The following is a 57,671-nucleotide window of genomic DNA, read 5'->3' as shown; positions in this document are numbered from 1 at the left end:
GAGTTTTAACCGTACGCTCGCCAATGACCAAATGATCGGCAATTTCAGCATTGCTCATGCCACGAGCAATACAGGTCAACACTTCGCGTTCGCGTTCGGTTAGCGTATCCAACGGCGAGCGCCGCGAGCTGGTAAGTTCGGTCATCAAGCGCGAGGCAACCATGGGGTGCAAGGTCGCTTCACCACGCCGCGCCGCGCGAATGGCCGCCACCAAGGCATCAGGCCCAACATCTTTGAGCAAATATGAGAGCGCTCCCGCCTTGATTGCCGGAAAAATCCGCTCATCTTCGCTATACGATGTGAGCACAATTACTTGGGTCGATGGTGAGGCTCCGCGCACTTGGCGGGTTGCTTCCACGCCGTCGATGCCAGGCATCAGCAAATCCATCAACACCACGTCGGGCAACACTTGGCTAACAACCTGAACGCCTTCTTCGCCAGAAGCAGCCTCGCCTACAATCTCAATATCTGGTTGCGTATCCAAGAAGGCCCGCAATCCGACCCGTACTACAACATGATCATCAACTAAAACAACTCGAATTTGCTCGTGCATGCTCCGTCCCTTCGTGCTATTAACGCGGCTCTACCAGAAGCCCGGTTTGGCTGCGTGGTACAACGATGCGCAGGCTTGTACCTTGGCCCGGAGCGGCGGTTACTTCGACTGTGCCGCCAACTGCATTGGCACGCTCCTGAATGCTAATTAAGCCAAGCGAGTGCGAGTTGCGTGGCTGTTGGAGATCAAAGCCACGGCCACGGTCGCTGACTTCTAAAATGGTGCGCTGGGCCTCGTATTCGAGGTTAACACTGGCACTATTAACCCCGCTATGCTTGGTAATGTTGGCCAATGCTTCTTGACAGATGCGATAGAACGCTTGCTCGTGATCTAAGGGAATACGTCGTTCGCCGTTGATGTTTAGCTGAATTTGCAAGCCTTGACGACGAGCAGCCTCTTCGACCAGTTGACGTAACGCTGGAACCAAGCCTTGATCGCCAAGCGCTGCTGGCCGCAAAGCGAAGATCAAGCCTCTGGTTTCGTGCAAGGCCCGTTGGGCCATTTGGCTGAGTTGTTCAACTTGGCTACGGGCTTTATCTGGTTGGGCTGGCAACAAATTGCGGGCCGCTGCTGCCAACATCGTTACGCTAAATAGCTCTTGGCTGACGCTATCGTGTAAATCGCGGGCAAGCCGATTGCGCTCCTCGACAATTGCTAATTGGCCTGCTTGCTCCACCAACGCCGCATTACGATCAGCAAGTTGACGTAACATTTTGACATTCGATTCAAGCTCTTGGGCCATGCTATCAAAGCGGCGGGCTAATTGGCCAATTTCATCGCTGGCCGTATCGTTGACCCGCACGCTCAAGTTGCCAGCAGCCAAACTATCGGTGGCTTTGGTCAGCTGAACCAAGCGGCGTACAAAATTACGCGCCACAAACCAGCCATACACCATGCCAATAATCGCATTAGCAATCAGCGAAACAACCGAACTAACCATAAAAATAATCACCATCAGCAGCGCAACAATCACTTGATTTTGGCTCAGTGGCCGCGAACGAACATACAATGCGCCAATAACTTGGTTGGCTTGGTCAAGAATCGGCGTTGCAATCACTAAATAATTGTCATAAGTCCACGTCAGCTGATCAATATCGTTGCTGCCTGCCAGTGCTGCCTGCACAACCCGCCGATCATTGCCAATCACCGAATCATTCCATGGTTGGCCAGCAGGGGTATAGCGGGGAAACGTGCCACCGAGCACCGTTCCCTTGGCATCGAGCAGCAGCAAATGATAACTTTGGCTGAAATCATTGGTTGCCTCTGGGGTAAAGGCCTCGGCAGGCATCAAAATAATCTCTTGCGAAAGATCGCTGGGCGTATTATTAACCGTATTGCTGATTGCCAATTCGAGATTATTTTGCAAAAACTGGCCGCGCAACGAGCCAAAACGATAGCGCAAAACTTGCTGGATTGTGCGCGAATCGGTTGGCTCTTGCAGCACTGCACTAAATTCGGCTGCATGATTTTGCGCGGCGCTGAGGAGAGTGGGCGCATTAAGCGGTGGCGCAGCACCCATAACCACGATAAAGGCTAAGGTATTGATCAACAAGGTCAGCGCTACGCTGATCCACACATATGACCATGTGAGTTTCCAGCGTAGCGTGCCAAAGCGTTGGCGCAAGCGATGGCGCAAGCTTAATTTACGATGCTGCTGCTGCACTCGCCGCCTCTCGTCGCCACGTTGTTATTGCAAATAATAAACAGCCAAGCTGCAAATCAAAGGGCTGTGAATCATGAAAATTGGCAATCATCGTCCGATTCCAAAAACCTTCGGTTTTAATTTCACCAACGATCTGCTGATTCAGATACACCTGATAGGTACTTTTCCAGGCCGATGGCCGCTCAAAGCGTAACGGTTGGTTGGCATAATGGCCTTCGAGAATTGGTTTCCAAAAACCAAAGCGCTGAATCCGCATTAATTCTTGTCCATTGACTGTGATCAGAATGGGGTAGCCCTTGGCTTTTGGATTGTCAAGGCTATAGAAATTAGCTCCAATTTGCCATTGGACCGTGCCACGCCAACCCTTAAATTCCACTTCGAATGGGGCATGATAAGGGCTGCTAATTTCAAGTTTTCTGGCAGTCCAACTACTATATCGAGCTTGCAGCATTGTATTCTCCAATCAGCACAGTGCTTAATCATTACTATAAATCAGTGATTTGGATTGTACATCCGAATCAGGGGCCAACTGAAACTGTAAAATTTGCAACTCGCCCTCGTCCTTTAGTACGAGCCTCGCCATGAGCAGGTTGCGCTCCACGAGTTTCGCGCTTAAGCAAGCGCAATTCACATGGCCAAAGTTTGGGTATAATGCGCAAGAATAACTACACCATGGAGTCGTCTAATGGCCTATTATGTTGAAGAGCGCCCTGGTGGGCCAGCGCTTGCACCTCGTCGCCCTACAATTAATGAATTTTTTCTCTCGACCTATCAAGTTGGTCCATATGTGGGCTGCGAATTTGGGTGCGCCTATTGCGATGGCTGGTCGTTCAGTCAGCGGCCATTCAACGAGGTTATCCGCGCTAATGTTGATTTGCCCGATCGCTTTGCCGAGCAATTAAGCTCAATTTCGCGCGGCGATTTGGTGGCATTTAGCCTTGGTGATGCCTATCAACCTGCCGAAAAAACCTATCGTCTGACCCGCCAGATGTTGCAGGCTTGCCAAGTTGCCAAACAACCAGTGCTGATTTTGACCAAAAGTTTGGCTGTGATGGATGATTTGACCCTCTTGCAACGCATGAATGAGCAGGGCTTGGCGATTGTGGTGATGAGCATTCCCACCATCGATCCCTTGCTTTCTGAAAAATTAGAGGGCAAAGTGGCCCCGCCCTCTGCACGCTTGGAAGCCTTGAATACGCTCAAACGCGCAGGAATTCCCACCGGCGTGGCGATGCTGCCAGTCATTCCCTACCTGACTGATACTGATCGCCAATTGCCGATGACCTTGAATGCAATTGCCAATGTGCAGCCAGATTTTGTGCTTTGGGAATTTTTGTGGCAGCCAAACGAACGCCATCGCCAACGCATGGCCGACCTCCTTTCGCGCTTGGGCAATTATCCCGCTTCCTATTATCGCGAATTGTATGGCAAGGAGATGCAGCCTAGCCTTGAGTATCGCCGCGAGATGCACCGCGATATTTTGGGCCGTTTTGAAGAATTGAATCTGAACCCACGCGCACCCTTAGCGCTCTATCGCGACCATTTATCACCGAATAACGTTGCATCCTTGATGCTCAAACACCAAGCCTTTATCGATCAAATCAAAGGCCGTGAATTGTTGGCCAGCCGCCATTCCAATTTGGCCGAAGCGGTGTTTAATGGCAAAGCCGATGAACCTGCGCTCGCGGTTAGCCCGTTGTGGCCAATGCTGCGCGAAGTGTTGAAAATTAGCGACAGCCGCGAGCGGCTCGACCAAATTCTCGACAAAGTGCGTAGTCCCGATTCCCCTGTTCCTCCCAGTAACGAGTGAACCATGAAGGGGCAATTGGAGTACATAAGGTGAGCAAAAAAACCGCCTGTAGAAGTTGTAAAACTCCTACTCGACAAAGCTACGAACTCAGGTAGGATGTAATTCTCTGAGTTCCCAATGTCTAAATTTGCCCTGACCGCAGGTTTAGGCTGATTCACGCAGGTGTCATGAGTGTTCAAACACCCACCATCCGATTGCCCGATTCGACTGTCCAAGCGGCCTTCTTGCCAACCGAATTGATCTTAATCGGCCTCGTATGCTGGTTGGGGGTTTGGGTTTGCTGGCGTTGGCTGCGTCGGCGCACTGCGCTGCAAATTAGCACCCAATTGAGCTTATGGCACTGGCCGCAAAGTCAACAAACCTTAATCATCGATCAGCATTCCACGATTATTTCAATTAGCCCAACGCTGAACCAACAGCTTGGTTACAGCGATTTATCACTCAATGGCACAGCATTCGCCCAACTTTTGCACCCCGATTCGTACTACCAGTTGCGGCAAGCCCTGAATCAGCCAACCAGCCAAACTCAATGGCAACCCTTGCGCTATCGCCATGCAGATGGCTCGTGGCACACTTTAGAATCGTGTTGGCATCAAGTTGGTCGCTATTGGATTATCAGTTGCCGTGAGCGTGAAGCTGTTGCGTTTGATCGAACGCCACCAACAATCGATTGGTTAACGGGCTTGCCCAATCGCCACAGCTTGGTCGTTCAACTACAACGCCTGATTGCGCAGCGCCAGCTTGATCAACACCAGTTTGCGGTGTTGTTTGTCGAGGTTGATCGATTTAGCGCGGTCAATGATGCCTTGGGCTACGATGTGGGCGATCAGGCGCTGCAAACGATTGCCCAACGCCTGCAAGCGACGCTTGGCCCAGCCGATTTGGCGGCTCGTTTGGGCGGCGATGAATTTGTGGTGGTGCTGGCTCAGGTGCAGCATGCCCAGCAAGCGCTGGAGCATGCCCAACGCATTCAAGAGCAATTTAGCCAACCCATGCTTTTGGCCGATAAACCAATTTATACCTCGCTGGGCATTGGCGTAACCCTTGGTGATGGTCAATCGCAGGCCGAAACGCTCTTGCGCGAAGCAGATACGGCAATGTATCAGGCCAAAACCGCTGGCATTGGCCAAATCTTTTTGTTTGATCGGGCTTTGCATGCGGCACTGACTGAGCGTTGGCAATTGGAAATTGATTTGCGTGGAGCCTTGGAGCGCCACGAATTGATTTTGCATTATCAGCCAATTACGGCCTTGCCAACTGGCCAGATGGTTGGCGTTGAGGCTTTGTTGCGTTGGCATCATCCGCAGCGTGGCATGATTTTGCCCAACGAGTTTATTCCTTTGGCCGAAGAAAGTGGCTTAATTGTGCCGATTGGTTTTTGGGCGCTCGAAACTGCGTGTCAGCAATTTTTGGCGTGGCAAGCTGATCATTCACGCTCTGGCTTGCAGGTGCTTTCGGTCAATCTTTCGGCGCGCCAATTGGCTAGCCCAGCGCTCATTCAAACCCTTGGCGAGATTATTCAACGCACGGGCATTGCCCCAGCTCAATTGGAACTAGAAATCACCGAAAGCATGGTGATTCATGGCTTGGAATCGGCGCGGGCGCAATTGGACGCAATCAAAGATTTGGGCGTAAAGTTGGCAATTGATGATTTTGGCACTGGCTATTCATCATTGAGCTATTTACATCACTTCCCATTAGATACGCTCAAAGTTGACCGTTCATTTGTTAATGCCATGAGTGGTGGCAGCCGCAACGTCGAAATTGTGCGCGCAATTATCATGCTTTCGCAGCAATTGGCTATGAATGTGATTGCCGAAGGCATTGAAACTATCGAAGAAGCGGCAACCTTGCGCGATTTGGGCTGCGATTATGGCCAAGGCTATCATTTTAGCCGCCCGCTGACCGCACCCGATATTAGCTCGTGGCTGCATAGCCAACCCTTGAGTCTCTGAAACATGGGGCAATCTAGCTCGTAACATAACCTGAATTGAATTTCCTTGAGTGAGAGATACTTTATGCAAACCAAAGAAACGCGGATACTCGCAGTCGTTGCTGGTGGGATTAACTGGATTATTAGTTTGATGGCAGCTTTTGGTGCTGAAGATGGTTGGTTTCAAGCAGGCCAATTTTTCTTTTTGGGCGGCTTTTTTGTTCTATCAGGCTTGCAAGCTAGCTATGAAGGTTCTGCGCTGTATAAAAAATTAGCGTGGGCTTCGCTTGGTATAAGTATGATTTTTGCCGTATTGCATTTGATGAATTAAATAAAAGCCCTGCTGCGTTGGCACACACAGCAGGGCATTGGTTTTAATGGTTCTTTGTGGATTACTACATGCCGAACAAACGATTGCCTGGCAAGCGCAGAATTCCAACCACAATTAACACCAAAACGGCAATTGTGCCGAGCGCCATCAAGCGATAGCGGGCGGCTGGAATTTCACCGCGTTTGACTTTGGTATTGACGACATGCGCCAATCCCAAGGCCAGTACCATCACTGTTGGGTGTTCAAAGCGCACCGTCGCAGGATTGAGTTGGCTCCACGATTTGTTGACAACATACAAGGCTAAGCCAAGCAGCAACTGAATATCAATTGCAATTGTGGTGAACAACATAATTTTGCGTGCAGTGTCGCTCCATGGTTGTTTGGTCAGCCAACCCCACAAACCATAGCCAACCGCAACCAAAATCGCCAACATAACAATCCAACGCCAACCAGAGTGAGCGTTTAGCAGAAAACTGGACATGAGTCGGTGATCCTCCAAAACACAAGAAATCGAAAGCACTGTGCTGAATGCTATCATAGCATAGCCTAGCTGCGTCAAGCATTCAATCGTTGCCATGTATGAACAACAAAAAACCGCCCTCAGTGCTCAGCACCAAGGGCGGTTGGGGTGTTTGAATTAGATTTTGTTGTTGCGAATCAACCACACGCCGGCAACGACCAAGCCAACTGGAATCAGCACTGGAGCGATGTCGACCAAGATGCTGCTCAGGAACAAGGCACCACCGATGACCAAGGCGCTCTTGAGCCACAAGTTGCGGCGAGCTTTGATTACATCTGGGCTAACCGAAGCAACTGGGGTTGAAAGGTTGCTAACTGGAATGCTTTGGCCAACTGGTTGACCGGTCACTGGGTCGAAGCGATATGGTTCAGCTTTGATTGCTTGGCCAGTCATTGGGTCGAACCGAGCATTGACGCTTGGTTGAACCCCGACGCTTTGGGCAACTTGATAGTTGACTGGTTGTTGGACAACTTGGCCTGGTTGAGCCAAGTAGCTCACTGCGCCGCGAGGCATAATGAACCACAACAATGGGTAGAGCAAAATGCTAATCCCAGTCCAAACCAACAAGACAAAGCTCAGGCGAACCCAGATTGAATCGACGGCTAAGTATTCGGCAATCCCACCACAAACGCCAGCAAAACGGCGGTCGGTAGCGCTGCGGGTCAAACGGTTCGAAACTTGCGTAGTCATTGGTGTAGCTCCTTCAAAAGCAATTGTTTGATTATCTGGTAGCTAGGACGCTGGGCTATTTTGAATTGTTGCAGTGAGATTCCAACGAGTTTCATCATTCTTGCAGTGAAGTTGATGCTGTGGTATAATCCCGCCTGTTGGCGACATAGCCAAGTGGTAAGGCAGTGGTCTGCAAAACCGCGATCCATGGGTTCGAATCCCATTGTCGCCTCCAAACGATCAAACGCTGGTTGATATATTCAGCCAGCGTTTGGTGTTTTAGCTGCTTTAAATAGTTCGGTTTGCGGGCGAAGCGCCGCTATAATACAAGCAATCAAATAGCCTTGTAGGATAGGAGCCTCGCTATGCTACCAACCACAATTCGCACAATCAGTGCTGAAGCGATCAATTTGCCCTTGACCGAGCCTTTTGCCATTGCCAGCGGCAGCCAAGCGGTTGCGGCCAATGTGTTAATCAAAATCGAATTAGCCGATGGTACGCTTGGCTTAGGCGAGGCGGCTCCTTTTCCGGCGGTCAGCGGCGAAACCCAAGCGAGCACCCTTATTGCCGTCCAAGCCTTACAACCAAGCCTGCTTGGCGCAGATGTGCGGGCATGGCGAAAGTTAGCCTTGCTGCTCAATCAGCTCGATCACGAGGCGGCGGCTGCTCGTTGTGGCCTCGAAATGGCCATGCTTGATGCCTTAACCCGCCACTACAAGGTTCCATTGCACATCTTTTTTGGTGGTATGAGCCAGCAGCTCGAAACTGATATGACAATTACCGCTGGTGATGAGGCCCATGCCGCAGCTTCGGCCAAAGCAATTGTTGCCCGTGGAATTAACGTGATTAAGGTTAAAACAGCTGGCGAGAATGTTGACTACGATCTGGCACGAGTGCGAGCAATTCATCACGCTGCGCCCGATTCACCATTAATTGTTGATGGCAATTGTGGCTATGATGTTGAGCGCGCATTAGCTTTTTGCGCTGCTTGCAAGGCAGAAGCGATTCCGCTGACGCTTTTTGAGCAACCATTGCCACGTGAAGATTGGGCTGGCATGGCCAAGCTTAGCGCTCAAGCGGGCGTTGCAATTGCCGCCGACGAATCGGCGCGCTCGGCCAGCGATGTGTTGCGCATTGCTCACGAAGGCACTGCCACGGTGATTAATATTAAATTGATGAAGGCTGGTGTGGCCGAAGCCTTGAACATGATTGCGATTGCCGAGGCGGCAGGTTTAGGCTTGATGATTGGCGGCATGGTCGAAAGCATTTTGGCCATGAGCTTCTCGGCCAATCTGGCAGCTGGCAATGGCAATTTCCAGTTTGTTGATTTGGATACCCCGCTGTTTATTGCTGAACACCCGTTTGTTGGTGGCTTTGAACAGGCTGGCGGACGTTTAACCTTACCCAATGTTGCTGGTCATGGCGTGAATTTGGCCTAAATCAAACCCCCGCAGCCACCCAATGCTCAGCATTTGCCCATTTTTGGGCTAGCTTTTTAAGCTTCGTTGCACTAGACTTGCTGTAACAAAACCAAGTGAATGGCGTAGATAAATTGCTCATTCTAATGGGCTGAAATGCTATTTTTGCTTAACAAAACCATAACATTGGAGCATTCTTGATCTTTGGATAGAACGGAGTTGTTATGCGTAAGGCATGGGTGGTTGCAATAGGCTTTTTTCTGATTTGTGCATTCGTCGTTGGAGCCGTCAGCAACGGCTGGCTGGATTCTTCAGCTCCGTTGGCAATTTTACCAACGAGAATGCCGAGCACGCCCGACCCAAGTCAGGCAATTAAGCTCCAAATAGTCTATAGCAGTGAAAAAGATATTTGGCTCAAGCAAACAGTTAATACATGGCTCGCGACCAAGCCCACGGTCGATGGCAAGCCAATTCAGGTCGAATTGATTTCACGCGGCTCGCAGGAGATTGTGAGCCAACTGGAGGCTGGCAGTTTGCGCCCAACCGCGATCAGCCCAGCAAGTAGCTTGCAAATTACTCAAATTAATGCGGCCCAAATTGATGGCAAAACCAATTTGGCTGCCGATACTCAGCCGTTGCTGATTTCGCCGCTAGTGCTGGTGGCCTACGAAGGCTCGCCCGCATCGAAGCTGGTCAAATCGCAGGATGCGCAGTTTTGGCAAGCGCTGCACGATGGCGTATTGCTGCCGACGCGTAGCCAGAAAATTCTCATGAGCCAAACCAGCCCAACCACCTCGAATAGCGGGTTTCAAGCCTGGGTTTTGATGGCCTATGCCTACCATAATAAAGCTAACGGCTTAACCGCTGCTGATATTAGCGATCCCAAGTTTGTCGAATGGCTGCAAGGCTATGCCAAAAATGTCGAACAATTTGCTGAAAGCACTGGCTCGCTCATGCAAAAAATGGTGCAGGTTGGTCCAGCTAATTATGGGGCTGCTATCGTTTATGAAAGCACAGCCTTAGAATATTTGCCTAAATCGCAGGGCCGCTTTGGCAAATTGCTGTTGCTGTATCCACCGCAAAATTTATACAGCGACCATCCCTTGGCCATTTTGGATGCCTCGTGGAGTAGCGCTGATCAACGCGAAGCTGCTGGTTTGCTCCGTGAATTTCTCTTGGAAAAAGACCAACAAACGACTGCTGTGCAGCAAGGCTTTCGCCCAGTCGACCCTGATGTCGCAATTGATGCAGCCGATTCGCCATTTGTAAAATACCAAAGCGCTGGCGTGCAAATGAGCATCGCCAACTTGGCAGCCGAGCCAGATGCAGCCACCATTAAAGCGGTGCTCGATTTGTGGAATTCGATTGAACCAAGTGTTAAACGTTAACCAGCGGAGCAATTTTTCTAGAGATTGGACGTAGCTTTATGAACTCACGCCACCCGTTACGTGTTGCGGCCACCAAGCCCCTGCCCTTAGTTGTCTTGGCGGTTGGGATTGCCATGTCGCTGACGATTTATCCTTGGTTGATTGTGGTTGCAATTATTGCCTATGGTTTGATGCTGTGGGCGTTGGCCAGCGACCCCAATATTTTGGCCCAAAAGCCCGAAGCACCAAAATTGGCCAAAATTACCAGCCGCACCTTTCAATCGCATTTGGATACGATTGATCATACTCGCCGCGAGATTACGCGCTCGACCAATGTAACTGCTGGGCCGTTGCAACGTCTGTTGCAGCCAATTGCCGAGCAGGCTAATGAATTGTATCAACAGGCCCATGGCTTAGCTGATAAAGGCCAATTGATCGAGCAATATTTGTATACCTCGCCACCACATGGCTTGCAACCGCAAATCGATAATCTTGATCAGCGGATTGCCATGACCAAAGACAGTTATACCGTTGATCAATTGAAAGAAACTCGCGCCGCCTTGATTGATCGCCAGCAAAATGCCCAAGCCTTGGCAACCTACTATGATCGGATTACGGCGCAATTGCAAAATATTGCTGCCAACCTTGATAATGTGTTGGCTGAAACCGTGCGTTTGCGGGCATCCGAGGCTTCGAGCGCGACCCAAACCTCGCAAGAAGTTGCCGAGCGGCTGAGCAATTTGAACGCCGATATGGATGCGTTTCAGCATGTTTTGGAAGGTGCAATGTCGCAAAGTGGCGTTGCCTAAACAGCTACTTGGGAGAATTGTATGGTTATAGGCATTTATCTTGTGCTTTGGCTGGCGATTGCGCTTGGCATTTGGTTGGCGAAACGCAAAAAAAGCTCAATCGAACGCATGCGCCATTTGTTGGGCATTGTTGTGATTGAGCCAGTTGTAACGATCATCATGCTGCTGGTGGTTTATCCAGTGCTCCTACGATGGGTCTGGCAAAATAACCTCATCAGTGTTGAGCAGTATCAGTTGGTAAACACCAATGCTCCATTGCAAACCCTGCTGCCAATTGTATCAGTCGTGATTGGCTTGCTACCTTTATTATTGCTCTTCGATGAGCAAGCAGTGGTGCGCAAGGTTGCTTGGCAAGCAGGATTAATGGTGCTTGGCCGTTGGCTCTACCTGATTATGGTGCGGATTCTGCTGGCGAAAGATTTTAATCCATGGCTCGATATGCTGTTAATTGTCAGCTATTTGGTGTTGCTCGCAATAACAATTTACATTGGCAATGCGTTATTAATTGGGCGTTTAGACCGCTTAATCAAGCCCGTGCCGGTTGAAAACGAGCCATTGTTTCAAGGGCAACCGATTGTCTATGCCGATCCAAGTCAGCAGCCAATGATCTATCTTGATCCGCCCAAGGATCAGGAGCGCTGATGGTGTTATACTAGCAATCAATTCGAGAATATCGACTCAACGACGCTGCGGTATACTAGCTGCACGTCGTTGTTGCGTTTTAGAGGATACTTCATGTCGCCCAACTATCGTTTATTAGCGCTTGATCTTGATGGAACCTTGCTTGATGCAAGCTTAGAGCCAAGCGCCGCCACTAAAGCAGCGATTGCCGATGCCCAGGCTGCTGGCGTGCATGTCACTATTGCAACTGGCCGGATGATTCGTACTGCTCAGCCATTTGCTGATATGCTCAACATCACCACGCCATTAATTACCTACCAAGGTGCGCACGTGCAAACCGCCGATGGTACGGTGCTTTACGATAACCCTTTGCCCTCCGATTTGGCCGCCGAAGTGGTTGAATTGGCCTTAGCAGAGGGCTTGTATATTCAGGCCTATATTGACGATCAATTGTGGATTGTCGAGCGCAGCCCAGAGGTTGAAGAATATTTAGGCTTTTCGCTGGTTGATATTCCGGTGAATGTGGTGCCAAATTTGGTGGAAATTGTGCGTCAAAAGCCTGTTACCAAGCTGGTTTGGATTACTAATCCAACAGAGTTAGAGCGCACGATGCAAGAATGGGGTGCACGCTGGAAAGGCCGCTTGGAAATTTTTCGCTCGCACGACCATTTTGGCGAGGCTTCGGCGATTGGTAGCTCCAAAGGGGTTGGCTTAGCAGTTTTGGCTGAACATCTTGGCATTGCGCAAGCAGAAGTTGCCGCAATTGGCGACCGCGAGAACGACGCTTCGATGTTGGCTTGGGCGGGCTTTGGCATGGCGATGGGCAATGCTGATCGTTTTGCTTTAGCGGCAGCAAATCATACGCTGCCAACGCTCGCCGAAGATGGCGCTGCCTATGGCATTCGGCGCTTTGTGTTGGGCGAGGAATAAGCGAGGGGTCAGCAGTCAGAGATTAGGGGCTAGGATTGAGATAGAAGTGTCGAAAATAACCGTGTCTAAGAGATGTGGCTATAGGCTATAGGCTATGGGTTAAATGCTGATCCACGAAGAGCATGAAGAGCACGAAGGCTCTAGGCTTGTGGCGCTAGGTTAGCGGAACAATTGTTGGTAACTCCACGCAATCTCCGCTAGCCAATAGCCTTCAGCCAACAACCATACTTCTCTGCGCCTCTGCGGTAAATGCTAATCCACGAAGTTTTTTTAGCCACGAATTGCACGAATGACACGAATGATTTACTTTCATTCCTCATCCTTGCCCTGAACCCGTTTCGCCTTTTGACCTTTGACTTTTGACTTCTGACTTTTCATCCCTCATCCTTCATCCTTCATCCTTGTTATCAGCCTAATTGCCTAGGAATTTCCGCCTGATGGCTGATGACGGGCTGATTAATTGCGTTTATAGTGAGCCTATCACCGAAATTCGTAGATCGAATAGGAAAGGAACGAGCACCATGCGACGGCTACTCACCAATCCACAACCAAAACGCCAGCCTATCACCCATTACTCACCGATAGCCCACAATTGTGGCTCATTGCGTAATGTAGATTTAGGCTACCGTTTTGCAGGCGAGATGAGTTGGACGAAGGATGGATGGCGACCGCTAGTGTGACGCGTACTGACACACGCTAATGCTAAGGTCGTCACAGCAGTGGCGACTATTTTGTTTTAGCGAGAGGTTTGCTCATGACGCTCGAAGATCCCACCCGCATTGATATTGTTGCGGGTTCGCTCGACCCCGCCCGCCCTGGGTTGGATTTATGGGTCGTAGACACTGGTTCAATCAGTGATGACAGCCTTCGCTATCGCTTGCTGATTGCCAAAGTGTTGATCTACGCAAATTATATTGCCAGCCCCATGTTTACGGTGCAGCATCCCAAAATTAAACGTGCTGATGTGTTGGTTCGGGTGGTGTGCTTAACTCCGCCAACCAAAATAATGCGCGACGTAACCGGCATTGTTTCGTGGTTTGACCAAAGTTTGCGCGTGCCTGTGGTGGTCGAAGATGCCGCCAAAGTGGCCAAGCACTTGGATACCTGCCACGGCGAAGTGCGCAACTATGTGCGTAAAGTGTTGGAATTGGCGCAAATTGAGACAGCGCCCGAACCAACAACCTCGTGGCGCTTGCCATGGCGCGGCAAAGCCAAAAAAACCGCTTGAGGGAGAGAACGAGCGGAGCAGGAATCGACTTTAGTCCAAGGAATCGCTAGCCAATGCTTGATTACAACATCAATGGCGTAGCGCTTGTGGGAGAGAACAAACGAGCTGGCGAGGTGTGGTATTTTCAATCTCGTTTACTTCCTCGCCTGCTTGTGGGAGACAAGTGAGAGTTTGCTGAGGTGCTTGTGGGACATACTTCGCTCATTCCGAAGTTCCACGCCTCTTCCTCAGCAGCCTTGCGTTCAGCATACCGTTTGAAGGAGTCGTATGCAGCTACCTGAGGAACCGTGCAATGTTAACGTGGCGAATGCGAGCTTTAATCAGCCGCTTCTTAGAACCATTGTAACCATGAGTTAGTCTCGATTGAGATGATCCACGAAGCTGGAACCGCGAAGGGTGCGAAGATCGCGAAGCAGGTTTTTAACGCAGAGGCGCAGAGCAGATTTGGCTATTGGCTCTAGGCTATGGGCTATCGGAACAATTTGCGGGTTGGAGCATGGGTAGTGGGTTTGCACAAATAACCGATTCCCAGCCCCTGAACCCTGAACCCTCGGCTCTTGGCTGATGGCTACTGGAACAATTTGTGGGTTTGATTTCATCCTTCATCCCTCATCCTTCATCCTTAATATGGAGCCTATAGCTCAGTTGGTAGAGCAAAGACTTCTACGTCTACTTCCTCGTTCGCGAGGTGATAGTAGGAATTGCTTCGGTCGCAGGTTCGAGTCCTGCTAGGCTCCCCTATTGTGGCCCCATGGCCGAGTCGAATCGATGTGATGTAGTTGCCCAAACCAATTCACAGCGTTTGATTCGCAAGCGTGATTCGACTTCGGCCATGGTTTTTTCCGAGAGAAGTGTTATTTTCCCTACCTTATAACCTGGAGGTGGCCATGAACATTGTTCGCCGCCTGTTTGCGCGCACGCCTGATGCGGCTAATGGGCTGAATCACGAGGGCTTTCCGACCTATCAACGCAGTTTGGCTGAACGCTATGTGCAAATGTTGTTGACCAATACACTTGGCTCGACGTTTTATGCCTCGCAAGGTACAAATTATGCCTTGGCCTTGGAGTTGCACCAAGCAATGTTAGCCGCTAACCCACTTTTTGCTGCGAAAGCCTTGGTCTATGCCCGCGAACAAGGAAGCATGCGCCTTCAGCCAATTATTGGGTTGGTCGCTTTATCAACTGTCGATTTGGCTTTGTTTCGCCAAATTTTCAAGCGCATTATTCTTACGCCTGGCGATTTGCAAGATTTTGTGCAAATTGTGCGTTCACGCCAGATTCGGCCTGGCATGGGTCGGGCGATTAAGCAAACAATCAATGCTTGGTTGCTGAACTTGAGCGAATATCACGCGATTAAATATGGTGGCACGAACGCTGGCAGCATGACCTTGCGCGATGTGCTGCGGCTCACGCGCCCGCAACCAGTCGATGATCGCACCAATGCCTTGTTTAGCTATCTGATTGATCGCGAACGCTGGCGCGAAACCTGGGCCGAGCAAGCGCCTACGCTCTTGCCACAAATCGCTGCGCTGGAGCAATTGAAGCGCACGACTGACCCGAACGAACAGCGAGCCTTGGTTGCGGCTGGGCGCTTGCCCTACGAAATTGTGACTGGTGCGATTAAGCCAGATCGCGAGTTGTGGCGGGTGTTGATGGAGCAAATGCCCTACTTTGCCTTGCTGCGCCATTTGGCAACTTTGCAACGGGCGGGTGTGTTTCACGATCAGGCAATGATTGAATATGTGGTTGGCCGTTTGAGCGATCTTGAAGCGCTGCGGCGGGCCAAAATTTTGCCCTTTCGCTTGCATGCTGCTTGGATGGCCTTCCTGCCAATGAACGAGCACGAAGGGCTGATTCGCCAAACCCTTGTGGAAATGCTCGAAATGGCCTTTGTGAATATGCCAGAAATTCCTGGCCGCGTGGTGATTGCACCAGATATTTCTGGCTCGATGCGCGGCACGCTCAACCCCAAATCACGAGTACGCTACGTTGATATTGCTGGTATTTTCGCCGGCTCGCTCTATCACAGCAACCCTACGGCGCAGCTGTTGCCGTTTGATACGACTATTCGACAGATGGATTTTTCGCGTCAGGCCAAACTGATGCAGATTATCCAGCAAATTAGCACGAAATTTGGCGGTGGTACGGCAGTTTCGGCTCCAATCTCCTATTTGTATGCCCGCCGCGAGGTTGTCGATCTGGTAATTGCGGTTACTGATAACGAGGAATGGGCAAGTGATAGCTGGGGGGGCACAAGTTTTATAAGTGTTTGGCGTAAATATTTGGCCGAGATCAACCCCAACGCCCAAGCATTTTTGATTACGCTTGCGCCGTATCCGCACGCGGTTGCTCCGCCCGATGAGCCAAATGTGAGCTTTATTTTTGGTTGGGCCGAGCATGTGCCAGCCTATATTGCCCAATCGTTGCTTGGCTATGCCGACCAGCTGAGCGCAATCGAGCAAATTACCATTTGAGTTGATATAGGTACTATTGAAAGATAGTACCTATGTTGTTGTAACCTAGGACTCTTGCTGGCGTACCATAGTACGAGCACAACGCCCTGTTGTGTTGAGTGAAAGGGACTAATCGGCTATGTTGAAACGTATGCGTGTTGCTCTCGTGGCATTATTGGTGATGGTAACGAGTTTATCAGCTGCCGCTGCTGAACGAGTTGATAGCTTGCCAGCGGTTAAAGCCCAATCAAGTGGTCGCAGCGAATTATTGATGCAAATCAATAGCGAGCCATTGATGGTAGCCAAGGTCGAACAAGAAAACCCCAATCGAGCCTATATGGTCATTCGCCCAGTTGGTTTCTTATCGGATATCGACTTGGTTGAAATGGTGCTCTACGATGGCACGCTCTATAGCCGCACCGGAATTGAAACCCAATGGTATATTGAAGCAACTGGTTTGCCCGAAGCCGCGCCAATTGAAGATTTGCCCGAAACGCCAACTGGCGATGTGCCAGTAACCCACATGGGGGCAATGCCAATTGCTGGTGCGCCAACCGAGCAATATCAAATTTGGCTCAATAGCGATGCTGCTGGCACAAGCTACCTCAAATTTGATTTGTGGGTTGGGGTTGAAGCCAACTATCTGCATCAAATGCAATTAGGCATGTATAGCAACGACCCTGATTTTGGGGCTTTATCGCTCGAAGTCGTCCAACGTTCATACGATTTCGATAGCAGCATCAAGGTCTATGCACCAGCCAACGCGATTGAGCGCCAAGTCGATTATGGCTTGGTTGGCGTGTCGTATGCAACGCCAGAAGCGAATGTGTTGCTTGCACCATTTACTACCAACGCCGCCCGCACATGGCTTGCCGACAAGCGCTAAACTGATTAATCAGCTGCAATCCCCGTGGAGTATTTCTACGGGGATTGCTGTGTAATGCGCGTAGCAAACCACGAAGGACTGAAACCACGAAGAACGCGAAGAGCACGAAGAACGATTTTTGCCACAGATTCCCACAGATTGATTTGATTATCTTCCGCTAGCCCAAAGCCCATAGCCTGGCCCCTGACCCCTAGCCCCCAACAACCGCTCCCCAATCCCCAACATTAACAATCCTAGCCATCCTAGTGCATTTAAGCCAGATTTTCGTGTATGATTAACCAATGCAACGGCTCAGCAATCGGGCTATGCACGACAACTCACCATGCAATGCCGCATGGCTGCTATCAATGTTGATGGCTTTAGCAGAAACCAATTGGTGTGTAGATGCAGACAGAACATTCCGATCTCCTTCCACGATATACCACTGCGCTCATTGGGCGTGATGCTGAAACTGCTGAAATTGGAGCCTTGCTGACCCAAGGCCAGCGCTTAATTAATTTGGTTGGCGCAAGTGGCGCAGGCAAAACGCGCTTGGCCGTCGATTGTGCCCGATTCTATGCAGACCACTTTGCTGGCGGCAGTTTTTTTGTCTCATTGGTGCCGATTCGGGCGGCGGGCTTGGTATTGGCCACAATTGCCGAAAGCCTTGGCATTGCTCCGTCCAGCGATCAACCATTAATAGCGACGATTGCTCATTATTTTGCCCCCCAACCAAGCCTCTTAATTCTCGATAATATCGATCATGTGATTGAAGCTGCTTCTGATGTGCAAGCCTTGGTGGCAGCAGTGCCTCAATTAACGGTCTTGGTAACCAGCCAAGTAGCTTTGAATGTGGCTGCTGAAACGATCTATCGCGTGCCATTATTGAGTGTTCCGGCGGCAGATGCCCATTTGAGTGCTGACGAAATTATGCAATATGGCGCGGTGCAGTTGTTTAGCGAACGCTTGCGCCGTTTGCAGCCGATGCTCAAATTCGACCAAACCCAAGCCCTAGCAATTGCCGAAATGTGTCGTTTGGTGCAAGGCTTGCCCTTGGCGGTGGAATTGGTTGCGAGCCATAGTCGCAGCTTGCCGCCGTCGGATTTAGTGCGCATGGTGCGTCATCATTTGCGCTTAGGCGCTGCCATGATTGATAAAAATAGCACCATGCAACGTAAAGAAATTTTGTGGCCGGTGCTCGATTGGTGCTATCGGTTGCTTTCGCCGACGCTGCAAGTTTTGTTTATTCGCTTGGGGATTTTTCGCGGCAGCTGGACGCTGGAATCAGCTGAGGCGATTTGTGCTGGGATTCCCGATGTACCAATTAATGTGGTTGAAGGCTTGCAAACCTTGGTCGATAAATCGTTGGTTCAACTCGAAACCTTGCCCAATGGCGAGCAGCGCTATTTGATGCTCGATGCTGTGCATTCGTATGCTGAAGGGCGTTTGCAACGACGGCGTGAAGCCAATCATCTGCAACGCTTGTATAGTGCCTATTTTACCCACTTGGCCGAAAGCGCCGAAAAACCATTGCTTGGAGCTGAACAACCGCTGTGGATGGCGCGCTTGCAAAGCGATATTTACAACTTGCGTTCGGTGCTCGATTGGGCTGTCGAGCAACATCCTGCCACAGCCTTGCGAATTGCTGGCTCGCTGTGGTTGTTTTGGTTTACCAAAGGCTATGCCCAAGAAGCCCGCACGTGGATTGGCCAAGCATGGTTGCGCGAGCACGAAGTTGATCCAGCAGTGCGCGCCAAAGCCGCAATTGCCGCAGGTATTTGCGCCCAATATTTTGCTGATCACGCTGATGCTAGACTGTGGTATGAGCGTGGTCAAGCCTTGTTTAAACAAGTTGGCGATAGCTTTGGCGAAATCCGCGCCTTGCACAATCTCGCATCATTGGCCTATCAACAACGCCATTATCAACAAGCAGTTGAACTTGGCGAGGATGTTGTGGCGCGTTGGCGAGCAATTAATGATCATTCTGGCGAGGCAGCAGCGCTCGGCAATTTGGCCAGTGCCTACATTGGTTTGGGCCGTTTTGATGATGCTGAACGTTGCTATCAGCAAAGCTTGCACATTAACCGCACGATTGGTCATCAAGTTGGGATTATCCTCTGTCAGAGTTCGCGTGGCATTTTGGCCTGTGCAATTGATAATTTGGCATTGGCCGAACAAGTGCTTGATGAAGCCCTGAATCTGGCCTTGCAAAACGATGCTCGCAATCTCATTCCTGGGGTGCAAGGCTCGTTGGCACGGGTTTGGTATAAGTATGGTCAACTGCAGCGTGCTTTTCAGCTGTTGCGACCTGTCTTCGATCTTCAGGCTCAAATCCAAAACTTGGAGCAATCGGGCGATGAAATGTTGACGCTGGCAGCGATTCTGGCGGAGCTGTATCCCAATTTGGCCAGCCAAGCCCTGGCGTTTGCTGAACGCATGCAAGACCCTTACAATCAGGAGCATCAACCTGATCCTGCTTCGTTGCGCGAGTTTGAACAAATTGCTGAGCGTGTTGGCAGGTTTGCTGATGAACCGATCGCGTCGATAACCTTGCCAACAATCAGTGAATTTCTCGATTTAGTCGATCAAACGGTTGATCCAAGGGTGTTGGGCTAGAACCTACTGTTGATCTAAACAAGTCTTGTTTCCCCCTCAAACCCGTTTCCATCCGATGGAAGCGGGTTTTTTACCTAACTAACATTAGCATCAATTATCGAAGTTTATCTTGAATTATAGTGCTATGTTATTGACAATTGTTTGAAGCTTTTGGTATGATGCTATGTAATTGATTGAACAGCTTGTTGCCCCTTTTCTGCATACAATCTTGATTGTTTCTCAATCCTCAGCAAGGAGTCCATCTATGCCAGCTCCGATTGTCTTGATTGAGTATGAACGCATGCGCGAACTGAGCCACCGTTTCCAACGCCAAGCCGAGGTAGTGCTTCAATTGGATCAACAATTAAATCAGTTGTATCAGCAATTGCTGTGTGATTGGCAAGGTGACTCTGCCAACCATTTTTTCAATGAAATGCAAACGAATGTTTTTCCAGCCTTGGGCCGACTCAAAGCCGTCTTAATCACCGCGCAACAAGTTACATTAAATGTTAATGGTCTGCTCCGTGAGGCTGAAATTGAGGCTGCAAGCCTCTTTAACCAAACCTTTGACGAGATTAATCTGCCAACCATTGGTATGTATGGCAATCCAGCAGCAAAAAGTACAGAAGTGCGTAACCCTGAATATAGAAAAGTAGATAAACCAGCCTTTGCCAAAGGTTCTGGTGATAGTGATGCTATTGCGTTCGATGATGTTAATCAGGGATTGATTGCTGATTGTTATTTAATGGCTGGATTAGCAGCGATTGCCAAAACAAATCCTGATGTCATTCGGAATGCTATTCGGGACAATGGCGATGGGACATATACTGTAACTTTTTATCCTGAGCAAGGGTTTTTGGGCTTTTTTGGTAAACGCTCAAAAGTTGAAGTACGAGTTACAAATGATTTTGTTTATGCAAAAGATGGTAAGACCCCAGCCTATGCGCAACTTAGTAATGATTCAGAAATTTGGCCTATGTTAATTGAAAAGGCGTATGCTCAACATAAAGGGAGTTTTGCGGCGATTGCCTATGGAGATCCTGGTGAATTTATGGCGCTCTTGACTGGAAAGGATTCCTCACAAATCAATGGGTCAAAAGTTGATTTTACCCAACTTAAGCAGCGCTTAGATAGTGGTGATGCCATTACTGCTGGTACATACAAGTCGCTTTCAAACCCTCCAAGTGATGTTGATGCTCGGCATGCCTATGTTATTCAAAGCATTGATCTGAATAAGCAAACTGTGACCATGTATAATCCTTGGGGCTATGAGCATCCAACAATTAGTTTCGATGAATTTAAAAAGCATTATCAGCAGGTTTCGATTAACGAAAAGGACTGATTTTTATGCGTATTGTTTCTTCAATTGTTGTGCTTACAAGCATATTAATTTTAGTAGGAGCATGTGGAATGTCCAATCCAGCAATTCCTGATACTAACCCTGAACCAATTGTTTATCCCCAAACCAAGCCCGATAGTGTTATTTTGCCCTATGGTGTTCCTCATTTAGAGTTTGCGCAGCATTGGGTGCGAATTAAAAGTTATGATGAAGCGACTGATCTGATGACTGTTGAAATTCGCACTGAGCGCACGCAGGCCGGGGTTCAACAGCAGGTTAAAGTTGGTGATGCGGTGACAATTAATCAACAGCAATATACCGTTTTGGCGCTTCAGGCTCCACAAAATGGGCTTGGCTGGCTTGAAATCGATTCGCATCCCCAACCATAAGCTGATGCTTTGAATTAATGCTGTTTGCCCATGATGTGCTGTGGAGCTTTATCGATGGTGCTCGTTTAAAGAACTTCGATTAGTTGTTGCTCAATAATCTCGCCAATGGGCCAAAGTTGGTCGCTTGCTTGGGCAAATTGCTGTTCGAGCGCAGCCGCATGCTCAGCAGCCACCGCAATCAATAATCCCCCAGAGGTTTGTGGATCGTATAACAAGGCTTGATGCGCCGGATCAACTGTTTCAGCATAGTTGACCTGAATTTGTTGCTCGACATAAGCACGATTGGTATGCAAGCCACCAGGCATGATGCTTGCTTGGGCATAGCGATAGGCTCCTTGGAGCAGCGGCAATGCTTGGCTATTAATCCGCAGCCCCACCTTGCTATTGCGCGCCAACTCCAAGCCATGGCCGAGCAAACCAAAGCCGGTAATATCGGTGGCGCTGCGAATGCTGCCAACTGCTGCGATATGCTCCGCAGCCCGTCGATTGAGTTTGAGCATGCTTTCGATTGCCAAGTCGAGATCGGCTGGATCGCCAACTTGGCGCTTGCTGGCGGTGCTGATCACACCTGTGCCAAGTGCTTTGGTCAAATAGAGTTGGTCGCCTGCTTGAGCTTGAGCTTTGCGGGTGATGAGTGCTGGATCGATTAAGCCAGTCACGCAGAGGCCATATTTTGGCTCATTATCAATAATCGTATGGCCGCCAGCCAGCACTGCGCCTGCTTCGGCAACTTTATCTGCGCCGCCTTGCATAATTGCTTGAATAATGGTTGGCGGCAGATCGCGTGGAAAGCCTGCAATTGCCAAGGCCAAAATTGGCTTGCCGCCCATTGCATAGACATCGCTCAATGCGTTCGCAGCAGCAATCGCCCCAAAACTATAGGGATCGTCAACAATCGGTGGAAAGAAATCCACCGTTTGGACTAACGCTTGCTGCTGATTGATTTGATAAACCGCCGCATCATCGCTGACATCGAGGCCAACTAACAGCTGCGGACTGGTTGGTAAGCGCAAGCTACTAATTAAATTGCTGAGAGCCCCTGCCCCCATTTTGGCCGCTCAGCCAGCGCAAGAAGCTAGCTCGGTCAGCCGAATCTGTTCGCGATCTGCCATAGAAATTTCCGCCAAACCTATAGAGTAACGAGTGGCGCATGCCAAACCATTAATATTATACACATATTAAGAATCGCGTATAATAGGGCATCTCCAAAGGCGGCCCCTATTTTCTCCGATGGTCCTACAGTGAGGTTCTGGCATGCACACACACAATGGACGTTGGTCGCGTTCGTTAGCGGTTGGTTTTGCAGTGGTGGCAGCGTTTGTGTTAGCGCCAATTGCTTCGATTTCGGCGCATAGCAATCATGATCATAAGATCTATGTTGCGCCGTTCGGCAGAGATGAAGGTGATTGTTCGAAGATTTGGCAGCCCTGTTTAACCATCGAATATGCAATTAATCGTGGCACTGGCAAGGGCGATGAAATTCGGGTTGCTGCTGGTGATTATCAATTTGATGCTCGTTCGGTTGGTTTATTGCTGAGCCGCCAAATTCCAGTGCGCGGTGGCTATAGCGCTCGCGATAATTTTACCGAGCAAGATCCTAGTGCCAATCCAACCTATGTGGCGGGGATTCCGACGCGCTACCGGGAAAAGTTGGCAGCGATTGGGTTTGCGCGGGTTGAAGATCGCGATGGTAGCGATACACCTGAACTTAATCGAATTCAAATTCCAACCGAGTTGGAAACCCCAAGTGCCGCCCAACCATGTGTCAATGGCATGGCTGGCAATTTCGAATGCCGTGGCATCGACTTCTTGGGCAGTGTTCCACTCTCAAGTTTTAAGGTTAATACTGTTGGCGCAACCGATGGCAGCAACTTGTGGGGCCACGTCGATCTCAACACCAATCGCGAATATGCGGTTATTGGGGTCAACAATGGCACAGGTGTGGTTGATGTAACTGATCCGACCAATCCAGTTGTGATTGGCACCGTGCCAGGCAATAACTCACAATGGCGCGAAGTGAAGGTATATCAATATTTCAACACAACCCAAAATCGCTGGAATGCCTATGCCTACCTTTCGACCGAAAATCGCAGCCAAGGCTTGCAGATCGTTGATCTCAACCACTTGAGCGATCCCAATCCTTCGGTGAGTTTGGCAGCAACCTACACCGCTGATTTTGGCTCATCGCATACCGTTTACATCAAAAACGTTGATTACAGCACCAATGTGGCTTTGCCCGGCAAAACTGCTACCCTCTACATGAACGGCGTGGGCAAAAACGGCAGCCGCTTGAGCTCAGGCGTATTCCGTGCGTTTGATATTAGCAATCCACTTACGCCGCAAATTATTGATAGTGGCGTGCCAGATACGAATGTCAGCTACACCCACGACGATACCAGTATGATTATTACCGATTCGCGAACCTCAGCATGTGCGCCTGGTCACCAAGCCTCGTGCGAAATCATGTTCGATTTCAGCGAATCGTCGGTCGAAATTTGGGATATTACCGATTCGGCCAATCCATTTCACATTAGCTCACGGCCTTATACGGGCAGCGGCTACACGCACTCTGGCTGGTATAGCGACGATAAAATGTACGTTTTCATCCAAGATGAATTGGATGAATCAAATCAAGGCCATAACACCCGCGTGCGCACGATGGATATTCACGATTTGGATAACCCAACCATTAGCGCAGTTTGGGATGGCCCAACCAAAGCAATCGACCACAACGGCTATACAATCGATAACGACTACTACATGTCGAATTACTTGCGTGGTTTGACGATTTTGGATGTAACCAACCCCAATAGCATCCAAGAATCAGCCTTCATCGATACCTATCCGGGGAGCAATGCTGCCAACTTTGATGGTGCTTGGGGCGTTTATCCCTACTTGCCAAGCGGCACGTTGCTGATTAGCGATATTTCGCGCGGCTTGATTATGGTGCGTAAATCGGCACCACCAGCCCAAGCAGTTGCTGGCTTGGCAGTGAGCAACGATGGCCCAACGGTTGTTGGCCAAGCTACCAATTTCGAGGCCACGATTACGGCTGGCACGAATGTAAGTTATGTTTGGAATTTTGGTGATGGTTCAACGGATGTGACAACCACAACCACCAACTTGAGCCATCGCTATGCTAATGTTGGCAATTACACGGTTACGGTGCGCGCAAGCAACACCACCAACTCGCTTTCTGCAAGCACAAGCGTTGTGGTTGAAGCGCCAGCCCAAGTGCAGTGGTCGGTTTGGCTGCCTTACGCAATTCGCGCTGAATAACTTTATTCCTTTGGAGATCACAAAAGCGGGGCATGCACCCCGCTTTTGTTGTTTAAGATTTAGAGTGCTGTGCGTGGTTGCTGTTTGTGCCAAACCCGCTTGCCAAGTGCTGAAAGCGCAATTTCAACCGCAACCGTTGCCGTACGATTGCGATCGTCAAGGATCGGATTGACCTCAACAATATCCAGCCCAATCATGCGTCCTGATTCGGCGATTAGCTCGGCTGCCAAGTGGGCTTCGCGGTAAGTTATGCCCCCAGGGACTGGTGTGCCAACCCCGGGCGCAACCGCTGGATCAAGCACATCAAGGTCGAAGCTCACGTAAAAGCCATCACGGCCTTGATTGGCAACGCTGATTGCCCGCACCATGGTTTCATACATCCCATAGCGATCGATATATTCGGTAGCAAACACCTGCACCCCAGCCTCAGTTAAGAGTTGGCGTTCCTCAGGGTCGAGATCGCGCACCGCGACCAAGGCCACATGATGCGGATTGATCATTGAATTTGCGAGACGCTGGCCGCTCAAGTGGATCAAGCGTTCGTCGCCATAGCCACACAGCGCCGCCAAGGGCATGCCATGAATATTGCCCGATGGCGAGGTGCTGGGAATATTAAAATCGCCGTGGGCATCGATCCAGAGCACCCCAATATCGCGATTGTGAGCAGCACCGCTGACTGAGCCTAAGCCAATGCTATGGTCGCCGCCGAGCACAACCGGCACATGGCCTTGGCTACACGATTGGTCAACTTCGCTCGCTAATTGGACTAATGTATCGCGGATTGGCTCGAAATAGCGCAAGGTGAGGTCGCCCACGGGTAGGGTTTCGGCAATACTGGCCGTCAGGTTGCCTCGATCAATGACGGTATGACCAAGCTCCTCTAATTGTGGACGTAAGCCTGCATAACGAATTGCGCTTGGTCCCATGTCCACGCCACGCCGCCCTTGACCCAAATCGAGCGGGACACCGATAAGATCGATTAGCACAAGAACCTCCTAGTAATGTCACTTTCATGCAGCATCGAATGAAAGTCTGTTGCTATTCTAGCGCATGGCGTGGGTTTTCGGCTAAATTGCTCGAAATATTGGGTCGGCACAGGCTTAATTCTTAAAAAACCGTGCGCACAAAAAACCAACCATATGCTGTAATAGAGTTACTTGATAGGCAGATGCGGTGATCATAAGCGGCTTGAACAGTGCTTGAGTGTGTGGATGTGCTGTAATGGGCCGAAAAGGTTAAATAGATTTAACTTTTATCACCCATGCTTCACCCATAAGGTGGAGTGTGGCTCCTCACAGAAATAGCGCCTGAGTATAGGCCATAATTCCCACGACAAGCATGCTGCTATGCGCTATAGTTCACAATCAGAGGACGAGTTATGAGCGTTATGCCATCTGGTGTATGGCTTCAATTGTTAAGATGTCACCACATTCCCGCCCAACGTGACCTGTCGCTTGACATGCCTCGCTGATCTCGGCACGATCATAGGCGTAGCACCAGCAAGAATTTGGCATAGCAGGTTGATCTGCGCTCGCTCATGTTCTCGAAAGGATTTGTGATGATCAAACGACAGTTTCATGCCCGTGTGGTTGTGATGATAGTGCTCTTCAGTCTATTGACTGGGGGGTGGTTGCTGCAACCAGCGACTCATGATGCCGCCGCTCAAACGCGCTCGACGATTCAATATAGCTATAATCCTGAGCGCCAACATGTACATTCTGGCAGCATTAGTTTTTTTCGCCAAACAATTTTCAATTCCAGCTCTGCATTAACTGGTGCTTCGCTCTTCGATAGCCCAACCGGCATGGTGTTTGGCCCCGACGGGCGCTTGTATGTCAGCCAATTCAATGGGCGGATTTTTGCAATTACGCTCAATCCAACCACCCATCAAGCCACCGCCGTCCAAGTGATCGAAACTATCTACAATTATCCCAATACCAATGAAGATGGCTCGCCAGCAACTGGGGTTAATGGCCGCCAACTAATTGGGGTTTTGTTTGATCCAGCCTCAACGCCAGCGAACATGATTTTGTATGTTTCGCATAGCGACCCACGCTATGGCTACAACAGCGATACAACCTCGCAGAAAATCAACACCCGCTCGGGCACGATTAGCAAATTGGTCAGCACCAATAATTTTGCTACTTCAACCGACATCATCAAAGGCTTGCCCCGCTCACGCGAAAACCACAGCACCAACAGCATCGTCTGGGGGCCAGATGGCTGGATGTATATTTCGTCGTCGAGCAACACCAATAATGGTGCGCCAAGCGCTCACTTCAGCAATTTGGCCGAATATTATCTTTCGGCGGCAATTTTGCGCGCCAATGTGCGCAGCGCAGGCTTTCCAAGCGCCGGGATTGATGTTAAAAACGTCAATAGCGCTTCGGCCATGACTCCCTTTGCTGGTCAGTTTGAAATTTATGCAACTGGCTATCGCAATGTTTATGATTTTATTTGGCTGAACAATAAGTTTTATGCCAATGTCAACGGCGGTAACGATGGCTATGGCGATACGCCAAGCGCAGCTCAATGCCCTGGTGGCGTTGAAATCAACCCCCGTTATTTGCCCGATACGCTCAAAATTGTGACCCAAGGCTCGTATGGTGGGCATCCCAACCCAGCCCGTGGCGAATGTGTGCTCAATAATGGCAATGCTCAAGGCTTGCCAACGCCGCCAAACTACAATCCGCCAGCCTTGACCTACGATTTCCGGCCATCAACCAACGGCATCACGGCCTACATTAGCAATGCCTTTGGTGGCGCGTTGCAAGGCAATTTGATTGTGGCAACCTATGGCCAAAATCAAGATGTGAGCCGCGTGCAACTCGATGCTAATGGTAGTCCCACCAGCATCCAAACCTTGGCCAAGTTCAATCAACCGCTTGATGTGGTAACTGATGCCAAGGGCGTGATTTACGTGGCCGAATTTGGCAGCGATGCAATTACTATCCTTGAGCCAGAAGATTTGCCCAATTGTCCGCCGCCGCCGCCATACTCCAGTGCGGTCGATAGCGATAACGATGGCTACTCCGATTTTGATGAAGATCAAAATGGCACCAACCTGTGTAGCCGCGCCAGCGTTCCCAACGATTTTGATGGCGATATGCTCTCCGATTTGATTGATCCCGACGATGATAACGACGGAATTCTTGATGTCAACGATCAGTTGTATTTCGATGCGGCCAACGGCACGAATACCAAATTGCCAATCGAGTTCAATTGGAATCCTGGCGATGCACCATTGGGCAAAGTTGCCAACACTGGCTTTACCGGGGTGCAAATTACCAACGGCGTAACCCGTACTGCCGAAGCCAAGATTGCGGTTGGTGCTGCTGGTGGCTTTACCAACATCATCACTACCGAAGGCACCAATGCTGGTTCGATCAATACCCAAGCCAATGCTTTGCAACTTGGCTTTGATCCCCATCGCAATTTCCGCGTCGAAACCCGAATTACTGAAATGTTCCTTGGGCGCACGCCTGAGGGCAATCAAGCGGCGGGCCTGTTCTTTGGTCCCAACCAAGATAACTACGTGAAGTTGGTAGCAACCGCGAATCTCAATGGCGATGGCACCAGTGGCGACACTGGGTTGCAATTTGCCATGGAAGTTGCAGGCAATCTGCAAATCAATCCAACAAATAATAATCCAAGCATCGTTTTGCCTGGTGTGAGCAATATCGACCTGCGTTTAGACGGTAATCCTGCTGCGCAGACCATAACTGCCTACTATAAAACGACAGGCAACACATGGATTGCAATTGGCACAATCAATGTTCCATTGTGGTTCTTCAATACAGGAACCCCAACTGGGATTTTGGCAACCAACCATGGCACGCCAAACACGATCTCATTTATTTTCGATTTCTTCCGTTTGAGCTATCGCGATATTGTGGCGCGCATCAACAGTGGCGATCGTGATTGGACGACCAACGACGGCGCTGTTTGGAGTCCTGATACCAACGCCAGCCGCCCATATTCAACTGGTGGCGGCACGTATGTCTTGATTCCAGGGGTTTCGTGCCCGCAAATTTACAATGTGACCCGCGACTTTGATCGTTTGTACTGTTCCGAGCGCAATACAGGCGGCTCGCCGGTGCAATACACAATTCCAGTGAGCAGCACTGGAACGTATGCGGTGCGCTTGCACTTTGCCGAACTGTATTGGGGAACCAATGGGCGGCCAGGGCCGAACCAGCGTAAATTCAATGTTCAAATTGAAGGCACGACTGTATTGACCAATTTTGATATTTTCAGCGAAACTGGCGCAACCTTCCGACCAATTACCAAAACCTTCACCACCAATGTTAGTGATGGATCGGTCAATATTAGCCTGCCAAGTGGTCAGCCGGGCAATGTTGATCAAGGCAAAATTGCGGCGATTGAGGTTTGGGGGCCAATTCTCAACATCGCCAATGTTACGCCAACGGTCACGCCATCGCCATCGCCGACCAATACGCCAACCAATACCAATACGCCATCGCCAACCGTGACCAACACGCCAACCAACACGCCAACCGTGACGGCTAGCAACACGCCAACCAATACCAATACGCCGTCGCCAACCGCGACTGGCACGCTAACACCAAGCAATACGCCGACCAATACGCTCACGCCAAGCAATACGCCGACTAACACGCCAACCCAAACGGAAACGCCAAGCGTGACCGTGACCGTTGACCAGCCGACGTATCGGATTTGGCTGCCATACACGCTCAAAAACTAAGCACGATAGCGTGGAGTCGTCACTTGCTGATGGCTCCACGCCCGACTAAACCGATCGTTGCTGCGTCATGACGTGAATTCCTTAAAAATGTTTTTAAAAACATTAAAATAGTACCAAAAAGCATTAAAATTCATGCAAATTTTGGTCAATCAAACCAAAATATGTACTGTAAAGATTGACAAAATTAGTACCATTGTATATAACAATACCGTACTTTTAGTTAATCTCAACTGATATACTGATCGATAACGATGGCCCGTAGCAAACGCACTTTTTTTGATCGATCGTGATTGATTCGATTTTTTGCGCGTTAAGCGTTTAAAATCACAACTCGCTACGGGTCACAAGCTGTTCCAGGAGGGGTCATGACCATGAAGCGGTCTATCGTTCGTTGGTTGCATGGGGTGCTCGCAGCATTCTTGTTTAGCAACCTTTGGCTTGTGGGCGCACCGCCAACTCAGGTGGCGGCGGCGGTTCCGGCGCACAATCGCCAACCACTCACGCCAGTTCAAGCTAAAGCCCTACTAGAGGCTCCACGGGTAACCGACACCTTGCCACTCAATGGCTCGACCTCGGTCAACCGTGATATTTTCATCGCAGCAAACGTCTATATTCCTAATGGTGGGCTTGACCCCCAAACCTTGACAGCAGCATCTGTCAAATTGATTCGGGTGGTCGATAATTTTGAAATTGTCGCGCGGCTGACCACCTCAGCTGCGGGCGATGTGATTATTCTCAATCCTAACGAATACCTTGATCCATTTACCCAATATCGTTTTCGGGTCAATGTTGGGGTTGCACCCACTAGTTTGCTGCGCGATATTGCTGGCGAACCATTTGAAGCGTATGAATCTGTCTTTACAACTGGCAGTGCTGGTGGCCCTTCGGCAACCGGCAATATTCGCTTTAACAAGGTTGCGACCGGCATTACCATGCCAAACGATGAAGGCTATACCTCATTGGCAATTGGCCCCGATGGCAAGCTCTACGCAGCCACTGTCAAAGGCCAAATTGTGCGTTACACGATTAACGCCGATGGTACCTTGAATACTGCCAACAGTTTGGCCATTCAAACGGTGCGCACCTACACCGGCACCACCCAAGAGCGCATGATCATTGGCTTGGTGTTTGACCCTGCTGCAACCGCAGCCAACCCTATTTTGTGGATCACCCACAGCCCCTATGCGTTGAGTGGCGGCCCCGATTGGAGCGGCAAGCTGACGCGTTTGAGTGGTGCGAATCTCACAACTGCCCAAGATTATTTGATTGGTATGCCACGTTCATCACGTGACCACCTTTCGAATAGTTTGGTGTTTGGCCCCGACGGCGCATTGTATATGACCGTTGGTAGCAACAGCGCCATGGGTTTTGTGGATAATGGCTGGAACTTGCGGCCAGAGCACAAGCTGGGTGCAGCAGTTTTGCGAATCAATCAAAATGGCTTGGGCACGTTACCATTAAATGTGCAAACTGAAGATGGTGGCACCTACGACCCATTTGCTGCCAACGCCCCAGTGACGATTTATGCTTCTGGTGTGCGTAACGCCTATGACCTGATTTGGCACTCGAATGGCCAATTGTATACTGCGACCAACGGCTCAGCCGCTGGCGGCAATACGCCAGCTTCGCCTGGTAATTTGTCGAATTATGGCCCTTGTCAAAATCGGCTTGATGTTGGCACAAACGGGGCATATGTTGGGCCTGATGTACCAAAATTATCATCAAGCTCAAGCACGCGGATTCCCGACCAATCAGATTTCCTTTTCCGCGTTACGCAGGGCGGCTACTATGGCCACCCCAATCCTCAACGCTGTGAATGGGTGATGAACGGCGGTAATCCAAGCTCAGCAGTTGATCCCGCTGAAGTTGCGCCAGGTGGTAGCAATGTTGGCTACCCAGTTGGCACCCAACCAGACCGCAATTATCGCGGCTTCTCGTGGGATTTCGGTTTGCACAAATCGCCAAACGGCACGATTGAATACAAATCGAATACCTTCAATGGCGCACTCAAAAACAAATTGATTGTTACCCGTTATAGCGGGAGCAAAGATTTGGTTGTGCTGACGCTTGGTGCAAACAAAGAAATCATTAGCGAGCAAGGTGGCTTGCCGGGGATGAAAGACTTCTCGGGGCCGCTTGACGTGATTGAAAATACTGCCAACGGCAACTTGTATGTTTCCGACTACTTGGCAGAAAAAATCTACCTGCTGACTCCTGATATTCAGCCAGAACCACGGATCGACATCAAGCCAGCCCGCCGCGTGTTCAACTTGGCGCGGCCTACCAGCGGCTCGGTCGATTCGCTGACCCAAACCTTTGTGATTAGCAATACTGGTCAAGCCAATTTGAGCGTGACCGGCGTGCAATTGATTGGCCCTGAAGCCAGCTCATTTGTAATTACCAATGTGCCAAGCTTCCCCCGCACCTTGGCTCCAAGCGCAACGTTGAGCTTGAATGTGGTGATGCGTGCCAATGCATCAACCAGCTTGGGTACCAAGGGCGCAATTATCCAAATCCAAAGCAACGACCCAATCAATCCCAAGATTGACGGTGCTTTGCGGGGCTTGGTGTATGCCAATGGTACTGAACCATCGTTGCAATGGATTATCGATACCTATGAATTCCCGATGAACGTTGGCGATGATGACCCAGCCACGACCACAATTCATAGCACCAATGGCGCATCATTGCTGCTCGGCCAAGAAGTCTATGCAGATTTCTTTACCCGCGCTACAACGTCGCCAATTACCTTGGAGCCATTGGCAGCCTTTGGCCCAAGCGGCCCCGCTGGAACTGCAACAACCTTGGGGTGGTATCCAGTCAAGAGTGCTGGAGCCAATCGCACACCGATCTTCTCAGTGCCAAATACCAGCGCGCAACGCCTGAACCCAGCTATCAGTGGCAATTTGACCTTTGAACCAGGCTACGAGTTCTTTGATTTCTATACTCAATGGCCAGGTGTGGCCAATCGGGTGGTGTACGGTCAAGATAGCTTGAACAGCTTTGATGCGGCGAACCCTCACCATATGCGGGTTTATCCCCTCAAAACCAGCAACGATTCGACCGTGCCGAATACCTATGTAGTGGTGTTTGAAGAAGCAACCACGGGCTTAGAATATCAAGATTTGGTCTTTATTGTGCGCAATGTGCGGCCAGTGCGCTTGCCAAGCATGAGCACGCCAGTCCAAATCAATTTCCAAAGCGCTTCGACCGCTGTGCCTGCTGGCTACATGCGCGATTGGGGCCAAGCCTTTGGCAATCGCAATGAAAAAGATCAAGGCGATGGCTCGTTGTACTATGGCTGGGTCAATCCAGATACAATCACCCCAATTGCCCTTGATCCTAATGGCCGTTACCGCTTTGTTGCAAACGTCGATAAACGCTACGATTCGTTTATGCACATGCGGGCCAACGATATTGCGTTTGGCTTCGGTGGGATCAAAGCGCCTGGCTCGTGGGAAATGGCGCTGCCAAACGGCATTTACTCAGTCACCGTGGCAGTGGGCGATCCTCAAGTGCAACAAACTCCAGAAAGCGATCGCCATACACTCAATGTCGAAGGGGTCAATGTATTTACCAACTTCACCTCGGTAGGGGCAAGTGGCACACCAACGCGCCACGCAACCCAAACGGTAGTGGCAACGGTTAATGATAATCGCTTAACCATCGATGCCAATGGTGGTATTAACACGAAGATCAACTTTGTGATTATTACGCCATACGTGGAGCCACCAACCGCTACGCCAACCGAAACACCAACCAACACGCCAACGTCGACCAATACGCCGACGGTGACGAACACCCCAACCAATACGGCTACCTCGACGGCAACCAACACGGCTACGCCATCGAATACGCCAACCAATACAACGACGGCTGTGCCAACAACACCTGGCACAACCCAACCAACCAATACCTTTACGCCAAGCCCAACCGTTGGTAGCCCAACAATTACCGTAACGCCTGGCACGCCAACTGTGACGGTTACACCAACGATTACCGTAACACCTGGCACGCCAACGGTTACCGTCACCCCAACCGTGACTGTGCCACCAGCGACCAATCGGGTCTTTGTTCCGATGGTGATTTTGGGTGGGCCACGCAGCGGATCTGGTGGCGTAACCTTGGGCCTCAAAGGCATGTATCGGCCTGCGATTGAAGTCGCAGTGAGCACCCGTCAAACCAATGATGAAAACTTCACTTCGGCAATCGAAAGTGCTGTCCGTCAGATCAAAACTCTGATGACAGCCCAAGTGATGGCTGCTGCATGTTTTGGCGCAGGCAAGCTTGAGATCGAAAACGTTGAATCGCACAACGTTCCTTACAACGATTGGTTGATGTTCAGCAAGATTCAAAATCCAGCTGCTCGTAGCGGCACACGCAACTACTTCCGCAACACGGGAGTTGTGCGGGTACGCAACACTGGCACTGGCCCGTTGATTCTGAGCAGCATGACGATCACTGGGGTCTGGACGTTGAGTGGCACCTTGAGCCTGCCAACGATCATCCAGCCAAATACCTTCCGCGATATTCGCTTGGATTTCACGCCACCAGTTGATCCGCGGACTGATCCACCAGGGATTGCCTATTCGGGTGAGCTGCTGTTGCGCACCAACGATGCAAGCGAGCCAAACAAGGTTATTCAATTGCGTGGCTGGTGGCAAAAACAAAACGAAGGCGACGACGAGCCAAACATCCAACAAATTATGGATTTCTTTGGCTACGACGTGAAGATTGTCTATCCACCCCAAACCTGGACTGGCGATGGGGGTACACTGACCCAAATTGGCGAGGAAGTTATCTCGCCGTATTGGACGCGCTTCGATGCGAGCAAGCCAGTACGGGTTGTCCAGTTAGCTGGTTTGCACCAGTGCTGTACTACCAGTACGGCCAGCGATATTGCATGGGCTGCTAAAGGTAGCACCACTTTGCAAGAATCTAGCACCCACCATCCATCAGATGGCCAAACCTATATGCCACGCTTGTATGATGGCAGCGATGTGTTTGATATTAACATGAACCCAACCGGGGTCTTCCAATTTATCATTTCACAAACTGCTTGGGGCGATCCTCAGTACAATAATCCAGTTGGCAGGCACTATTTGCGGGCTTGGCCATTGCGCGATCGCAACGGAGCCTTGGTTCCTAATAGTTATGTGCTGTCGATGGACTTCAACGGCATCAACTACGACTATAACGATAACGTCTATATCGTCAACAATATTCGGCCAGAATTTGTTGAGGTTGATGATTCAACCGTTGGTGCAATGCCTGGCACACCAAGCCTCAATTTGGAATTCAATCAAAATTATGCCAACACAGTGCTTGACAAAAATAATGTTGGTACCGGCTTTGCAACGACTCAGCGCAATAAGAACGATTACAAGATGATCACTGTTGGTGCTTCGTATAGCCCAACCTTAGTGACCATGAACACTGCTGGCGCTGGCACGCTGAGCTTGGTTTCGCTTGCTGGCACGCAGGATGGCACGACCAACACCCAAGTCAATGCCTTGCAACTGCTATTCAACGCTCAAGCCTCGCGCTTTGCAATTACCACGCGGATCGAAGGCAGCGTTGCGGGCTTCACTAGCGCCAATCGTCAAGCAGGCATTTTCTGGGGCATGGAGCAAGACAATTATCTGAAAGTGATGCTTAGCTCAGCCAGCACCCAACCAGTGGTCGTCTTTACCAACGAGACCAATGGCACAAGCGCTACCGTGGCAAATAGCCCAGCGATTGCTAGCCCAGCCAATGTGCTGGCAACCGAATTGCGCTTGAGCGGCGATCCCAAAACTGGGGTGGCAACCGCAGCCTATCGACTGATCACGGCAGCCAATCCAAACCCAAGCTTTACAACGCTTGGCCAAGTGACCCTGACCGGTGGCCGCTATCAACGCTTCTTTGATCGCAAGGTCAATGCAGGGATTGTAACCACTCACAAAACCAACACGACCTTTACGACCGTCTTTGATAAGTTTGCGATTAGCCTTGACGAACCAACCGCCGCGCGGCCAGTTGTGGCCCGGGTTGACGTTGGTAGCGCCAACAGCTTCACCGATAGCGCAGGCAACGTCTGGCAAGCTGATACTGGTTTGTTCGAGCCAAGCAACGCGGTTGCTGAAGGCACTGGCACGCCAGCAATCGAAAATACCGTCGATGACACGTTGTATCAAACCTATCGTGGCAATGTCGGCAACCCAACCCGCACGATTACCTATAACTTAACTGTGCCAGCAACCGTGCAAAGCGTTGATGTACGCTTGCACTTCGCCGAACTCTACTGGGGTGCACCTGGTGGCGGCGCTGCTGGCCCAGGCAAGCGAGTGTTCGATGTGCGCGCCGAAGGCGAGACGATTCTCGATAACTTCGATATTACGGCTTCGGTTGGTGCTGCTCGCGCCGCATTAATTGTGCCAATCGATGGCATTCCAGTCGTCGATGGTCAGTTGCAATTGGCTTTTGATGCAGAAATGGACTTTGCTTCAATCTCAGCAATCGAAGTTTTTGCCAGCACAGTCAATGGCAATGTGCCACCAACCGCCAACGCTGGCGCTGATCAACAAGTTGCGCTCGGTGCGACCGTCAATTTGGCGGGTACAAGCAGCGACTTTGAAAACACGACCGTAACTGGCGCATGGACGCAGCTTGAAGGCCCAGCCGTCACGCTGACGGGCACTGGCAACAACCGTAGCTTCACTGCTCCAGCCAGCGCAACCAGCTTGGTCTTCCGCTTTACGGCAACCGATGCAGGCGGCGCAAGCACCAGCGATACGGTCACCATCTTGGTTGGCAATAAACCAATCGAGCAAGTAGTGGCGGTATCCAACGGCCCTTCATCGCCAAACGATGCAATTACCTTCCAAGCGGTGGTGGCTTGTGGCAGTAACGTCAACTTTGCTTGGAACTTTGGCGATGGCACACCAGTCGTCAACGAAAGCACTGGCAAGGTACGCCATGCCTTTGCAACCAAGGGCAATTACACGGTAACAGTCACGGCCAGCAATGGCTCAAGCAGCGTTTCAACCTCGTTGCAAGTGCAGGTCTTGCCATTGCTTACCCGCTTCAATGCAGGCGGATTTAGCAGCGTAACTACACCTGATGGCGTGCGCTGGGCTGCTGATAGCTACTCACAAAACGGTAGCACCTCGAACCCAGGCAACTTGGGTGATGTTGCCAACACCGATAACGATGTCTTGTACTACGATGATCGCTTTGCCTCGGGCGCTGCAACTGCAACCTTGGATTATGCGATTCCAGTACCAGTCAGTGGTCAATACACCGTGCGCTTGCACTTCGCCGAAATCTTCTTTGGCGTAACCAGCGGGGTTGCTGGTGGCACGGGCAAGCGGGTCTTCGATGTTAACATTGAAGGCAACCGCGTGCTCAATGATTATGATCCAACGCTGGCGGTTGGCGCGAAAGCTGCCGATACCCGCTTGTTTACGGTCAACGTCACTGATGGAGTCTTGAATCTGCAATTTGCTCCAGAAGCGAGCCGCCCAACCGTGAGCGCAATCGAGGTCTTTGGGGCGCAAAACTTAACCTTTGCAACCCCAACCGCCTTGCCACCGCCAACCAACACCCCAATTGGCACCTTTACGCCAACGCCACAAGGCACGTTCTTCTTGAAGGTCAACTTCCAGCCGAACGATTCTGGTGCTGTGCCAATTGGCTATGTCAAGGATTATGGCCAAGGCTATGGCTTGCGCCAAGATGCTGGCCAAGGCTCAGGTTTGAGCTATGGTTGGATCGATAGCGCTGGCCAACCCAAGAGCTTGATCAGCGATCCACGACGGCGTAACGTCAACAGCGATACGCGCTTGGATACCTTGATGCACATGCAGTTGACCACTGGCGGCGGCAAGTGGGAAGCAGCAGTTCCAAATGGGGTTTACGATGTAACCGTCGCTGTGGGCGATGCTCAAGCTGGTGGGACTGCAATGTCGCACAATGTAACGATTGAAGGCGTTGTGGCAATCAACCAGTTTGTGCCACCAGCCAATGCCGCCAACGGCTCGGCCAGTTTGCATCAAACCAACACAGTCCGCGTGACGGTCAGCGACGGCAAGTTGACGGTTGATCCGATTGGTGGCAGCAACACCAAGATCAACTACTTGGATATTAATTGGTTTGGATCGTTGGCAACTAACACGCCAACCAACACGCCAACCGATGTTCCAACCAATACGCCAACCAATACGGCGACGGCAACGGCAACGGAAACGCCAACCAATACGGCGACCGCAACCGTGACCGAAACCCCAACTAACACGCCAACTAATACCGAAACGCCAACCCCAAGCAATACGCCAACCAACACGGCGACCTTGGAGCCTGGCATCACGCCAACCAATACCCATACGCCAACGATTACTTCAACGCCAACTGAAACAGCAACCCCAACGGCAACTGTTTCGGTTACGCCAACCGCAACGACTGGCACGGCAACCTATGTGGTCTTCCTGCCATATACTGCCAAGGGCAACTAAGCGCTGAAGGTCTGCATCCGGTGGAGCTAACCACTCTGCCGGATGCTTTTTTGTTTAATCGGCGAGGGCAAAGAGTTGTTGTGGGGGAAAATGGAGATCGACAGTTTGGCCAATGTCACGCGGTGCTTGGCCTGCTTCACGCACGACAATCAGCTGTTCGGCGGCTTGCAAACGATATTCCCAGCGCTCGCCAAGGTAGCGGCGCTCAATAATCTGGGCTGCAATGCTGGGCTGCAATGCTGAATTATTAATCTGAATATGCTCAGGCCGAATTGCTACGTGAAACGTGTTTGGTCCAAAGTTGCCGTTAAATTGACCAAGCTTGCTATCAAACGTCGTGCCGTGCATGTGCCCCGCAATGATTGCACCAACTCCCACAAACTGCGCCGCCGCGCGATTTGGTGGCCGCTCAAATAGCTCAATCGATGGTAAATCTGCAACCAAACTGCCATTGATTAACAACGCTGTGCGTTCGGCCAAAGCCAAGGCTTCGCTCAAATCGTGGGTCACGATAATGGTCGTCATCTGTAATTCACGATGTAGCCGCGCAATTACGCCTTGCAAACTACCCCGAATTTCTGGATCAAGGCTGCTCAACGGCTCGTCAAGCAACAAAACCTTGGGCTGAACTGCCAAAGCTCGCGCCAAGGCGATGCGTTGTTGCTGACCACCAGAAAGTTGCTGCGGCTTGCGTTGCTCCATGCCGCTCAATTCAATCAAATCTAACAATTCGGCCACTTTTTGGGCAATCAATTTTTTGGCTACTTTGCGCGCTTTGAGGCCAAAGCCAATATTTTCGGCCACCGAGAGAAACGGAAATAAATAGGGCTGCTGAAAAAGCAACACAATCTCGCGTTGATGAGCTGCAACTGGATTAAGCAAATGCCCAGCCAAGCGAATCTCGCCCGCATCGGGCGCTTCTATGCCCGCCAAGAGCTTTAAGATTGTCGATTTGCCTGAGCCAGATGGCCCAAGCAAGGCCAAAAATTCACCTTGGTTTAAATTTAAATTGATATTTTGGAGAATGGTCTGCTTTGCATACGATTTAGTTAATTGCTCAATTTGTAAATAGCTCATGGTCGGGGCGTTGCTCCTGTTGCTGGCGAACCCAAATAGCGCGCTACCAAGCCTAGCAAGAGTAATAACGGGGCGATAAAGATGAGGCTCAAGCTGGCGATTAGGCTCTGGTTGCCGCCGCTGGCCGCCGAGAATAACAGCATTGGCAAGGTGATAATCTGGCCGCCGCCGATTAACAAACTCAGCACATATTGGCTCCACGAAATTAAAAATGCCAATACGCCTGCAACCACCAAACTTGGCAAGAGCATTGGCACGCTGACCCGCCAAAAAACAAACCACGGGCTAGCGCCCAACACCGCTGCTTGCAGTTCGTAGTTGCGATCGTAGCGCGCCAAACTGCTGCCCAAGGTCAGCACCACATACGGCAAAACCGGAATCAGATGCACCAACATCACGCCAAACAACGTGCCAGCCAAGCCCAGCCGCAAAAATACGATATTTAAGCCGATGCCCGTGGCAACGCTTGGCACCACCGTTGGTAGAAAAAACAGGCCATAAATCAATCCTCGCCCACGAAATGCTTGCAGTTCAAGCACCCGCGCCGCCGGATAGCCAAGCATGAGTGCTAAACCGCTCACGCCTGTTGCAATGACCAAACTTTGGCCAAACGCCCGCCGCAACTGTGGATCAGCCAATTGGCGCAGAAACAGCGCCCTATCCCAGCGTTCAGGCCAGAGCGCTGGAAAAAACCAGCCCTGGGCAAAGGCGTAGATCAAAAAAACTGCAATTGGCACAAGCAAAATCAGCGCCAAAACCCAGACAATGCTGCGATAACTCATGGCTGCTGCTCCGCCCGCCGCCAACGCCATGCCAGCCCAATCACCAACAGAATGATCAAGCTCATCAGCAGGCTAACGGCCATGCCTTCGGCCCGCGCATGCAGATCGGGGTTGAGAAACAGCTCCAAGGCCATGGTTGCCAGCATCTCGGGGTAGCGCACGCCAACCAAGGCTGGCACTTCGTAAGCCCCAAAAATAAAGCTAAATACCAATAAACTGCCGCCGATTAAGCTTGGAGCCAATAGCGGCCAAAGCACTAAGCGCACTCGTTGCCAACGATTGGCTCCCAAGCTTTGGGCCACCAACAGATATTCGCGGCCTTGTTGGCGTAAGCTTGCCAAGCCCATCAGCAGCAAAAATGGCACTTCCTTGGTGATATAGGCCACAATAATCCCAATCCCCCAGCGATCACGCACCAGCACCGGAAAATCGCTGGGCTGATCGAGCCAGCCTAATGCAAAGCCGATGCGTGCGAAAATGCCGCTTTGGCTGAGCACCAAGAGCAGGGCCATGGCCCAAACGCTATGCGGAATCGCCAAGTGCAAATTGCTGATGGTGCTCAAACCGCGATACTGCTGTTGACGTTCGGCGATGCTACTCAGCAAACCCAAGCAGATTAGCGCCGAGCCAAGCGTTGCTGCAAGGCTAACCCAAAGCGAAAACAGCAACGCCTGCCACCACTGGCCGCCCAGTTGCTCGCCTGCCAAGACATTGCGATAGGCGGCCAAGCTAAGCTGGCGTTGGCCTAAAAATGGCAGCCAGCCAAGGCTTTGGGCAATGCCATAGCCAAGGCTGCCACCAAATAAACCAAGCATAATGATGCTTGCTGGTGCTAAACCCAACCAGCGTCGCGACTTAGCCATGCTGCTTACTTGCGCAACACATTTGCATCCCAACCTTGCTCAATGAGGCTTTGATATTCGGCGGCAATATCGCTGCGCAACGATTTGGCTAAATCGCTGGCTGGAGTTGCCGCATCGCCAAGTTGTTGGGCGGCATTCGTGAGTTTGGCCGCCAACGCAGGATCGCTGACCTTGGTTGGATCGATGCCATAGCCCAAGCCAAAGCCGTTTTCTGGCAAAATTTGGGCCGCTTGTAACTCAGGGTCGAGAATCAAATTAGCAAGCACTAAGGCCGCAGCGGGATTTGGCGCAGTGCTGGGGATTGCTACATAGTTGAAATCGCCGATCATATTATCATCAAACACAAACGCTCGCGCACTGGCGGGCACCAAATTTTCTTTGATCAACGAGCCAGCTCCAGCAATCGCTTGGGTAATTGAAAAATCGACTTCGCCGTTAGCAAACAGGCTGTGCAATTCGTTTTCGGTTTTGGGGTAGGTGCTGCCTTCGCGCCACAAACAGCCTTCGAGTTGATTGAAATATTCCCACAATTTGGGCGACCATTGATCCCATAATTGCTGATTGAACTTGCCGAGCCATTGTTCAGCGCCGCCACTGACCTCGAACAAAGCCTGTTTGACGAAGCGCGTGCCTTGAAATGCACCTGGCCCGGGCGCGATGTAGGTCACTTTGCCCGGATTGGCGCAGGCATAATCCTTCAGTGCTGCATACGAACGGGGCAGCTCGCTGGCTTGCAGTTTGGCCGAATCGTAAATAAATTGGAATTGCGCCGATGACCATGGGCTTTCGAGGCTTTCGACTGGCTCGCCAAAATCGAGGTTGACCGCCGGATTGACCCAGTTGACATATTTGCTGTTGGGCAGGCTCTGGCCCCAATCAGCGCGCAGCAAATTAGCTTGTTTCAATGAGGCAAAATTCTCACCATTGATCCAAATCAAATCGACAGCGCCAGTCGTTTTGCCAGCTTCTTTTTCGCTGAGCAACTGATTGACGACATCGACGGTATCGGCCATGGGCACGCGATTGAGCGTAATGTTGTAGCGTTCTTTGAGCGCTTTGCCATAAAATTCATCAACAAAGCGATTGATGCTATCCGAGCCACCCCAAATATACCAATTGACCGTTTGGCCGTTGGCTGCCTGCTCGATGTCAGCCCAATTGTTGAGATCAAGGCTAGTGCTGCTGGGTGCGCTGGTTGGCGTAGTCGCATTGCTGCCACAGCTGGCGATGATTAAGCTCACCAAGCCAAGCATCACTGCCAAATTCCAGATTCGTTTTCGTGTTTGCATATCGCTGTTTTACCCTCTGCTAGGCTGCTTCTTTGGCGGCTTCACGGCGCTTAAGCCAGCGTGAAACGCCTATACTAATAATAAAAATAACGATCGAGCCAGCAAAGGCCCATGGATTGAATGAAAACTCGGCATTGGTAAAATCGCCCTCGAATGATGCTCCAAGCAAAACAAACGTAAGCGTGCCAGGAAACGAACCAAGAATCGTGGCGATCAAAAATTGTTTCCAGTTGATGCGCAAAATACCAGCTAGGTAATTAACTAAATCGTAGGGCAAGAAGATTAAGCGCATCAACATAATTGTTTCAAAGCTATTGCGGCGTAAGCGCTCGATATAGCCATTGATCACGCCGGTTTGGTTTTGATGTTGCTCTGGCTGGCCGAAAAAGCGCCCAATGATATAGGCCACCATGGCAGAGCCATTGGCCCCAATTACGGTGTAAATCAAGCCCCAAACACTGCCAAAAACACTGCCACCAGCCAACGTCAAAAACGTGGCTGGAAAGAAAATCAACGGGCGTAGCAGATAGATGCCAATATAAATCAGCATGCCCAAGTCGCTTTTGAGCAGCTCTATCACTTGGCCGACAGCGGCGGCGGGCGAAAGCTGGTTGCGCCATGAATACCAGAAGTAGCCGCCAATCAGCAGCAACCAAAACCCTGCGGCGAGCAATTTTTGCCAATGGCGTTGCCAAAACGATCTGGTTGGAGGGCTAGTGGTCATGGCGTGGTTCCTCGCGAAGATAATGGCTGGCCCAAAGAACGCGCTGGCCAATCGTAATGCCGACCAACGCGGTCATCCCATGAAACAGCAGGTTTAAATGGCTGGGTAGCACGATAAAGAGACTGAACAGCAGCACCGTTTCCGTGCCCTCGATCAAGCCGCTGGGCATGGCGATGCTGGTCATAGCTGCTTGGGCTTTGGCTCCTTGTTGGCGTTTTTCTAAAATTGCCGCCAAATAGGCCCAAGAAATTGCATTGACATAAAAGCTGGCGATCAGGCCAAGCGCTGCCAAGCTATTGCCAAGCGTTGGCTGGCCTGCCACCAAGCCAATTGGCAGCAAAGCATAGATCAGCACATCGAGCAGAATATCGAGATAGCCACCAAGGTCGCTTTGTTGATTGCTCAGCCGTGCAACCGTGCCATCAAGCCCATCGAGCAGGCGATTGAGCAGCCAACAACCAAGGCTGGCCCAATACTGCTGTTGCCAAGCGCAGGCGGCGGCGGCGAGGCCAACGCCAAAGGCAGCAAGTGTAATGCTGGTTGGGTGAATATGGCGCAAGCGTTGGGCTAACGGAGCTAATAAACGCTCTTTTGGCTGGCGTAAAAATTGATCGACCATCGCCGCTAGCTCCTTGTGACTATCGAAGCTATCGTAGCTTAATCATCGCGGCCAAATTCTTAACAGTTTATGACCGTATTGAGGAATAGACCCTGTTCCAAGGGTAGAACAGGGTCGAGAAGAATAATTAATGTTGGTGCTCGGATTGCCAATTTTCGCGCACCGCCACAACCTGCTCTTGGTTGGCGCGCACATCGCTGGTGCGATCGCTCAAGCTGGCGAGCCACGCTTGGCCTTCGGGCGATGTGTACCATTGCACCGTTTCCAAAAAGCCTTGTTCGAATGAATAGCGTGGTTGCCAGCCCAATTCGCGCTTGATTTTGCTCAGATCCATGGCATAGCGACGGTCGTGGCCAGGCCGATCGGCAACAAATTCAACGCTATTTTCAATCGTCAATGAACGATCAAGAAATTCGCTCATAATGTCGAGCATGGTTTCGACCAAGTGAAAGTTGGAAAGCTCAGCTTCGCCGCCAATCCCATAGGTTTCGCCAATCCGACCTTTTTTAATCACCAAGGCAATCGCTTCACAGTGATCTTGCACATGCAACCAATCGCGAATGTTGCGGCCTGGAATGCCATCTGCATCGGTGTAGAGCTTGACTTTTTGGTTGGCCAACAACAAGGCAATCGAGCGCGGAATCAGCTTTTCTGGGGTTTGGAACGGCCCATAGTTGTTGGTGCAGTTGGTGATTGTAATCGGGTAGTTGTAGGTGTGAGCAAAGGCGCGCACCACATGATCCGAGGCCGCTTTGCTGACTGCATACGGGCTGCTGGGATTATAGGGATAGGTTTCATGGAATTTTTGCGGGTCGTCGAAGGCTAAATCGCCAAAGACTTCATCGGTTGAAACATGGTGAAAGTGGCCAACTCCAGCCTCGCGTGAGGCCCGAATCAAGCTAGCTGTGCCTTCAATATTCGAGCGATAGAATTGGCGCTCCAATTCAAACTCACCCAACGAGCGATCAACGTGAGTTTCGGCGGCAAAGTGCACCACCAAATTCACCCCCGCCAAGACCTTGAGCATCGTTTGGTAATCGCAAATATCAGCCTGCACAAATTGGCAATTGGCGCGTTCGTGATAGCCCGCCAAATTGCTCAAATGGCCAGCATAGGTCAAGGCATCAATCACCACAACCTCATCAGCAGGGTTGGTATCCATCCAATAGCGCACAAAGTTGGAGCCAATAAAGCCTGCCCCGCCTGTTACTGCAATTCGCATAAAAACCTTGGAACCTTTCTATCGTTGGAATGCCTGAATTGTCGTCAATAATCGCTGCATTGTGGATGATCGCTGGGGAGTTGTCAACTAACGAAGGGCCAGGGATCAGGGACGATGGATCAGCGCCTAGTAACCGCGAAGCGCACGAAGGGGCAAGTTTTGGCTATAGGCTGTTGGCTTTGGGCTATCGGAACATTACTTCGTGCAATTCGTGCAATTCGTGGCTAAAAATAATATTCGTGGATCAAGTCTTTAACGTAGAGGCGCAGAGGAAAAGAGTTGGGGGTTGGTTTTTGATCCACGAAGAGCACAAAGAGCACGAAGGGGCAAGTTTTGGCTCTAAGCTGTTGGCTATGGCTCAGTAGAAACATTATCTTTTGATGGCTGACCCCTCGCCCCTGACCCCTTATGCCAATCCCCATCCCCCGACCCCTGATCCCCGATCCCCAACCCCTATGCTCTATGCTCTTTTCATGCTTGACAATCGGAATGTGGTTTTGTATAGTGTTCATCGAAGCGTTTCGACTATACGTTTCGACTACACGCTTCGATAAGCTTTCGTCACCGCTACACGCGAGAACGGGGGGCATTGTGCCAACGATGGTCGATGTCGCAAAACGAGCCGGAGTTGCCCTCAGCACCGTCTCATACGCACTCAATGGAACGAGACCGATCTCAGAAGAAACCCGCCAGCGGATTTACGCCGCGATGGAGGAGCTTGGCTACAAGCCCCATGCCTTGGCTCGTGGTTTGGCCAGCAAACGCAGCAAAATTATCGCCTTGCTTTTTCCAACGCCTGAACGTGGCTTAGGCTTAACTGAGCTTGAGTTTGTGACTAGTGCCGCCGAAGCCGCTCGCACCAATGGCTATCACTTGGTGTTGTGGTCGTTGCCCACCGATTCGAGTGAGCTACGTCAATTGCTGCAACAAGGCCTTGTCGATGGCGTGTTGGTGATGGAAGTGCATCTCAACGATCCACGGATTGAATTGCTCCGCGAACTCGAATTTCCCTTCAGCATGATTGGCCGTAGCGCCGATAGCACGGGCATGAGCTATGTTGATATTGATTTTGATCGTACAACCCAGCTTGCGGTAAATTACCTTGCTGAGCTTGGCCATCGCCAGATTGCCTTTATCAATCATTCGCAAGAAGCCTTTGAGGCTGGCTATGGCCCGACAGTGCGGGTTGCCCAACACTTCGATGAGGCAATCACGGCGGCGCAATTGCAGGGCGTGAGCACCTTTTGCCACGATTCAGTGAGCGCTGGCTACGAGATGTTCAATCAATTATTAACTGAACACCCAAGCCTGAGCGCGCTAATTGTGATGAACGAACGCGCTATGTCCGGCATTATTCAAGCGGTCAGCGAACGTGGCTGGAGCATTCCCGACGATATTTCGCTGATTTCGTTGGTTTCTTCGGCCCGCGTTGCCGAAATGACCTTGCCAACCCTAACAACCTTAGAACCACCAATCGCTGAACTTGGCGCATTAGGCGTTGATTTACTGATTCAACAGCTCGAAGCCCAAGATCGCGAGTTGCCCCAAGCCCTCTTGCCATGTCAATTAGTTGTGCGCAACAGTACCGGTCAAGTACGACGCACAGAACGATAGTTCACCATCGCTCGCTCGTCGGCTGAAAATTAACAATGGCTATGGTAACGATCCCAAGGAGGACACAGATGTCCACATCGAAGTCAACGTTCCGACTCTCATTTATGCTGCTTTTGGTCTTACTCACCAGCATTCTGGCAGCATGTGGCTCGGAGAGCGCAACCACCGCCCCCAGCGGCAGCACCACCACCAGCAACGAGCCACGCACGATCAAGCTTTGGCATTATGAAGGCGCAAACAGCGCCATGGGCATTGCGTGGGCCGAGTCGATCAAACAATTCCAAGCAGCACACCCAGGCGTAACGATTCAGTTTGAAGAAAAAGGCTTCGAGCAAATTCGCCAAACCGCTGGTATGGTGCTCAACTCCAACGAAACCCCCGATATTTTGGAATATAACAAAGGCAATGCAACCGCTGGCTTGCTTTCAACTCAAGGCTTGCTGACCGATCTCTCAGATGTTGCAACCCAACGCGGCTGGGATACATTGCTCAGCTCTAGCTTGCAAACCACCGCGCGCTACGACGATAAAGGCGTGATGGGCGCTGGCAAATGGTTTGGCGTGCCCAACTATGCAGAATATGTCATGGTCTATTACAACAAAGACATGTTTGCCAAAGCCAATTTGCAAGTGCCAACCACCTTCGCCGAATTCGAAGCTGTGATGGATGCCTTTGTGCAGCAAGGAATCACGCCGCTCTCAGTTGGTGGCGCTGAATATCCCGCCCAACAGATTTTCTATGAATTGGTCTTGAGCAAAGCCAACCGCGAATTCGTCAACGCCTTCCAACTTTATCAAGGCGATGTCGATTTCCGTGGCCCAGAATTTACCTACGGCGCTGAAAAAATGGCTGAATGGGTCAGCAAAGGCTATATCAGCAAAGATGCAACTGGCATCAAAGCAGAAGATATGGGCGTGGCCTTTACCAATGGCACGTTCCCAATCATGATTTCTGGCAGTTGGTGGTATGGTCGCTTCAGCGACGAAATTAAGGGCTTTGAATGGGGCACGTTCTTGTTCCCAGGCAACACCTTGCACCCAGGTTCAAGCGGCAACATCTGGGCTGTGCCAACCAATGCCCAAAACAAAGAATTGGTCTACGATTTCATCGACATCACGATGAGCCAAGACATCCAGACCTTGTTGGGTAACTCTGGTGGTGTGCCAGTCAACGCCGATGCCAGCAAAATCACCAACGAAAAGAACAAAGAATTAATCCAAAACTTCGATGCAATTTCCAAAGCCGATGGTTTGGCCTTCTACCCCGACTGGCCAGCCCCAGGCTACTACGACATCTTGGTATCGAATATCCAAGAGTTGATTGATGGCAGCAAAACCCCAAGCGAAATGCTTGATGCAATTGCCATCCCATACCAAGAACATCGCGCGACCTTAGGCAAGTAGGGAGTAGGGGCCAGTGGTTAGGGGCTAGGGGTCAGGAAATTAAGATTTAGCCTCATTTCTTGACCCTCAGCTCTGCTAACGAGGCATCTAATGGGTTTGTGGCTAGAATTTAGGGCAAAGGATAGCGATCCCGACCCCCGACCCCTAGCCCCCGATCCCTCATCAACATTCTAGCTACCAATCGAAAGGTTACGGCAATGCTGCTTAAACGTTCAACAAACAGGGGCTACTGGTGGTTTTTGCTGCCTGGCTTGATTCTGTTTGTGCTGGTTATCGCCATTCCCTTCTTGATGAATATTGGCACAAGTTTCACCCATTGGCAGGGTGTTGGCACACCAAAATGGGCTGGGCTAGATAACTATGCCCGCTTGTTCCGTGATAGCACGTTTTGGGCATCATTCCGTAACAATTTGGCGATGTTGGTGGCCATGACGATTGTGCCGACCTTGCTGGGCTTGCTGCTCGCCGCCGTGCTCTACGATTACATTACCAACAAATTTGGCTCGCGCACAGCCAGCTTTTTCCGTGCAGCTTTTTATCTGCCGCAAATTTTGCCGGTGGCAATTGCTGGCATCGTTTGGGCGTGGATTCTGCACCCAAATTATGGGGCGCTGAATGGCTTGCTCGAAACGCTGGGCCTCGAAAATTTGACCCGCAACTGGCTTGGCAATCGCCAAACTGCCTTGCCCAGCGTGATGGTAATTATGGTCTGGTTCCAGCTGGGCTATCCACTGGTCATTTTCATGGCTGGTTTGCAGCGCATCGACCCCGAAATTTACGAGGCAGCGGTGCTTGATGGCGCAGATTGGTTTGATCGCTTTCGCTATATCACAGTGCACTTAATTCGGCCTGAGATTTTTGTGGTGCTGCTGACCACGACAATTGCCTCGCTCAAAGTTTTTGGCCAAATTTATGTGCTAACTCGCGGCGGCCCTGGTAGCTCTACCTTGGTTCCGTCCTACTTTGCCTACCAAAACTTCTTCGAGAAGGCCAATATTGGCTATGGCTCGGCAATTTCCACGGTTATGACGGTGATCATTATTGCATTGACGATTTTCTTTATTCGTCGCCAATCAGCCGAGGAGCTTTAAGATGACCAGCCTTCCATTGAAATCAAGCTACAAAAAACCACACAAGGCTGGCATTGGACGCTTCTTTGTGCTGGCGGCGCTCTTGATCGCGCTGCTGGTTGTGCTGCTGCCATTTGCGATCGTGATTATCAATGCCTTCAAAACACCAGAGGATTATGCAACCTACGGGCCACTCAGCTGGCCAACCGAATGGTCGATTGATGGCATCGTGGAGTTTTGGCAGCGGGTCGATTATAGCCAGAAGTTGCTCAATAGCCTGTTGATTAGCGCCAGCGTGGCGGTCATCGGCGTGCTGTTATCGCTGCTGAACGCCTTTGCTTTGGGCATCGGGCGGATCAAAGGTCGGATTTGGCTGCTGATTCTGTTTATGGTTGCCAACACCCTGCCCCAAGAATCACTGGTTTATCCGTTGTACTACCTTTCCAAGGAATTCGACCTGTACAACACCCGCTTTGTTGTGATCTTGATTTTCTCGGTCATTCAGAGCGCCTTTGGCACCTATTTGCTTTCATCGGTATTCAGCACCTTTCCCAAGGAAATGCTCGAAGCGGCGATGCTCGATGGTTGTAACAAGCTTCAACTGCTGTTTAAGATCATCGTGCCAGTTAGCCGCCCAACGCTGGCGGTGCTGTTCACCTTCTTTTTCATCTGGACGTGGAACGAATTTTTCTTGCCGTTGATTTTGTTGATTAGCAACGATCGCCAAACCGTGCCGATTGCAGTGGGCGTGCTGCAAGGCCAACGCAACATGGAAGCCACCTTATCCAGCGCTTCGGCATTATTAGGGATTCTGCCCTGTTTTATCTTCTTCCTGATTTTCCAACGCACCCTGACCAAAGGCATCGCCGCTGGCAGTGTGAAGTAGGGTAAGAAGAACATAGAGCATAGAACATAGACAAGGATGAAGGATGAGGGATGAAGGATGAAGCCCATTACCCTTAGCGTTCTTCGCGGTTCCGTCCTTCGTGTCCTTCGTGGATCAACATAAGGATTTAACAATGAAATTTACTGATGGTTATTGGATGATGCGTGAGGGAGTTAATGCCCTCTTCGCATCACAAGCCTACGATGGCCAAATTAACGATACAAGTCTGACGGTGTATGCTCCAGGCAAGCGCATCAACCATCGCGGCGATACCTTGAACTTGGGTACGATTACCGCCCGTTTTTCCTCGCCAATGCCCGATGTGATTCGGGTCAAACTCACCCATTTCGAAGGCCAGCGCCCATTAGGCCCCAACTTCGCAATTGCCGAATCGGCCAATGAGAGCGTCAGCACCAGCGAAGATGAGCAAGAATTTCGCTTGACTAGCGGCAAATTGAGCGTGCAAATTCCCAAAACTGGCGATTGGAGCATCAATTTTTGGGCTGAAAACCGCCGCGTAACCAGCAGTGGCCGCAAAGGTGTTGGCTACATTAGCATGGCTGGCGAAGGCGAATTTATGCACGAGCAATTATCGCTCGGCGTTGGCGAACAAGTGTATGGCTTGGGCGAACGCTTCACCGCTTTCGTCAAAAACGGCCAATCGGTCGATGTTTGGAACCAAGATGGCGGCACTGGCAGCGAGCAAGCCTACAAAAATGTGCCCTTCTACCTGACCAATCGCGGCTATGGCGTGTTCGTCAATCAGCCCGAAAACGTGGCCTTTGAAATTGCCTCGGAAAAAGTTTCGCGGGTGCAATTCAGCGTTCAAGGCCAAAGCCTCGAATATTTCGTCATCTATGGCCCAACGCCCAAAGAAATTCTCGAAAAATTTACCGCCTTGACTGGCCGCCCAGCCTTGCCGCCAGCATGGTCATTTGGCTTGTGGCTCACAACCTCGTTTACCACCTCGTATGATGAAGTAACCGTGACCAGCTTTATCCAAGGCATGGCCGACCGCGATTTGCCCTTGCACGTCTTTCACTTCGATTGTTTCTGGATGCGCGAGTTTCACTGGTGCGATCTGGAATGGGATTCACGCACCTTCCCTGACCCTGAGGGCATGCTCAAACGGCTCAAAGATCGTGGCTTGAAAATTTGTGTCTGGATCAATCCCTACATTGCCCAGCGTTCGGCGCTGTTCCGCGAAGGCATGGAGCATGGCTACTTGGTGAAAAAGCCCAATGGCGATGTTTGGCAATCGGATATGTGGCAATCGGGCATGGGCTTGGTCGATTTTACCAATCCTGATGCATGTGCTTGGTATGCGGCCAAACTCAAGGGCCTGCTCGATATGGGCGTTGATTGTTTCAAAACCGACTTTGGCGAACGAATCCCGACCGATGTGGCCTACTTCGACGGCTCCGACCCACAGCGCATGCACAACTACTACACTCATCTTTACAACAAAGTCGTGTTTGATTTGTTGCAAACCGAACGTGGCCTGAATGATGCGGTGTTGTTTGCGCGTTCGGCAACTGCTGGCGGCCAACAATTCCCTGTCCACTGGGGCGGCGATTGCGAATCGACCTTCGAATCGATGGCCGAGAGTTTACGTGGCGGCTTATCGTTAGGGCTTTCGGGTTTTGGCTTCTGGAGCCACGATATTGGTGGCTTCGAGGGCATGCCACCAGTTGAGATTTACAAACGCTGGATCGCCTTCGGCATGCTTTCATCACACAGCCGCTTGCATGGCAACCATACCTATCGCGTGCCGTGGATCTACGATGAAGAAGCTGTTGATGTGCTGCGCCACTTCACCAAACTCAAATCGCGTTTGATGCCCTATCTCTACGGCGCTGCTGTGACCGCTTCCACGAGTGGGATTCCGGTGATGCGGGCAATGTTGCTGGAATTCCCGAACGATCCGACCTGCGATTATCTTGATCGCCAATATATGCTTGGTGATTCGTTGTTGGTTGCGCCAGTCTTTGCCTACGACAACACCGTCAGTTACTATGTGCCTGCTGGCCGCTGGACTCAAATCACGACTGGCGCAGTTGTCGAAGGCCCACGTTGGATCAACGAAACCCACGACATGCTGAGCTTGCCACTTTTGGCCCGCCCCAATAGCTTGATTGCAATCGGCAATAATAGCGAACGTCCAGATTACGATTATACCAACGGCGTGACCTTGAACCTGTATGAATTGGGCGATGGTCAAGCAGCCTATACCATGGTTCCGTCAATCAATGGCGATATTACTGCCTCGTGGAGTGCGCGCCGCGATGGTGATACAATCAGCATCGTGCAAGAAGGTCAAGCCAGCGATTGGAAAATTGTATTGGTTGGCATCCAACAGGTCGCGATCGCAGATGAAGCCTTAGTCGAACAACACCCACTTGGTGTCCAACTCACGGCTCTTGGTCAAGCAACCAAGCTGGTCGTGACGTTGAAGTAGGGTGTAAGAACATAGAGCAGAGAGCATAGAACATAAGAATTGAAGCTTGGAAAAGGTTTAGGGTTCAGAACTGAAAGATGAAATACACTGTGGGCAATTGAAAAATGTTGGAACAGAATTCTTAGCGTTCTTCGTGTCCTTCGTGGTTTCATCCTTCGTGAATCAAGATGAGGAATTAAATCATGACCCAGCATAAGTTTAGCTTCGGATTATGGACAGTCGGCAATGTCGGGCGCGATCCATTTGGCGAACCAGTGCGCAAAACCCTCTCACCAGTTGAGATTGTGCATCTTTTGGCCGAAGTTGGGGCGTGGGGTGTTAATTTTCACGATAACGATTTAGTACCGATTGATGCCAGCGCCAGCCAAAAAGCCCAAATTGTAGCCGATTTCAAGCAAGCGCTCAACGATACCGGCTTGGTTGTGCCAATGGCAACCACCAATTTGTTCGGCGATCCCGCTTTCAAAGATGGGGCGTTTACCAGCAACGATCCGGCGGTACGGGCTTATGCCTTGCAAAAAACCATGGCCGCAATGGATTTGGGCGCAGAATTTGGCGCTAAAACCTACGTTTTTTGGGGTGGCCGCGAAGGCAGCGAAACCGATGCCTCAAAAAATTTGCTCGAAGGCTTGAAATGGTTCCGCGAAGCGCTGAACTTCTTGTGCGAATATAGCAATGCCCAAGGCTATGGCTATCGTTTTGCCTTGGAAGCTAAACCCAACGAGCCACGTGGCGACATCTTTTTGCCCACCACCGGAGCCATGTTGGGCTTTATTCAGACCCTCGATCAACCCGATATGGTTGGTGTGAACCCAGAAGTTGCCCACGAAACCATGGCTGGCTTGAACTTTACCCATGCCGTGGCGCAGGCGATTGATGCAGGCAAACTGTTCCATATCGACCTGAACGACCAAAATAGCGGGCGCTACGACCAAGATTATCGTTTTGGGGCGCAAAACTACAAACAAAGCTTTTTCTTGGTCAAATTGCTGCAAGATGCTGGCTACGATGGCCCATTGCACTTCGATGCTCATGCCTATCGCAGCGAAGATCTTGAAGGCGTTAAAGATTTTGCTCGGGGCTGTATGCGCACCTACGAAATCTTGGCCGAAAAAGTTAAGCGTTTCAACGCCGATGCCGAAATTCAAGCCCTCTTGGCCCAAATCAATGCGCCAAATGCTGAGGTTGAGCCATTCCGTGGCGCATATACGCCAGAACGGGCTGCCGCGCTCAAAGCCTATCAATTCGATCGCCAAGCACTTGGCGCACGCGGCCTCGGCTACGAAAAGCTCGATCAACTGACCTTCGAATTGTTGATGGGAGCCAGATAGAAGGATGAATTATGAGCGAGGAGGGATGAAATGCCGATGGCCAAGCGCAAAAATCAAAAGGCAGAAGGCAGAAGGCAGAAGGCAAAAATAGCTATCAATAGTCGTTCTTTGTGTTCTTCGTGGTTTCGGGTTATCGATCCACGAAGAGCACGCTAGAAGGATGAATTATGAGGGATGAAGTATTAAGTTTTAGCGTAGCCGCAGAATGGCTATAGGCTTTTGGCTATCGGAATATTTTTAGCTATAAAGAATGAATATCCAAGCTAAGAGTGATTTTTTGGGTTCTTTGTGGAGCAATAATTTGAAACCACGAAGAACCCAAATTTGCTTATGCCTAGTATTTGAATTTTCCTAAGGCCGTATCCTTCATCCCTCATAATTCATAATTCATCCTTATCAATACCTCTGCGTTAAAAGAAATCCCCGATCACTGCCACCCAACAACCGATCCCCAAGCCCTATGTTCTATGCTCTATGCTCTATGTTCTCACTGCCACCCAACAACCGATCCCCAAGCCCTATGTTCTATGCTCTCTGTTCTATGTTCTTTCTCCTCACCCGCAAATTGCCAAGATATGCTATGCTAGGAGCTACATGTTGCTTGCAATGGGGCAAGCGACGAGCTATACAGCACACACGAGGTAGAACAAGCCATGATTGATTGGACCGAAAATTACGGTTTTTTGCTTAACGAACAGCACGATATGCTGCGTAAAACTGTGCGCGATTTTGCTGAAAAAGAAGTCGCCCCTTATATTCGCGAATGGGATCGCAAGGGCGCTGGTGACCATGCCGGAACCGCCGAGCACATGGTGCCAATTATCAAACGAATGGGCGAACTCGGTTTTCTCGGCGTGTGTTTACCCCAAAAATATGGCGGCGCAGGCTTCGACTATTTGGGTCTGGCAGTCGTTTGTGAAGAGCTAGAGCGGGTCGACACCTCGCTGCGGGTAATTCTCAGCGTGCATACTGGCCTCAACTCATTGGCAGTCTTCCAATGGGGCACTGAAGAACAAAAGCAAAAATATCTGGTGCCCCAAGCTACTGGCGCAAAAATTGCTGCCTATTGTCTGACCGAGCCAAACGCTGGCACCGACGTTGCAGGCATGCAATCGACCGCCGTGCTTGAAGGCGATCACTATATTCTCAATGGCGAAAAAACCTGGATTAGCCTCTCGGATTTGGCCGACCACTATTTGGTGGTTGCCTACACCGACAAAGCCAAAAAACAACGTGGCATGACGGCATTTATTGTCGAACGCAGCTTTGAAGGCGTTTCAAGTGTGCCAATTCATGGCAAGTTGGGCGTGCGCGCTGGCAACACTGGCAGCGTCATTTTTGAAAATGTGCGCGTGCCTGTCGCCAACCGCTTGGGCGAAGAAGGCGAAGGCTTCAAAATTGCCATGACCGCCTTGGATAACGGGCGCTACACCGTGGCAACCGGCGCAACTGGCTTGATCCAAGCTGCCTTAGAAGCTTCGGTTAAATATGCCAAAGAGCGCGAAACCTTCGGGGTGCAAATTGGCCAACACCAGTTGGTTAAGCGCATGATCAGCCATATGGTGCTGAAACTCGAAACCGCGCGCTTGCTCTGCTATCGCGCTGGCTGGCTTAAAAACCAAGGCATTCGCAACACCCGCGAAACCACCTTGGCCAAATGGCACGCCACGGTCGAAAGCTTCAACTGCGCCAACGATGCAATTCAAATTCACGGTGCTTATGGCTTTAGCGATGAGTATCCAGTTGAACGCTACTTGCGCAACAGCCGCGGCGCGGTGATCTACGAAGGAACCCGCGAACTCCAAGAGTTGTTGCAAGCAGATTTTGCGCTCTCAGAGCGCGAAAACAAGCCCTTACGCTGTGAGTTGCCAGCCTACGACGAAGAGGCTTGGAACGCTTAAACAGCGCTAGCCATCGGAGCGGAAACCACCGCGAACAAGGTTTTTAGGGCTTTGTTCGCGGTGGTTGTGTTTAAGGAGGAAGTATGTCGCGTTGGCTTATTGTGGTTGCGCTGATCTTTTCGAGCCTTTCGATTCCATTTATTCGCCAAGTTCAGCCTGATGTCACCCCCAATGCTGTCCCTGCTGGATTTACCCAAAGCGTCGTTGTTCCCGCTAGTAGCCTTGATGCGCCAACCGCATTTACCTGGTTGCCATCAGGCGAGATGTTGATTACGCAACAGAATGGTCAATTAGTAGCTTGGAACGGCACCAGCACGCGCACAGTGCTGAGCCTTGGCTCACGGGTTTGCTACGATTTCGAGCGCGGTTTGTTGGGCATCGCGGTTGACCCGCAATTTACCAGCGGACGACCATATGTCTATGTCTACTATACCTTCAACAAATTTAACCAAACTCCCAACAGTTGCCCCCAACAAAGCGAAACGGTCAATCCAGTTAATCGGGTTTCGCGCTTTACCTGGAGCAATAACGCCCTCGATTTAAGCTCAGAATCGGTTTTGCTCGATAACATCACGTCATACAATGGCAATCACAATGCTGGCGATCTTGGCTTTGGCAAAGATGGCAAACTGTTTGTGAGCGTTGGCGATGGCGGCTGCGATTATCTCGATAGCGGCTGTGGTGGGGCCAACGATGCCTCGCGCGAACGCCATACCTTGCTGGGCAAAATTTTGCGCATCAATGCCGATGGCACGATTCCCAGCGATAATCCATTTCTTGGCACTGGCACGGCCCGTTGTAACACTGGCTCGGTTGCCAGCGGCACGATTTGCCAAGAAACATGGGCTTGGGGTTTTCGCAACCCTTATCGCATGACCTTCGATCCAAATGCAACTGGCGTGCGCTTGTTTGTCAACGATGTTGGCCAGAACGTGCGCGAGGAAATTGACGAAGTTGTTGCAGGCAAGGATTATGGCTGGAATTGTCGCGAAGGCACGCGGGTCAATAACACCAGCGGCCCATGTTCACCAACTCCAGCCAACATGGTTGACCCAATTTATGAATATAGCCATGGCAATGCAGGCGCGCCATTTACCAACTGTAATTCGATTACTGGTGGTGCGTTTGTGCCTGCCAATACCTTCCCCAGCAATTACAGCGGCTATATGTTTGGCGATTATGTATGTGGCAAAATCTTTATGATCTCAGCTCAAGCGCCGTATAGCGCAGTCCTGACCTTCTCGGATAATCCTGGGTCGGTGACGCATATGGCATTTGGCCCCAACGGTGCGCAACAAGCCTTATATTATGCAACCTACGCCAATGGTGGCGAAATTCGCCGCATTAGCTACAATGGTGCAGCTGGCTTAAACTCAGCCTTTACTGCGAACCCCAGTTTTGGTGCAGCACCCTTGGCTGTGACATTCACCGCAACCACGCCAAACAGCGGCGCGACCTACTTCTGGAATTTTGGCAATGGCACGACTCGCCAAACCAGCACTGCCAGCACATCCTACACCTATACAACCAATGGTACGTACACCGCAACCTTATATTTGCGCGGCAGCAATGGCGATATATCGAGCGTGAGCCAAACGGTGGTGCGGGTTGGTGCAACTGCCCCCGTCGCCAGCATCACCCAACCAAGCCCGAGTGCGCTCTTCGCGGTTGGTCAAAGCATTCAGGTGCGGGGCCAAGCGAGCGATGCAGAACAAGGCCAGTTGCCAGCTAGCGCTTTATCGTGGAAAGTAATTTTGCATCATGATACCCACACCCACCCTTATTTGACCCAACCAACGACCAATAGCTTTAGCTTTACTGCGCCAGCGCCAGAAGATTTGCGGGCTGCCAGCAACAGCTACTTGGAGCTAGAGCTAACCGCGACCGATAATAGCGGCTTGAGCCATGTCGTTACCCAAACGCTTCAACCACGTAAAGTTAATGTAACCTTGGCTTCAATGCCCAATGCCAACGCCAACTTCGTGGTCAACAACGATCCAATTGAGGCCGATGCTGCGTTTGTTTCGTGGCAGGGCTATGTTTTGCAGGTAACTGCGCCAGTCTATACCGCTAACAATCGCTGGTGGCGGTTTGTGCGCTGGAGCGATAACAACACCAGCAATCCACGCAGCTTTACAACGCCTGCCAGCGCCACAACCTACACCGCAGTCTACGAAGAATTTACGCCAGAGCAGGTCTACTTGCCAGTGGTGCGCAAATAAACCTCAGCCTATTTATGTTTTGAGAATGATGGTTATTGGGGATTTGGTGTTATGCTAACCGCGAAGAACGCAAAGTACACGAAGGGGAGTTAGCAAACAGATAACAATCCACAGAATAAATATTTGGGGGTGCAGGGGGATGAAACCCCTTTCGGGGGTAGGTTTTTAAGGAATGGGCGGACGGCTGGTGGGTATGGTGGGCCATGGATCGGGATGGAGG

At 50.7% G+C, this 57,671-nt stretch carries 39 protein-coding genes and 2 tRNA genes (1 of these 41 running past the window's edge); 27 read left to right on the top strand and 14 right to left on the bottom strand.

Annotated elements, in window-relative coordinates; all coding sequences use genetic code 11:
* The 3 genes in view from JOD20_RS19225 to JOD20_RS19215 are tightly spaced (at most 19 nt apart) and all read right to left on the bottom strand, a layout consistent with a single transcriptional unit that may run on beyond the window.
* Nucleotides 1-553, bottom strand: the 5' portion of a protein-coding gene (locus tag JOD20_RS19225) for a response regulator (protein ID WP_204756826.1). 107 nt of this gene lie to the left of the window's left edge; the window shows 553 of its 660 coding nt (coding positions 1-553); it begins with the start codon at nt 551-553; its stop codon lies beyond the left edge, outside the window.
* A gap of 19 nt (nt 554-572) precedes the next feature.
* Nucleotides 573-2,216, bottom strand: coding sequence for a histidine kinase (locus JOD20_RS26905; RefSeq protein WP_204756825.1), 1,644 nt, complete (start codon nt 2,214-2,216; stop codon nt 573-575).
* On the bottom strand, nt 2,197-2,667 hold the full coding sequence (locus tag JOD20_RS19215; RefSeq protein ID WP_204756824.1) for a hypothetical protein: 471 nt from the start codon (nt 2,665-2,667) through the stop codon (nt 2,197-2,199). Before JOD20_RS19215 ends, JOD20_RS26905 begins: the two co-directional genes overlap by 20 nt.
* Nucleotides 2,668-2,901: 234 nt before the next feature.
* Here JOD20_RS19215 and JOD20_RS19210 point away from each other — a divergent pair, with 234 nt between their 5' ends.
* The 3 genes from JOD20_RS19210 (at nt 2,902) to JOD20_RS19200 (ending at nt 6,290) form a co-directional block, all read left to right on the top strand.
* Entirely contained in the window at nt 2,902-4,026 is a 1,125-nt protein-coding gene (locus JOD20_RS19210) for an SPL family radical SAM protein (RefSeq protein WP_204756823.1), read from the top strand.
* 167 nt (nt 4,027-4,193) lie between these two features.
* A complete protein-coding gene (locus JOD20_RS19205) occupies nt 4,194-5,981 on the top strand; it encodes a putative bifunctional diguanylate cyclase/phosphodiesterase (protein ID WP_204756822.1) in 1,788 nt (595 codons plus the stop codon).
* Between the two features lie 63 nt (nt 5,982-6,044).
* Nucleotides 6,045-6,290, top strand: coding sequence for a hypothetical protein (locus JOD20_RS19200; protein WP_204756821.1), 246 nt, complete (start codon nt 6,045-6,047; stop codon nt 6,288-6,290).
* 64 nt (nt 6,291-6,354) lie between these two features.
* Here the strand turns inward: JOD20_RS19200 and JOD20_RS19195 are convergent, their stop codons facing one another.
* Complete coding sequence (locus tag JOD20_RS19195; RefSeq protein ID WP_204756820.1) at nt 6,355-6,771, bottom strand: hypothetical protein; 417 nt, start codon at nt 6,769-6,771, stop codon at nt 6,355-6,357.
* A 156-nt stretch (nt 6,772-6,927) separates the two neighbouring features.
* On the bottom strand, nt 6,928-7,500 hold the full coding sequence (locus JOD20_RS19190) for a PspC domain-containing protein (RefSeq protein ID WP_204756819.1): 573 nt from the start codon (nt 7,498-7,500) through the stop codon (nt 6,928-6,930).
* A gap of 139 nt (nt 7,501-7,639) precedes the next feature.
* On the opposite strand from JOD20_RS19190, the gene JOD20_RS19185 reads away from it, so the two are divergent.
* The 13 genes from JOD20_RS19185 to JOD20_RS19125 all read left to right on the top strand — a co-directional run bounded on the left by JOD20_RS19185 (nt 7,640) and on the right by JOD20_RS19125 (nt 21,493).
* Nucleotides 7,640-7,714 (top strand) — tRNA-Cys (locus JOD20_RS19185).
* Between the two features lie 130 nt (nt 7,715-7,844).
* The gene (locus JOD20_RS19180) at nt 7,845-8,918 is read left to right on the top strand and encodes a dipeptide epimerase (RefSeq protein ID WP_204756818.1); all 1,074 of its coding nucleotides are present in this window, start codon (nt 7,845-7,847) and stop codon (nt 8,916-8,918) included.
* Between the two features lie 203 nt (nt 8,919-9,121).
* On the top strand, nt 9,122-10,285 hold the full coding sequence (locus JOD20_RS19175) for a substrate-binding domain-containing protein (protein WP_204756817.1): 1,164 nt from the start codon (nt 9,122-9,124) through the stop codon (nt 10,283-10,285).
* Nucleotides 10,286-10,323: 38 nt separating this feature from the next.
* Nucleotides 10,324-11,073, top strand: a complete 750-nt coding sequence (locus JOD20_RS19170) for a VirB3 family type IV secretion system protein (RefSeq protein ID WP_204756816.1) — start codon at nt 10,324-10,326, stop codon at nt 11,071-11,073.
* A gap of 21 nt (nt 11,074-11,094) precedes the next feature.
* Entirely contained in the window at nt 11,095-11,715 is a 621-nt protein-coding gene (locus tag JOD20_RS19165; protein ID WP_204756815.1) for a hypothetical protein, read from the top strand.
* A 93-nt stretch (nt 11,716-11,808) separates the two neighbouring features.
* Nucleotides 11,809-12,624 carry a Cof-type HAD-IIB family hydrolase gene (locus tag JOD20_RS19160; protein ID WP_204756814.1) on the top strand — a complete coding sequence of 272 codons (816 nt, stop codon included), beginning with the start codon at nt 11,809-11,811 and terminating at the stop codon, nt 12,622-12,624.
* A gap of 754 nt (nt 12,625-13,378) precedes the next feature.
* Nucleotides 13,379-13,852 (top strand): hypothetical protein, encoded by a 474-nt coding sequence (locus JOD20_RS19155; protein WP_204756813.1) that lies wholly within the window; start codon nt 13,379-13,381, stop codon nt 13,850-13,852.
* Between the two features lie 630 nt (nt 13,853-14,482).
* A tRNA-OTHER gene (locus tag JOD20_RS19150) sits at nt 14,483-14,589 on the top strand.
* Nucleotides 14,590-14,739: 150 nt separating this feature from the next.
* Nucleotides 14,740-16,326 carry a TROVE domain-containing protein gene (locus JOD20_RS19145; protein WP_204756812.1) on the top strand — a complete coding sequence of 529 codons (1,587 nt, stop codon included), beginning with the start codon at nt 14,740-14,742 and terminating at the stop codon, nt 16,324-16,326.
* 130 nt (nt 16,327-16,456) lie between these two features.
* Nucleotides 16,457-17,191, top strand: a complete 735-nt coding sequence (locus tag JOD20_RS19140; protein WP_204756811.1) for a hypothetical protein — start codon at nt 16,457-16,459, stop codon at nt 17,189-17,191.
* Nucleotides 17,192-17,575: 384 nt separating this feature from the next.
* On the top strand, nt 17,576-19,786 hold the full coding sequence (locus JOD20_RS19135; RefSeq protein ID WP_204756810.1) for an ATP-binding protein: 2,211 nt from the start codon (nt 17,576-17,578) through the stop codon (nt 19,784-19,786).
* Nucleotides 19,787-20,030: 244 nt separating this feature from the next.
* Complete coding sequence (locus JOD20_RS19130) at nt 20,031-21,107, top strand: WXG100 family type VII secretion target (protein WP_204756809.1); 1,077 nt, start codon at nt 20,031-20,033, stop codon at nt 21,105-21,107.
* 68 nt (nt 21,108-21,175) lie between these two features.
* Nucleotides 21,176-21,493: a hypothetical protein gene (locus JOD20_RS19125; protein WP_204756808.1), complete on the top strand. Its 318-nt coding sequence runs from the start codon at nt 21,176-21,178 to the stop codon at nt 21,491-21,493.
* 65 nt (nt 21,494-21,558) lie between these two features.
* On the opposite strand, the gene selD is transcribed toward JOD20_RS19125, so the two are convergent.
* A complete protein-coding gene (gene selD / locus JOD20_RS19120) occupies nt 21,559-22,605 on the bottom strand; it encodes a selenide, water dikinase SelD (protein ID WP_275580644.1) in 1,047 nt (348 codons plus the stop codon).
* 142 nt (nt 22,606-22,747) lie between these two features.
* Here selD and JOD20_RS19115 point away from each other — a divergent pair, with 142 nt between their 5' ends.
* Nucleotides 22,748-24,772 carry a choice-of-anchor B family protein gene (locus JOD20_RS19115; protein ID WP_204756806.1) on the top strand — a complete coding sequence of 675 codons (2,025 nt, stop codon included), beginning with the start codon at nt 22,748-22,750 and terminating at the stop codon, nt 24,770-24,772.
* Between the two features lie 59 nt (nt 24,773-24,831).
* On the opposite strand, the gene rocF is transcribed toward JOD20_RS19115, so the two are convergent.
* Nucleotides 24,832-25,758 carry an arginase gene (gene rocF / locus JOD20_RS19110; protein ID WP_204756805.1) on the bottom strand — a complete coding sequence of 309 codons (927 nt, stop codon included), beginning with the start codon at nt 25,756-25,758 and terminating at the stop codon, nt 24,832-24,834.
* Nucleotides 25,759-26,330: 572 nt separating this feature from the next.
* Between rocF and JOD20_RS19105 the strand changes: the two genes are divergently transcribed.
* Together JOD20_RS19105 and JOD20_RS19100 are read left to right on the top strand one after the other, a co-directional pair.
* Nucleotides 26,331-29,498, top strand: a complete 3,168-nt coding sequence (locus JOD20_RS19105; protein WP_204756804.1) for a malectin domain-containing carbohydrate-binding protein — start codon at nt 26,331-26,333, stop codon at nt 29,496-29,498.
* Between the two features lie 371 nt (nt 29,499-29,869).
* A complete protein-coding gene (locus JOD20_RS19100) occupies nt 29,870-37,990 on the top strand; it encodes a malectin domain-containing carbohydrate-binding protein (protein ID WP_204756803.1) in 8,121 nt (2,706 codons plus the stop codon).
* A gap of 54 nt (nt 37,991-38,044) precedes the next feature.
* On the opposite strand, the gene JOD20_RS19095 is transcribed toward JOD20_RS19100, so the two are convergent.
* From JOD20_RS19095 to rfbB, 7 genes are all read right to left on the bottom strand, one after another.
* Nucleotides 38,045-39,067: an ABC transporter ATP-binding protein gene (locus JOD20_RS19095; RefSeq protein WP_204756802.1), complete on the bottom strand. Its 1,023-nt coding sequence runs from the start codon at nt 39,065-39,067 to the stop codon at nt 38,045-38,047.
* The gene (locus JOD20_RS19090) at nt 39,064-39,849 is read right to left on the bottom strand and encodes an ABC transporter permease (RefSeq protein ID WP_204756801.1); all 786 of its coding nucleotides are present in this window, start codon (nt 39,847-39,849) and stop codon (nt 39,064-39,066) included. Before JOD20_RS19090 ends, JOD20_RS19095 begins: the two co-directional genes overlap by 4 nt.
* Complete coding sequence (locus tag JOD20_RS19085) at nt 39,846-40,712, bottom strand: ABC transporter permease (protein WP_204756800.1); 867 nt, start codon at nt 40,710-40,712, stop codon at nt 39,846-39,848. Before JOD20_RS19085 ends, JOD20_RS19090 begins: the two co-directional genes overlap by 4 nt.
* 5 nt (nt 40,713-40,717) lie before the next feature.
* Nucleotides 40,718-42,001: an ABC transporter substrate-binding protein gene (locus tag JOD20_RS19080; RefSeq protein ID WP_204756799.1), complete on the bottom strand. Its 1,284-nt coding sequence runs from the start codon at nt 41,999-42,001 to the stop codon at nt 40,718-40,720.
* Nucleotides 42,002-42,020: 19 nt separating this feature from the next.
* Entirely contained in the window at nt 42,021-42,725 is a 705-nt protein-coding gene (locus JOD20_RS19075) for a TVP38/TMEM64 family protein (protein ID WP_204756798.1), read from the bottom strand.
* On the bottom strand, nt 42,715-43,344 hold the full coding sequence (locus tag JOD20_RS19070; RefSeq protein ID WP_204756797.1) for a CDP-alcohol phosphatidyltransferase family protein: 630 nt from the start codon (nt 43,342-43,344) through the stop codon (nt 42,715-42,717). The genes JOD20_RS19075 and JOD20_RS19070 overlap by 11 nt, the downstream gene beginning before the upstream one ends.
* Nucleotides 43,345-43,471: 127 nt before the next feature.
* Complete coding sequence (gene rfbB, locus JOD20_RS19065) at nt 43,472-44,566, bottom strand: dTDP-glucose 4,6-dehydratase (RefSeq protein WP_204756796.1); 1,095 nt, start codon at nt 44,564-44,566, stop codon at nt 43,472-43,474.
* 600 nt (nt 44,567-45,166) lie between these two features.
* On the opposite strand from rfbB, the gene JOD20_RS19060 reads away from it, so the two are divergent.
* The 8 genes from JOD20_RS19060 to JOD20_RS19025 all read left to right on the top strand — a co-directional run bounded on the left by JOD20_RS19060 (nt 45,167) and on the right by JOD20_RS19025 (nt 57,451).
* A complete protein-coding gene (locus tag JOD20_RS19060; RefSeq protein WP_204756795.1) occupies nt 45,167-46,180 on the top strand; it encodes a LacI family DNA-binding transcriptional regulator in 1,014 nt (337 codons plus the stop codon).
* Nucleotides 46,181-46,248: 68 nt separating this feature from the next.
* Entirely contained in the window at nt 46,249-47,583 is a 1,335-nt protein-coding gene (locus JOD20_RS19055) for an extracellular solute-binding protein (RefSeq protein WP_204756794.1), read from the top strand.
* A 197-nt stretch (nt 47,584-47,780) separates the two neighbouring features.
* Entirely contained in the window at nt 47,781-48,674 is an 894-nt protein-coding gene (locus tag JOD20_RS19050; protein ID WP_204756793.1) for a carbohydrate ABC transporter permease, read from the top strand.
* A gap of 1 nt (nt 48,675) precedes the next feature.
* Nucleotides 48,676-49,539: a carbohydrate ABC transporter permease gene (locus JOD20_RS19045; protein WP_204756792.1), complete on the top strand. Its 864-nt coding sequence runs from the start codon at nt 48,676-48,678 to the stop codon at nt 49,537-49,539.
* Between the two features lie 133 nt (nt 49,540-49,672).
* Nucleotides 49,673-51,997, top strand: coding sequence for an alpha-xylosidase (gene yicI, locus JOD20_RS19040; RefSeq protein WP_204756791.1), 2,325 nt, complete (start codon nt 49,673-49,675; stop codon nt 51,995-51,997).
* Between the two features lie 182 nt (nt 51,998-52,179).
* Nucleotides 52,180-53,328, top strand: coding sequence for a xylose isomerase (xylA, locus tag JOD20_RS19035; RefSeq protein WP_204756790.1), 1,149 nt, complete (start codon nt 52,180-52,182; stop codon nt 53,326-53,328).
* Nucleotides 53,329-53,981: 653 nt separating this feature from the next.
* Nucleotides 53,982-55,229, top strand: coding sequence for an acyl-CoA dehydrogenase family protein (locus JOD20_RS19030; protein WP_152976782.1), 1,248 nt, complete (start codon nt 53,982-53,984; stop codon nt 55,227-55,229).
* An 83-nt stretch (nt 55,230-55,312) separates the two neighbouring features.
* Nucleotides 55,313-57,451: a PQQ-dependent sugar dehydrogenase gene (locus JOD20_RS19025; protein WP_204756789.1), complete on the top strand. Its 2,139-nt coding sequence runs from the start codon at nt 55,313-55,315 to the stop codon at nt 57,449-57,451.
* Nucleotides 57,452-57,671 lie beyond the last annotated feature (220 nt).

The sequence above is a fragment of the Herpetosiphon giganteus genome, assembly GCF_016907925.1.
GTDB lineage: Bacteria > Chloroflexota > Chloroflexia > Chloroflexales > Herpetosiphonaceae > Herpetosiphon > Herpetosiphon giganteus.
Note: the sequence above shows the minus strand (reverse complement) of the source record. Positions and strands in the feature narration are given on the sequence as shown.

Bases quoted from the DNA above. Each gene is read 5' to 3' on its own strand.
- xylA (WP_204756790.1), top strand. From the start codon at position 52,180: ATGACCCAGCATAAGTTTAGCTTCGGATTATGGACAGTCGGCAATGTC.
- JOD20_RS19070 (WP_204756797.1), bottom strand. From the start codon at position 43,344: ATGGTCGATCAATTTTTACGCCAGCCAAAAGAGCGTTTATTAGCTCCG.
- JOD20_RS19140 (WP_204756811.1), top strand. From the start codon at position 16,457: ATGCGTGTTGCTCTCGTGGCATTATTGGTGATGGTAACGAGTTTATCA.
- JOD20_RS19090 (WP_204756801.1), bottom strand. From the start codon at position 39,849: ATGAGTTATCGCAGCATTGTCTGGGTTTTGGCGCTGATTTTGCTTGTG.
- JOD20_RS19210 (WP_204756823.1), top strand. From the start codon at position 2,902: ATGGCCTATTATGTTGAAGAGCGCCCTGGTGGGCCAGCGCTTGCACCT.
- JOD20_RS19170 (WP_204756816.1), top strand. From the start codon at position 10,324: ATGAACTCACGCCACCCGTTACGTGTTGCGGCCACCAAGCCCCTGCCC.
- JOD20_RS19130 (WP_204756809.1), top strand. From the start codon at position 20,031: ATGCCAGCTCCGATTGTCTTGATTGAGTATGAACGCATGCGCGAACTG.
- JOD20_RS19180 (WP_204756818.1), top strand. From the start codon at position 7,845: ATGCTACCAACCACAATTCGCACAATCAGTGCTGAAGCGATCAATTTG.
- JOD20_RS19175 (WP_204756817.1), top strand. From the start codon at position 9,122: ATGCGTAAGGCATGGGTGGTTGCAATAGGCTTTTTTCTGATTTGTGCA.
- JOD20_RS19060 (WP_204756795.1), top strand. From the start codon at position 45,167: ATGGTCGATGTCGCAAAACGAGCCGGAGTTGCCCTCAGCACCGTCTCA.
- JOD20_RS19080 (WP_204756799.1), bottom strand. From the start codon at position 42,001: ATGCAAACACGAAAACGAATCTGGAATTTGGCAGTGATGCTTGGCTTG.
- JOD20_RS19085 (WP_204756800.1), bottom strand. From the start codon at position 40,712: ATGGCTAAGTCGCGACGCTGGTTGGGTTTAGCACCAGCAAGCATCATT.
- JOD20_RS19215 (WP_204756824.1), bottom strand. From the start codon at position 2,667: ATGCTGCAAGCTCGATATAGTAGTTGGACTGCCAGAAAACTTGAAATT.
- JOD20_RS19050 (WP_204756793.1), top strand. From the start codon at position 47,781: ATGCTGCTTAAACGTTCAACAAACAGGGGCTACTGGTGGTTTTTGCTG.
- JOD20_RS19025 (WP_204756789.1), top strand. From the start codon at position 55,313: ATGTCGCGTTGGCTTATTGTGGTTGCGCTGATCTTTTCGAGCCTTTCG.
- JOD20_RS19125 (WP_204756808.1), top strand. From the start codon at position 21,176: ATGTCCAATCCAGCAATTCCTGATACTAACCCTGAACCAATTGTTTAT.
- JOD20_RS19105 (WP_204756804.1), top strand. From the start codon at position 26,331: ATGATCAAACGACAGTTTCATGCCCGTGTGGTTGTGATGATAGTGCTC.
- JOD20_RS19030 (WP_152976782.1), top strand. From the start codon at position 53,982: ATGATTGATTGGACCGAAAATTACGGTTTTTTGCTTAACGAACAGCAC.
- JOD20_RS19200 (WP_204756821.1), top strand. From the start codon at position 6,045: ATGCAAACCAAAGAAACGCGGATACTCGCAGTCGTTGCTGGTGGGATT.
- yicI (WP_204756791.1), top strand. From the start codon at position 49,673: ATGAAATTTACTGATGGTTATTGGATGATGCGTGAGGGAGTTAATGCC.
- JOD20_RS19145 (WP_204756812.1), top strand. From the start codon at position 14,740: ATGAACATTGTTCGCCGCCTGTTTGCGCGCACGCCTGATGCGGCTAAT.
- JOD20_RS19100 (WP_204756803.1), top strand. From the start codon at position 29,870: ATGAAGCGGTCTATCGTTCGTTGGTTGCATGGGGTGCTCGCAGCATTC.
- JOD20_RS19115 (WP_204756806.1), top strand. From the start codon at position 22,748: ATGCACACACACAATGGACGTTGGTCGCGTTCGTTAGCGGTTGGTTTT.
- JOD20_RS19165 (WP_204756815.1), top strand. From the start codon at position 11,095: ATGGTTATAGGCATTTATCTTGTGCTTTGGCTGGCGATTGCGCTTGGC.
- rfbB (WP_204756796.1), bottom strand. From the start codon at position 44,566: ATGCGAATTGCAGTAACAGGCGGGGCAGGCTTTATTGGCTCCAACTTT.
- JOD20_RS19095 (WP_204756802.1), bottom strand. From the start codon at position 39,067: ATGAGCTATTTACAAATTGAGCAATTAACTAAATCGTATGCAAAGCAG.
- JOD20_RS19205 (WP_204756822.1), top strand. From the start codon at position 4,194: ATGAGTGTTCAAACACCCACCATCCGATTGCCCGATTCGACTGTCCAA.
- JOD20_RS19055 (WP_204756794.1), top strand. From the start codon at position 46,249: ATGTCCACATCGAAGTCAACGTTCCGACTCTCATTTATGCTGCTTTTG.
- JOD20_RS19155 (WP_204756813.1), top strand. From the start codon at position 13,379: ATGACGCTCGAAGATCCCACCCGCATTGATATTGTTGCGGGTTCGCTC.
- JOD20_RS19075 (WP_204756798.1), bottom strand. From the start codon at position 42,725: ATGACCACTAGCCCTCCAACCAGATCGTTTTGGCAACGCCATTGGCAA.
- JOD20_RS19045 (WP_204756792.1), top strand. From the start codon at position 48,676: ATGACCAGCCTTCCATTGAAATCAAGCTACAAAAAACCACACAAGGCT.
- JOD20_RS19195 (WP_204756820.1), bottom strand. From the start codon at position 6,771: ATGTCCAGTTTTCTGCTAAACGCTCACTCTGGTTGGCGTTGGATTGTT.
- JOD20_RS19160 (WP_204756814.1), top strand. From the start codon at position 11,809: ATGTCGCCCAACTATCGTTTATTAGCGCTTGATCTTGATGGAACCTTG.
- JOD20_RS19190 (WP_204756819.1), bottom strand. From the start codon at position 7,500: ATGACTACGCAAGTTTCGAACCGTTTGACCCGCAGCGCTACCGACCGC.
- JOD20_RS19135 (WP_204756810.1), top strand. From the start codon at position 17,576: ATGCAGACAGAACATTCCGATCTCCTTCCACGATATACCACTGCGCTC.